Source organism: Pseudoalteromonas sp. APC 3691 (assembly GCF_030408135.1).
Taxonomy (GTDB): domain Bacteria; phylum Pseudomonadota; class Gammaproteobacteria; order Enterobacterales; family Alteromonadaceae; genus Pseudoalteromonas.
The window spans coordinates 1-44,253 of the sequence record NZ_JASDCB010000034.1; the positions used below are offsets into that span (position 1 = coordinate 1).

A 44,253-nucleotide genomic window follows, 5' to 3' on the forward strand; every position below is an offset into this window, starting at 1 on the left:
GCACGCTTTAACATTTTCTTTTTAACTAAGCGCCCTTGTTCATTGCAGCACACCACATGGAAAAATCTTTTTGCTATGTCTAAACCAATTGTTGTAATCTTCATTTTGGTCTTCTCCCTTTGATTATTGTAACCACTTTAATCATGGCACATAGATGCCGTATAGGGAGGAGACCATTACATCAGGTTAAATAAGCTTTAGCTCATTAAGCATTGGTGCATCCATTCTTCGTTACTCAGTATGCTTTTATAAAGCGCGAGTTGGTTTTGTGCTCGCTCTAAATTATGCTCTGCATGAGATACTTTAAAGTACACATCGTTATTTAAGTAATCAGTTAAAAAGCGCACACTTAACATGAGCGGCATTATTTTAGCGCCTAATAATAAGCTTTCTTGCTCTAGTATACTCATGCTACTTTTTAATGGCGTTACATAGCCTTTAACAATGGCTGAAAATATATCTTTTCGAATAACAACGTTGTGTAAGTTTGTTGAATCCTCGGCTTCGGGGGAGCAAAATGTACGTACCATGTCGCCAAAGTCATAAAGCCAAAATCCTGCCATGCAGGTGTCTAAATCAATAACTGCTTTTGCTTTGTGAGTTGTATTACAAAACAGCATATTATTTATTTTTGTATCGTTATGACACACTCTAAGGGGTATGTGTTTAGCTACCTGACTAAGCTCAGTAATTAAATGCTGCTGCGTTAAGCAATATTCTATTTCGTCAGCGCAGTGCTTTACTCTATTAACTACGTTGTTAGTGATTGCGGTATTTAATTGCTCAAAGCGCATCGCTAAGTTATGAAAATCAGGGATTACAGTGTTTAGCTGTTGCGCATCAAAATCTTGTAATGCATGAGCAAATACGCCAAAGGCGTAAGCCGCTTGCTCGCTCTGCTGGGTATTTTTAACAACGTCTTCGCTGTAGCTATCGCTAATATAGTTAAGGACGCGATAATACGCATTATCAATTTTTATTAAGTGTTCGTCGTTTTGTGTAGTTATATGTTTGATTATTTCAAGCGGGTAATTATTTTGCAGTTGTTTAGCATTTAAATGCTGCTCAATTAGTTTTGCATTACTCACTAACTGAGCAGGGTTTTTAAATACCTCAGTATTTAGTTTTTGCACAATAAACTGTTTATCAATACTTGTAAGTAGCCATGTACTATTTATATGACCGCTACCAATCGCACTAACTTGAGTTAACTCAGGGGGCAGTGCTAACAGTTCGCTTAGCTTATTTTGTATTGAGATATTCATTGTGCTCACTTATGCCCTTTTTTTATGCGTATCGGGCAACTATTTTTTCGATAATTTCAGCATTCGCTTCAGGAAAATCATAATTTTCTAATTCAGTAATTGCTACCCATTCGCTAGGTTGCCCTTCAGCGCCATGTGCCTCACCGCTAAAGTTACTTACTACGTGTACATCTAATTTAATGCATTTATCGCCGTAGTCATGTTCAATCACCATCAATTGGCTAGAGCTGTGAATGGTTAGTCCAACTTCTTCAATAAGCTCGCGTTTAAGTGCAACAAACACACTTTCTCCAGCTTCAACTTTACCACCAGGAAATTCCCATAAACCGCCTTGATGTTGTTCATCTGCACGTTTACAAATGAATATAGCGTTATTTTTCTTAATAACACCAACAGCTACATGTACAATTTCTATAGTCATTACTTTAAAACTCCATAAAAAAAAGCGACGCTAGCGCCGCTTTTTAATAAGCTACTGACAATATTGGGTTATTTTAATTTACCGCAACACTGTTTGAATTTTTGACCTGATTTACAAGGACAAGGGTCATTACGACCTACTTTTGGTTCTGTACGAGCCATTACTGTCGCTTCGCCACCTACGTGCTCAGCTTCTTCATGTTGGTATTCGCGAGGAGCATTTTCACTTTTACGGTGTTGCTCTTCTACTTTTTCAACATCTTCTTCTGCGCGTACTTGTACTTTACTTAGAATGCTTACAACATCTACTTTCAAGTTTTCAAGCATTTCGGAGAACAGCTCAAACGATTCACGCTTGTACTCTTGCTTAGGATTCTTTTGCGCGTAACCACGTAAATGAATACCTTGGCGTAAATGATCCATTGCAGCAAGGTGATCTTTCCAATGCTGATCAAGACTCTGTAGCATAATCGCTTTTTCGAATTGACGTAAAACAGAATCGCCAACTTGCTCTTCTTTTTGCTTGTATGACTGCTCAACCGCCTGCTCAATACGCTCACGAAGCTTTTCTTCGTATAGTTTATTGTCATCTGCTAACCACTGAGTAATAGGTAACTCAATTAAGAAGTCTTGTTTTAAACGCTCTTCAAGGCCAGGAATATCCCACATTTCAGCAAGGCTTTGCGGTGCAATGTACTGATCAATTGTATTGCTAAGTACGTCACCACGAATTGCAGTAATAGTTTCTGAAATATCACCTTCTTCAAGTAGTTCGTTACGCTGAGAGTAAACAACACGACGTTGATCGTTTGCTACATCATCGTACTCAAGTAGTTGCTTACGAACGTCGAAGTTACGTGCTTCTACTTTACGCTGTGCATTTTCAATCGCACGGTTTACCCATGGATGTTCAATTGCTTCACCGCGTTGCATGCCTAATTTACGCATCATGTTAGTCATGCGCTCACCGGCAAATATACGCATTAGCGCATCGTCCATCGATAAGTAAAAACGGCTTGAACCAGCATCACCTTGACGACCAGAACGACCACGTAATTGGTTGTCTATACGACGAGATTCGTGACGTTCAGTACCAATGATATGTAAACCGCCGGCATCAATTACTGCATCATGGCGAATTTTCCAAGCTGCTTTAATTTCAGCAATTTGCTCATCAGTTGGGTTTTCAAGTTTTTCAACTTCACTGTTCCAGTTACCACCTAACACGATATCGGTACCACGACCGGCCATGTTTGTTGCAATTGTTACTGTTCCTGGTAGGCCAGCATCTGAAACGATGTCAGCTTCTTGCGCATGAAATTTAGCATTAAGTACATTGTGCTTAATTTTTTCTTTGCGTAAAAACTGCGATAAATACTCAGAGCTTTCAATTGAAATAGTACCAACAAGCACCGGTTGTCCACGGTCTTGGCAGTCTTTAATATCAATTAAAATAGCTTCGTATTTTTCTTCTTGCGTTAGGTAAACTAAATCGGCGCGATCATCACGAATCATCGGCTTATTAGTTGGCATAACAACGGTATCAAGGCCGTAGATTGACTGAAATTCAAATGCTTCAGTATCGGCTGTACCTGTCATACCTGCTAACGTTTCGTATAAACGGAAGTAGTTTTGGAACGTAATAGAGGCAAGTGTTTGGTTCTCGTTTTGAATTTTTACACCTTCTTTTGCTTCAACAGCTTGGTGTAAACCTTCTGACCAACGACGACCTTCCATTGAACGACCCGTATGCTCATCGATAATAATTACTTCGTTTTCTTTTACAACGTAATCAACATCTTTTTGGTATAGCTTATGAGCACGAAGGGCGGCATAAACATGGCTTAGTAGCGTAATGCTTGCTGCTGAATAAAGCGAATCGCCTTCTTCAATTAAGCCGCGCTCAGTAAGTAGCTCTTCTACTTTAATTTGACCACGTTCTGTTAAATGAACTTGCTTAGATTTTTCATCGATAGTGTAATCGCCGTCACCTTCAATGCCTTCTTCGTCTTCTTTTTCTTGAAGCTCAAGTAAAGGGACGATGGTGTTTATTTCAGTGTATAGCTCAGAGCTATCCTCAGCTGGGCCTGAAATAATAAGCGGGGTACGTGCTTCATCAATTAAGATTGAATCCACTTCATCGACTACAGCATAAAATAATGGACGTTGAACTCGTTCATCAATGCTAAAAGCCATGTTGTCACGAAGGTAGTCAAAACCAAATTCGTTATTAGTACCGTATGTAATGTCGGCAGTATAAGCGAGCTTCTTTTGCTGCGGCATCATACCTGGTACATTACAGCCTACTGTAAGGCCTAAAAATTCAAATAACGCACGGTTGGTTTCAGCATCACGTTTAGCAAGGTAGTCATTCACAGTAATTACGTGAACACCTTTACCTGTTAAGCCGTTTAAATAAGCGGGTAGAGTAGCTGTTAGTGTTTTACCTTCACCGGTACGCATTTCTGCGATGCGACCTTGATGTAAAACCATACCACCTAATAGCTGCACGTCGAAATGACGCATGCCATTTACACGCTTTGACGCTTCACGTACCACAGCAAAAGCTTCAGGTAGAATGTCGTCAAGGCCTTGTCCGTTATCGTAACGTTCTCTAAACTCAGCTGTTTTAGCTTTTAAATCTTCATCAGAAAACGCTTCAAGCTGCGTTTCTAGTGCGTTTACTAGTGCGACCGTCTTTCTTAAATTTTTAATAGTGCGGTCATTGCGACTACCAAAAAGCTTGGTAAATAAATTAGATATCATGATAAAACCGTTACAATGTATTCTTTGTCAGCCGAGTATCGGCTAACCCATTTTTAACAATTGGTAATTAATATGTGCTTTTAAGTAACGCTTAGAACATATTAATTAGCAATTTTGTATTAAACCGTTCAAAAAGAACTGTTTATTACGTGCGCTACTATACCAGACTCTGCCAAACAACAAACTATCTCAATAAAAAGATCTGTGTATAAAATCGAAAAATTTGATCTGGTTCGTAAAAATAACTTTGTATTATTCAATTACAGTAAAAATAGCAGCGAACTGTAAAGATATGGTGCTAAATAAATTAAAAACAAGGGTTATAGTTGTGCTTAAGTTTTGCACTTAAACACAGCTATAAAATGAGTGTTTTTTATAATTTAAATTGATTAACCGTTTTGTTAAGCGCCGCCGCTAAATCACTTAAATCGCGAGCTTCGTCAGCGAGCGTATGCGCATGGTCAGCGGTGCTGTTCACTAGGTTATTAATTGCCGAAAGGCTCGTATTAATATCCTCAGCAACGACTGTTTGCTCCTCAGTTGAGGTGGCTATTTGATGACTTTGGTCTTGTACTTTAGTAACCGATTGCGCAATGTTGTGCAAAGAGCTAAGCACTTCTTTAGTTTGAAGCACTGAACCCTCGGTTTGGTCTTGCCCTTGTTGCATCATAACCGAGGCTTGCTGTGCTATTTGCTGCAAGCGCGAAATCATGTTGCGAATATCGTCGGTTGATTCTTGTGTGCGACTTGCTAGCGAGCGTACTTCATCAGCAACCACGGCAAAGCCTCGACCGTGTTCGCCAGCTCGTGCTGCTTCAATAGCGGCATTAAGTGCAAGTAAATTGGTTTGATCGGCAATTGAGTTAATTACATCGACTAATGCCCCAATGTTATTACTTTCCTGTTCAAGACCCGCAACTACTTTGGATGCTTCACCAATATGTAGCGCAAGTTCAGTCATTACTTTTTGTGCTTGCGTAGAGCGGCTAGCACCTTCTGCAGTGATTGCTTGTACTTCTTCAGCTGCGTTATTTGTATGTTGTGCATTACGTGATATTTCAAGCACGGTAGTCGCCATTTCAGTCACTGCGGCACTTACACTATCAACTTGCTGCTTTTCTTGCTGAATTTCAGAATTAGTTTGCTCAGAAACGCTTCTTAATTGAGCTGCTGCGTTGCTTAGTTGCTCTGCTTGGGCTGCGGTTTCGAGCATCATGGCGCGTAACTTATCAATAAACGTATTCATGTGATTGGCCAGTTGGCCGACTTCATCTTGGCTATCAATATCAATTTTTTGAGTAAGATCGCCTTCGCCCGATGCTATATCACGCATAATGTGTGTAAGCGTTATGATTGGCTTTGAAATCATCTGGGTAGCCCACAAAATCATGGCTAATATAATAATTAAGATAATAATTACTGCAGTTGTTGTTGCGGTTACTGCGGCATTTACGGGCGCTTCAATCATACTAGTTGGAATAAGTAGGCCAACATACCAATTTATATAAGGCTGCTCTAACTGCAGACGATGGTAAACTACATAAAACTGCTCGCCTTTAAAAGTAACCATTCGGCTGCCTTTAAGGTTATTTCGCATTTGTGTGTTTAACTCTTTAAAGCCTGCGGTATCTGTAAATTGTTGTTCAAGCGCATCGAGCCCTTCTTTACCGTTTGCACCTTCATCTGTAATTGAAAGCTTATGGCCAGTGGCTTCTGAAAAGTGTACCACTTTTTGATTACCATCTAGTAAAAAACCATAACCTTGGCCATTAAAACGAATATTTTCGACCATGTCGTTAATTTTGTTTAATTGTAAATCAACACCACCCATACCAATGAGTTTACGCTGGGCGTTATAAACAGGTTGTTGTACAACTGCGGATGCTACGCCTGTGGTTAAATCAACAGAGATTGGACCTACATAAAGCTTATTAACTTGCATGGCTTCTTGCCACCAACTACGCTTGTAGGCGTAATAAGGCTGGCCGTTGTAGTGACTTGTACGTTCATTTTCTTTAAAGTATTCACCGGTGGTTGCTGAGGCAAAAAAGGCCGATAAAATATTTTCGTCGTTTGAGCTTAAACGCACAAAGTCTTGGTTTACTTCGTTGTAACCTGGCGCGCTTTCAAGTGCTTGATCGCGTGTATCCCAATTTTCAAAAAAGTTGATTAAATGTGGGTTATTAACAAAGGTTGATACCATTTTACCGTACATCGCGAAGTAACTTTGCATTGAAAGTTGCTCGGTCTGTAGATAACTTTGTGCTTCGTTTTCTATGTTTTCTCTAGAGAGATTGGCAATGTGTTTAACAAAAAATGTTGAGGCGATAATTAGTAAAACGGTAATTGTTCCACCAATCAATAATAATATTTTCTTCCGTAATGATAAATTATTTAGCATGAGTACACATATTTTTATTATTTATGAAATTATATCTAATCATATCTTACTTAAAATCTCTATAAAGTTAGATAGAAAGAACTAATTATGCGTTTAAAATAAAGGCTTATACAAAAATGACAAAGAAAAGTAATAAATTAGTAGTATTAGGTGCAGGCTGGTTAGGACATGTTTTATGCGTAAGTGCACAAAAAGCTGACTGGCAAGTACAAGGAACGCATAGAACAGATATACACGAGTTTGACTTTGAGCGTCAGTTTACACTTGAAGATGGACAATTAAGGCATCAAGTTGATTTACAAGGTGCTTATTGGGTATGTGCTATTCCACCACGTAGCAGGCACAGTGAAAGTAATTATCCTGAAACACTCACCGCAGCGCTTAAGCTTTCAAAGGAGCTAAACGCAAAAGGCTTTTTATTGTGCTCATCAACCGGGGTGTACGATCAAGAGCCTGGTGTATATAGTGAAAGTAGCGATATTTCATGCACAAACGAGCGCCAAATAAAGCTTTACGAAGCTGAAGAGCAAGTGCTTGAACAAGATGGCAAAATACTTCGTTTAGCTGGCTTACTAGGGCCTAATAGAGAACCGGGGCGTTTTGTGGCAGGTAAAGAGCTCAATACATCAAGTGAGCAAGTGGTAAATATGGTGCATCAACAAGATGTAATTAATGCTATTTTTGCGGTGATAGAGCACTGGCAAGTAGGGCAAAATATTTATAATGTGGTTAATCCTGCGCACCCCACAAAAGCTGAATACTACGCTATGAAGTGTCAGCAACATGGTGGTGAAATGCCAACGTTTACAGGAACTGATTCGGCTGAGCGAAAAATATTAGGCTCAGCCATTGAAGCCTTAGGGTTTAGCTATCAGCACGGTATTTAATATGCTGAAGGCAGGGGACTGCTCTCTATAAAGTCGCATAGCTTACCTTCACTTAGTAATGTATTAGCAGCTTCGATATCGGGAGCAAAGTAGCGGTCTTTATCATAATAACTTACATGCTCGCGTAACAATGCTTTAGCGTTTTGCACTTTATCTGATGGTTCAAGCGGCTTTCTAAATTCTAGCCCTTGAACCGATGCTAACCATTCTATTGCCAAAACACCTTGGGTATTATTGGCCATTTCATCTAAGCGCCTTGCTGCAAAGGTTGCCATAGAAACATGATCTTCTTGATTTGCAGATGTAGGCAAGCTATCAACCGAAGCCGGATGCGCTAATGATTTGTTTTCTGATGCAAGCGCTGCTGCGGTAACTTGGGCAATCATAAATCCAGAATTTACCCCGCCGTTTTCAACTAAAAATGGCGGTAATTTGGATAGGTTTGAATCGATAAGTAATGCAATTCGCCTTTCTGCTAATGCGCCAATTTCTGCAATTGCGATTGCTAAGTTGTCAGCGGCCATTGCAACGGGCTCTGCATGAAAGTTTCCTCCCGATATAATGTCGCCTACATCGGCAAAAACTAGGGGATTGTCGGTTACACCGTTTGACTCGCATAGTAACACTTCTGCAGCTTGGCGTATCTGAGTTAGGCAAGCACCTAGCACTTGAGGCTGGCAGCGAAGGCAGTATGGATCTTGTACTTTTTCACAATTGATGTGGGAGTTACTAATCTGAGAGTGCGTATCGAGTAGCTCTCTAAATACTTGAGCGGTGTCTATTTGTCCGCGCTGTCCGCGAATTTCATGAATACGTGCATCAAATGGCGCGCGACTGCCCATTGCGGCTTCTATACTTATCGAGCCGATAACGCAGCTTTGTGCATATAGGTTCTCGCTTCTAAATAGGCCTTGTAGTGCAAACGCAGTCGACGCTTGTGTGCCATTTAATAATGCTAAGCCTTCTTTGGCTGCAAGGGTAAGGGGTTCAAGTCCCGCTATTTTTAACCCTTGTGCTGCGCTAATTATTTCTCCTTTATGTCGCATTTGACCTTCAGCTAATAAAGGTAGACACATATGCGCAAGAGGGGCTAAATCTCCCGATGCCCCCACGGAGCCTTTTTTAGGCACGCATGGATATACTTCGCTACTAAGCAGCTGCATAAAAAATTGGATAACTTGCAGGCGAATGCCCGAATAGCCACGTGAAAGCGAGTTTACTTTTAAGGTGATCATTAACCTTACTGTGCTGTCATCCATGTATTCGCCAATACCCGCAGCGTGTGAAAGCACAATGGAGCGCTGTAATAATTCAAGTTGGTCGTCGGCAATTTTAGTATTGGCTAATAATCCAAAGCCGGTGTTAATTCCATATACAGTGCGGTGTTCATTAATAACATTTTGAACGGTTTGCGCGCTGGCTGCTATTTGCGACTCGGCATGCTTTGCAAGGCTCAGCTTTACCGGTGAATTATTAATTTTTCTTAGTGTGTTTAAATCAAGTGATCCGGGTGTGAGAGTAAGTTCGAACATGATCATTCCTCGTTTAACATAGGTAGGTCTAAATTTTGTTCTTTAGCGCAGTTTTTTGCTATGCCGTATCCGGCATCAGCATGGCGCATTACACCTGTTGCAGGGTCGTTCCACAGTACGCGAGCAATACGCTCTTTAGCTTCATCAGTACCATCGGCAACAATAACTACACCAGAGTGCTGACTAAATCCCATTCCTACACCGCCACCATGATGAAGCGACACCCAAGTAGCGCCACTTGCGGTATTAAGCAGTGCGTTGAGTAATGGCCAATCTGATACTGCATCTGAGCCATCTTTCATGCTCTCTGTTTCGCGGTTAGGGCTGGCAACTGAGCCAGAGTCGAGGTGATCGCGACCAATAACTATAGGGGCTTTAAGTTCGCCATTTTTAACCATTTCATTAAAGGCCAGTGCAAGGCGTGCTCTATCTTTTAGGCCAACCCAGCAAATGCGTGCAGGTAAACCTTGGAATTGTATGCGTTCCCGCGCCATATCAAGCCAGTTATGTAAATGTGCATCATCAGGAATAAGCTCTTTTACTTTAGCGTCGGTTTTATATATATCTTCAGGGTCGCCTGATAATGCTACCCATCTAAATGGTCCAATCCCTTCACAAAATAAAGGGCGAATATATGCAGGCACAAATCCAGGAAAATCAAACGCGTTGGTAACACCCTCATCAAACGCCATTTGACGAATATTATTACCGTAATCAGTAGTGGCGGCACCGGCTTTTTGTAGTGCTAGCATAGCTTTAACTTGGACTGCCATTGATTGTTTAGCGGCTTTTACTACGGCTTTTGGATCTTGCTCACGCATTTTTGCTGCGTACTCCATTGTCCAGCCTTGTGGTAAGTAACCATTTAATGGATCGTGAGCAGATGTTTGATCTGTGACTACATCAGGGGTAATGCCTGTTTTAACCAGTGTACTAAATACATCGGCTGCGTTACCAAGTAAACCCACTGAGAGGGCTTTACCTTTAACACATGCATCGGTTATTAATTGCAGTGCGTGTTCAAGGCTTGTTGCTTTTACATCAACGTAGCCTGTTTTTATACGAAAATCGATACGGCTTTCATCACATTCAACAACCAGTGCACTAAACCCAGCCATTGTAGCTGCAAGTGGTTGCGCACCGCCCATACCACCAAGACCACCTGTTAATACCCATTTACCACTAGCGCTACCTGCAAAATGTTGCTTTGCCATAGCTACAAAGGTTTCGTAAGTTCCTTGTACTATGCCTTGCGAGCCAATATAAATCCAAGAACCCGCCGTCATTTGCCCGTACATCATCAAGCCTTTTTTATCGAGCTCGTTAAAGTACTCCCAATTTGCCCAGTGTGGAACAAGATTTGAGTTAGCTATAAGCACGCGAGGAGCATTACTGTGGGTTTTAAATACACCAACGGGTTTTCCTGATTGTACAAGCAGGGTTTCGTCGCTTTCGAGCCTATCGAGGGTTTCTATAATTTTGTCATAACTTGGCCAATCACGAGCTGCTCGGCCAATACCACCATATACAACAAGTGCATGAGGATGCTCTGCAACTTCAGGGTCTAAATTATTCATTAGCATGCGCTTAGCAGCTTCTGTTTGCCAGCTTTTAGCACTTATTTTATCTCCATGAGGTGCACGTATTACGCGACTTGTGTCGAGTCGGTTGTTCATGTTTTGCTCCTGTTGTATATACAAGATGATTTGTTATAAAAAAAGCGCAGTAAGCGCTATTGTTTGTTATTTTTTAAATGTTAAGTGGCCACCTAAGCGATATTTACTGCCTGGTGATACAAGGCGCGCAAAGCTTACAATGCCTTTAACAGACCAGGTGCGTCGGATTACTTGTAAGCATGGCTCTTCATTATATAAATTTAACCATTGGCACATTTCGCTGTTTGGTATAATGGCCTCTACTGTATGCCTTGCTTGGGTAAGTGGGGCAACACTAGATAGATATTCATGAGGTGTAAGCATGCTAAAGTCTTGTTGTAAGTAGCCAGTCGCAAGGGCAGGGTTTACAAAACGCTCTTCTAGCTGCAAAGGGCTGTCGTTTTCGTTATGCACAAGTACACTTCGATATACAACACTGTCAACCTCAACACCAAGTGCAATGGCAATAGGTGCGACTGCATTTATTGATTCGAGTATGAGTACACTACAGGTGTAGTTGCCGTTACGCTCTTTTACTTCATCAGCAATATTTTTTATTTCAAGTAACGATGACTGCGATTTAAATGTAGCTACAAATGTACCTAACCCTTGGCTGCGGGTTAAAATACCTGCCTCGGTTAATTCGCTTAGTGCTCTGCGGGCTGTCATCCTGCTTACACTAAATTGACTACTTAGTTCGTTTTCAGAGGGAACACGTTGGTTTTCTTGCCACGTACCGCTGCGAATTTTATCAACAATGAATTGTTTTATTTGCGCAAATTTAGGTGTCGTCATTAAATTTATGGTTACATTAAAAATAAACTATATAAATAAGATGACACAATTACCTTGTATATACAAGATGGGTTGTTAGACTATATTTTCATTATTCACGGTGTAAAAAGGGCTGCGATATGCAAAGCACAACACAAAATTATGAGTTAGAAGAAATCGACTTACTTTTAACTGATGCCAATATTGCCACTATGGATAGCAATATAAATGCCCCTTATGGCGCAATTGAAAATGCTGCTATAGCCATTAAAAATGGTAAAATTGTGTGGATTGGAGAGCAATCGACATTGCCTAGTTTTGACGTGTTTGCAACGCCGACATTGAGTGTAAAAGGACAGTGGTTAACGCCGGGCTTAGTAGATTGCCATACTCACTTAGTATTTGCAGGTTCAAGATCGCAAGAGTTTGAACAGCGTTTGCAAGGCGTAAGCTATGAGCAAATTGCGGCACAAGGCGGTGGCATAGCAAGTACGGTTAAAGCCACAAGAGCAGCCGACCGTGAACAATTGTTTGTTGATGCAAAAGATCGCTTAAATACGTTGTTAAAAGAAGGTGTAACCACCGTTGAAATAAAGTCTGGTTATGGGCTAGATACAGAAAACGAGATAAAAATATTAGAAGTCGCTCGTTTATTAGGTGAACATCACCCTATTGATATTAAAACTACTTTTTTAGGGGCGCATGCTCTACCGCCTGAATACAAAGGCCGTGCTGATGAATATATTGATTTAGTGTGTACTGACATGCTAGATCAGGTAGTGGCTAATAATCTTGCTGATGCAGTCGATGTATTTTGTGAAAATGTTGGGTTTAGTTATTCGCAAACCAAACGTGTTTTCCAGGCGGCTAAAAAGCATAACCTCCCAGTAAAATGCCATGCTGAGCAGTTATCTAATCAACAGGGTGCTAAGCTGGTGGCGCAGTTTAATGGCCTTTCGGCGGATCATATTGAGCATCTAGATGAAGAGGGTGTAAAAGCCATGGCAGACGCTGGGACGGTAGCGGTGTTATTGCCAGGTGCATTTTATTTTTTAAGAGAAACTAAATTCCCACCTATTGAATTACTTAATCAATATAAAGTACCTATAGCTATTGCGAGTGATTTTAACCCAGGTACTTCACCGCTGTGCTCAGTGCACTTGATGATGAACATGGCATGCACATTGTTTAGATTAACACCTGAGCAAGCATTAGCTGGTGTTACTCGAAATGCAGCTAAAGCACTAGGTTTAGACGACCGTGGTATTTTAAAGGTTGGCGCAAGAGCTGATATTGCGCATTGGCAAATAAGTCATCCATCACAATTAAGTTACCAATTTGGCGTAAATAAACTGTTAAATTTATGGATTTTGGGTAGAATTAATTAGTTTGTATTATTTTTACCCACATATAACTTGGTTTAAACTTTTTTAGCGAATACGGATGCCGTTAATTTGAACATACTAACCGACAGTAATTTCCCAATATTTTTTAGTGGTGCACTATTAATGGCGATGATCGCCACTTTATTTGCTGTTAAAAATGCCAGTATTAAATTTAGTTATTTATGCACAGCTGCTGTTGGTTTAGCTATCTTAAGCAGCGGTGCGGCTTGGCTTGCTATTTTACTAGCCTTTGGGTTTTGTTTTCACTTATGGCAAGCATTTGAGCGAAATAATTGGAGCATGATAATTACCAGCTCAATGGCTGGTCTTTTATTTGTTGTTCTATTTTCAGCTCATTTATTATTGGAAGTTCCGCTATTTTGGGTTGTGTTAGCAATATTATTATTAGCTATTGTTGGCTTTTTAAATGATGAAAGTGCTGAAATAGAAGTCGTTATAGAGCCAGAACCTGAAGGTGATGCATTTATTGAAGAGTCTCCGCTTTCAGTTTTTGCAGATAGAAAACAGTTACGCCAAGGTTACTATGCATGGTGCGACAACAAACAAATAAGCGCAGCGTTAATCGTTATTCGCCTTGAAGGCTTTGAGCAAGTTAACCAGCATATTGGACGCGACTTTGGCGATATACTGTTAGCGCAATCGGCTAATCGAATAAAAGAGCTACTTTCAAGTGACGAAATAGTGACTTTAACTGGGCAAGAAAAGCTAGCCCACTTAGGGGGTCTTAACTTTGCATTTATTTGTAGTTTCGCGAATCAAAAACACTTACATGAATTAGTTATTGACCAAATACTGGGTGCAACGCTTAAGCCATTTAATGTTGCTAACTGCACTGTAGAAGTAAAAGCTAGAGCGAGTTATGTTGATTGTAATGAGCAAGATAACAACTTTGATAATTTAATATCGTACGCATACCTAGCACTCGATAGCCACCCAGATCGCAAGGTTGTGCCTTATCATCAACAAATGATGATTGAATTGCGAGAGCAACAAGCGCGACTAAAGGAATTAGCAAATATTGATTTTTCGAGCGAGTTAGAGCTTTATTTTCAGCCTATTATTTGTAACGAAAACGGTCAAATTGAGTTTTTAGAATTACTACTGCGTTGGCAGCACCCTAAGCAAGGGATTTTATCCGCTAACAGGTTTATCGACGACATTAGAATTGCAGGGCTTGGTTATCCACTCGCTAAATTTGTAATAGAGAGAGCTGCTGAGCTTGCAATGGCGCTTAGAATAGAAGGTATTTCTATACCGCTTAGCATTAACGTATTTGGTCCTGAAATGCTTAACGAAGAGTTTATTGAATTTGTTGATGTTGTTTTAAGTGAGCATCACTTGGAAGCTGGCGATTTAATTGTTGAATGCCCTTTGCATATTTTTGCGGGACTAGATGATAAAGGCAGAGGCATGATCGCAAGGCTTAATAACATAGGCTTAAAAGTATGTGTTGATGGACTTGGTGATAACCCGGTACTGCTTTCTAAGTTACCAAGTCTAGCGGTAGAGTATATTAAGGTTTCACCTTCACTTACTGCTGACTTTAGTAATCAAAACAATATACGCAGTTTAGTTAGCGGAATGGTTGAAATGCATAACCAACAAAAAACAAAAGTGATTTTTGAAGGGGTAGAAACACTTGAGCAACTTAAGTTTGTAAAAAGCTTAAAAGGTTATGCTGCCCAAGGTTATTACTTTGGTCACCCGCTAAGTAGTATCGGTTTAATGAGTTGGCTAAAAGAGTGGCGATTAGTTCAACAGCGCTAAGTGTTTTCTTTGGCTTGTAGGTAGCTATTCACAAGTGCACTGATCACTTGCCCTACATGGGCAGCACCGGCATCTAACCCGCTAGGGTGCTGGCTAGGCGCTGCTTCACATAAATGTAAGTACTTAGAGTGGCGATGGTTTGCTGCTAAATGCACAAAGTGCTCAGTGTCATTCACACTAAATCCGCAACATGTGTACGCACTCACCGGCATGTAAGTAATACTATCTAAATCAACTTCAATACCCAGTGGTAAATCGTTAAAATTACTTAATGCGTTTTCAATTGCCTGCGTGAGTGTAGTTTTTCGCTTAACTTGTATTGATTGATAGCTATCAAACGTAAAGTTAGCTTCACTCATTGCATCTATAATTGCTTGATTGTTTTTTATCTCATGTAAGCCAATAACGTGGTAATTACTTAGATGTTGCTCGTTATAAGCGTAGCGAAAGCCATTGCCGCTATGGCGACCTTCACATTCTCTAAAGTCGGCATGAGGGTCAAAGTTGATAGCATTAATAGGTGTATTTTTTGACTTACTCAGGGCACGGATAATTCCCAAGCAATTGTTATGACCTCCGCCAATAACGATTGGCTCAAGCCCCGCTTTAAAAATAAGGCTCAATACCGACTCTACGCGTTCATCAAGCTGTTGGCATAAATCTCGTAATTGAGTTAACTGCTGGCCTTGCTGATTATTAAGCTGGTTGCTTTGCGCCATTAAATCATCAGTATTAACTTCACCCAATAAAAGCACTTTTTGAGTGGCAATAAATTGATTGTGAGGTTGGTTTAAAAAGCGTTTTAAAAAAGCCGGCCATGCTTCGTTTGCACCGCCATTTCCTAAGTTTGCTTTTGGGCCGATATCTTCGCAAATACCCAGAAGTACATAGCGGATGCCAAATTGAGCAGCGTCAACAAGTGCTTGTTGCAGGTTTACTTGGGTGTCGAGCAAGGCCATTGATTGCCATGCTTTTTTCTCATTTGCGCGGGTAGAGCAAAGTGTTCTAACCGCGCTTTCATCATATACTTTTAAATGGGAAGTCACGTTATACTTCTACAACTTCCAACTCTAATTCTTCTGCAGATAAAACAATGCCTGTGCTATCAGCATAAATAAAGTCGTCATCAAAAAATGATACCCCAGCAAAGTTAACGCCTATAGCATCTTCACCAGCACCTTCGCTGTCGGCTGCAACAGGGATTGAAGCAATTGCTTGAATGCCTAAATCAAGCTCTTCAAGCTCATCAACGTGGCGTACTGCGCCGTAAACAACAATACCATTCCAGTTGTTTTCAAGTGCTAGCTCAGCCAGTTCAATGTCGATTAGTGCGCGACGAGTTGAGCCGCCACCATCAATAAGAAGTACTAGGTCTGTACCATCTTGAGAAAGTAATTCGCGGATGAGTTCATTATTTTCAAAACATTTAACCGTTTTAATGCGGCCACCAAAGCTGTGTCGACCACCAAAGTTGATGAACATAGGCTCTAGCACGTCAACCACGTCAGCAAAGTGGTCGCATAAATCAGAAGTGCTGTAATCCATTATTTTATCCTCAAAAGGTACATTAATTTATATCTCAGTATACCCTCCTTATAAGCAATAACAACGACTTAATCGCAGTAAATTTAGGCAAAACAAGCGCTAAATCATTAATCGCAATAATAGTGTATTAAAAGCGTCACTCAATTGTTATTTACAACACATAAGCTAAATCGGTGTTCATATGTTATGCAATGAGGGATGGTGATGAATAATAATATGCTTAAAAAGGTAACTCAGATAGATGAGCAATTATTTTTAACTTTGTTTAATTGCAATTCACCGAGGTGGTTTAAAACAATGGCCTTTGGTTTGTCTAAAAGCGGTGATGGTGGGCTTTATATATTAATATGCTTAGCAGTGTGGTGGCTTAGTAATAATGAACAGCACCAATTATTGCCTGTCACTATATTAATTGGTTTTGCTATAGAAAGACCTATTTACCTACTAGCTAAAAATAGATTTGCTCGGATCCGTCCATGCGACTGCTTAGTAACAAATGCCTATATAGTACCAAGCGATAAATTTAGTTTACCATCGGGTCACAGTGCTGCTGCCTTTTTAGTGGCAATTATATTAAGCCATTTTTTTCCAGAATATGCATTACTACTATTTAGTTGGGCTACCGGCGTTGCTATGTCTCGTGTGGTATTGGGTGTGCACTTTCCTGCTGATATTATAATAGGCGCAACGATTGGTAGTTTTTGTGGTTTATTTGCGTTAGCACTCGTGGTGCCTGCATGAAAATATTGTATGGAGTACAAGGTACCGGTAATGGTCATATAACGCGCGCTCGGGTTATGGCAAGCTGCTTTAATAAGCTCGGTATTGATGTTGATTATGTGTTTTCAGGGCGCGCAAATAAAGATTACTTTGATATGCACGAATTCTCAGATTATAAAGCGTATCGTGGTTTGTCGTTTAGCACTGAAAATGGGCAAGTTAAAAATTTAAAAACACTTAAAAACATGCGAATTTGTAAGTTGGTGAGTGATATAAAATCGCTTGAGATAAAACAGTACGATTTTATACTTAACGACTTTGAGCCTGTTACAGCATGGGCTGCAAAACGGGCAGGTATACCCGTTATTGGCATTAGTCACCAAGCAGCATTTTTGTCAGATAACGTACCTATGTTTGGTCGTGGCGTCCTGAGAAAATCACTTATCAAACATTATGCACCAGCGACTACCTACTTAGGCGTGCACTGGCAACCATTTGCAAATAATATAATACCGCCTTTTATTGCTCATCATAATCACGACAATCCTGTAGCCGTAATGAACAAGGTATTGGTATATTTACCTTTCGAAAACTTAGATAGCGTTGTTGATTATTTAAAAGACTTTCCCGAAAAAGAATTTTATTGCTATCACCCAAATGCCACCAATCAATCTTTTGGACATATACATTTACGAGCCCCTTCACGCTCTGGTTTTTTAAACGACTTAGCAAACACAAGTGGCGTTATTGGTAATGCGGGATTTGAGCTTGCCAGTGAAGCGCTTAAGTTAGGTAAAAAGTTACTATTAAAGCCTTTAGATGGTCAGTTTGAGCAAGCAGCAAATGCAAAAACTTTATTTGCCATGGGCATGGCGCATGTTATGAACTATTTAAACCCACAAGCCCTTGATGATTGGAATAGCGCACCGCAAAACAAGCAGATAAATTACCCCAGCGATCCCGCGCCTTTAATTGATTGGTTGGTTAAACAACAATGGAATAACACACAATCGTTACATAAAGGTTTGTGGGATAGTGTCGCCTTATAGCCATCACATTTAAACTGTTTAGAATTACCAATAATAAAAAGTTAAATTAATTAGTCGCTTTTGATCTATTAGCTATAATAAAAATGCATATTCAAAAAAGGCGTTAGCGATGAGTTTTTTACAAAACTTAACAATTAAACGACGTTTACAACTAAACGCAGTCGTTGTTGGTTTAGCAATGGTGGTCCTTTTATGCGTGATTATTTTTGAATCACGTACAACCTTGAGCTTAAACAAGACTATTCAATTAGCAGAAGAGCTCAACGTACATGCATTAGCATTGCGTAAACATGAAAAAAACTTTTTGTTTTATAAACAAGAAGACGCGTTAACTGCATTTGAAACGGATTTTGAGCAGTTAAGTGATAAAGTAAAAAAGTTACAACAGTTAATGGCTAACCAAAGTATCGCACAGGAGCAGGTCCAGCGCTTTGAGCAACTAATAAATAGCTATAATAATGATTTTGAAACTGTTGTTAAGCTTCAAAAAGAGATTGGTTTAACCCCGACCGACGGGTTATATGGCAAGCTTAGAAGCTCGGTTCATGAAGTTGAGCAACTATTAAAAGAGCAGCAAAATTACCAACTGCTGTCGTCAATGCTGCAACTAAGACGCTCAGAAAAAGATTTCATGCTGAGATTTGATATTAAGTACCTAGGGCGTTTTAATGAGGGAATTAATACATTTAAGCAGCAGATAGCTGCAGCACAGCTGCCAAGCGACTATAAAGCACAAATTAATCCTTTGATTGATATATACCAAAGCGAATTTCAAACACTTGTGCAGGCGCAAACTAAGCTAGGGCTAGATCTTGAGTCAGGCGCACTTGGAGTAATGCGTGACAGTGTAGATAAAAGCGACGCCATTGTTTCTAAAATCGTTAAAGACACTAAGTTACAAGTAGAGCAAAGTGTAGAGCAGGCTCAATTTTTAGCTATTTTGGTATTTGTGATTGCAGGTGTGATTGTATTAGCACTCGTTTATTTTACAAGCCACTCCATTATTGTACCTATTGAGCGGGTTTATCACACCATTAACGATATTCGTCGTAATAATGATTTGAGCGTGATGATAGAGCAAACTGGTAAAGACGAAATTACCACCATGACGGTCGACTTTAATAGCTTAATAGGCGATTTTAAGAACTTAATTAACGAAGTTAATGGTGCTTTAAACACGCTTAATGTAGCAACAGAGCATTTATCACAAAGTACCGCAGCAACAAGCTCTGGTATGCAAGAGCAACTACATGAAGCCGACATGGTTGCAACTGCAGCCACCGAAATGCAGGCGACGATTCAGGATATTTCACATAATACTGAGGCGGCTGCGAAAAAAGCAGAGTCAACAAATTTAAGTGCACAACAAGGGCGTAGTGAAGTAGATTCTACCGTTAAGCACATTAGGGCCCTATCTGATTCGCTGGGGAATGCATCAAATGTAGTGTCGCAACTTGAAAAAGATGGTGAAACAATTGGTTCAGTGCTTGATGTAATTCGAGGGATTGCAGATCAAACAAATTTACTTGCACTTAATGCGGCAATAGAAGCGGCCCGTGCTGGTGAGTATGGTCGTGGTTTTGCTGTTGTTGCAGATGAGGTTCGTTCATTAGCAAAGCGTACTCAAGAGTCTACAAGTGAGATTGAAGGTATTATAAGTACCTTACAGCAGCGTACTCAAGAAGTGGTGAGTATTATGCACAAATGTCGCTCTCAAGGTGATGAAAGTGCCTCGCAAGCAATTAAAGCAGGTGAGCTATTAGGCGCAATTACTGAAGATGTACAAACAATAATGGAAATGAGCTCTCAAATAGCGGTTGCTATTGATGAGCAAAGCCAAGTGGCATCAGAGGTTAATAAAAATGTAGTAAGAATTCGCGATATTGCACAAGACGCAACTGAACACGCTGCTAACAATGCGCAAACAAGTGAAGAGGTCTCTGAGCAGGCTCGCGTTCTGTTCACTGCAATTGATAAATTTAAGGTTTAATAACGCTTAATAGAACGGGCCTATAAAGTTTAAGGAACAAATTTTATAGGCACGCTATCTTTACTTTTTTCGTGTTCAGTTACCCGCGCTAAATATTCACTCCACAATATATCTTGTTGCTGTTGTAGTTTTTCAAAGTAGCGCCAGCTAAATAGTCCGCTGTTATGGCCATCGTCAAAATCTAGACGAAGTGCGTAATGCCCAACAGGTACAATACTTTTTATTCCTACAGCTTGCTTATTAAGTACTAGCTTCATTGGGCCAGAGCCATGGCCCTGCACTTCAGCAGAGGGAGAGTGAACGCGTAAAAATTCACAGCTAAATACAGCTTTACTGTCATCATCAAAGTAAACATCTAGATTTTTACTTACACTGTGGTAATGCACTTTTGTTACGTGTTTCATTTAATATATCCCATTAAAAAGCCCCCAATCTGGAGGCTTTTAGTATAACGTTTATATTCGTTTTATAGAATAAAGCGGCTTAAGTCTTCATCTTCAACAAGTGCACCTAAGTGTTTTTCAACGTAAGCGGCGTCGATTACTAATGACGAGCCTGCTTTTTCAGAAGCATCGTATGAAATTTCTTCCATCAATCTTTCCATTACAGTGTGTAGACGACGAGCACCGATGTTTTCGGTTTTCTCGTTAACTTGCCAAGCTGCTTTGGCAATACGCTCAATTGCATCGTCGCTAAACTCAATCGATACCTGCTCAGTTTTAAGCAGCTCTCGTTGTTGCTCGGTAAGCGATGCATGAGGCTCTGTAAGGATGCGTTTAAAGTCATCTGCAGTAAGTGCTTCAAGTTCTACTCGAATCGGTAAGCGGCCCTGTAGCTCTGGGATCATATCTGATGGCTTTGCCATCTGAAACGCACCAGAGGCAATAAACAGCATATGGTCAGTTTTAACCATTCCGTGCTTAGTATTTACAGTTGAACCTTCAATTAGCGGTAGTAAGTCGCGTTGAACACCTTCTCGGCTCACATCTGGACCTGAAGAATCGCCGCGCTTACAAATTTTGTCTATTTCATCAATAAACACAATACCGTTTTGCTCTACTGCAAAAATAGCTTGTTCTTTTAGCTCTTCAGGATTTACTAATTTAGCGGCTTCTTCTTCCGTTAATAGTTTGAAGGCTTCTTTGATTTTTAGTTTACGCTTAGTGCGCTTATCGCCGCCCATGTTTTGAAACATGCTTTGTAGCTGGTTGGTCATATCTTCCATACCAGGAGGCGCCATAATTTCTACGTTTGGTTGTGCTTGTGCTAAATCGATTTCAATTTCTTTATCATCTAGCTGACCTTCACGTAGCTTTTTACGGAACGCTTGGCGAGTTGATGAGTTATCATCACGCTGCGTTTCGCCGTATTGATCTTTCGCTGGTGGTAAAAGGGCATCTAAAATGCGCTCTTCTGCTGCTTCTTCGGCGCGATGTTTAAATTTCTTAGTCTGCTGTTCGCGAGTCATTTTAATTGATACATCGACTAAATCGCGGATGATAGTCTCAACTTCTTTACCAACATAGCCAACTTCAGTGAACTTAGTCGCTTCTACTTTAATAAAGGGTGCGTTAGCAAGTTTTGCTAATCGGCGGGCAATTTCTGTTTTACCTACACCGGTTGGACCAATCATTAAAATGTTTTTTGGTGTTACTTCGCTGCGTAAATCTTCTTTGAGTTGCATGCGGCGCCAGCGGTTACGAAGTGCAATAGCCACTGCTTTTTTTGCTTTAGCCTGACCTATAATGTGCTGATCTAGCTCATGAACAATTTCTCTTGGGGTCATATCAGACATGATAGTTCCTATTATAATTCTTCGATTGTTTGGAAGTTATTAGTAAATACGCAGATGTTGCCTGCAATAGTTAAGCTTTTCTCTACTATTTCACGAGCGCTTAAATCTGTATTTTCTAAAAGGGCGGTTGCCGCTGATTGTGCAAAGTTACCACCACTGCCAATTGCAATTAGGTCGTTTTCAGGTTGAACCACATCGCCATTACCGGTAATAATTAAAGAGGCTGTCTCGTCTGCTACAGCGAGCAGAGCTTCGAGTTTTCGAAGTGCACGGTCGCTGCGCCAATCTTTAGCCATTTCTACTGCGGCTTTAGTCAGGTTTCCTTGGTGCATTTCTAATTTGCTTTCAAAGCGTTCGAAAAGAGTGAAGGCATCAGCAGTACCGCCGGCAAAACCAGCGATTACTTTGCCATTATAAAGACGTCGAACTTTACGGGCGTTGCCCTTCATTACGGTATTACCAAGAGACACTTGGCCATCGCCGCCAATTACAACCTTGTCGCCACGGCGTACACTTACGATAGTAGTCATGTTATTCCTCATCATCGAGCTGCAGAGGCAACTCGTAAAAAACGATTATGAAGAGGTTATATGGGTGAATGGTTTATTTTCAAGTCCAGCCCCAAATTCCGCAGCCGACTATTTTTACACGTTTAAGTTTGTTTTTATCGCTTTCGGCTTGGCGTTTGGTTTTATAAGGGCCTAAACGTACTTTATACCAAGTACCATTGCTGCCTTCAGCCTGTTTTATCTCAGAAATGAGCCCTGCAAATGCGATTTTAGCTTTTAATGATTCAGCTTGTGCATGAGTTCTGAACGAACCGCATTGCATAACATAAGGACCTTTTTGCTCAAGTTCTTTTACTTCAACTTGAATCTCGTGGTTTCTTATTTCTTTAATAAATTCCGGTGTACGTGGAATAACAACTTCTACTTTTGCGGGTGCAGTTGGGTTAGCTTGTTTTTCGACAAGTTTTGGATCGGCATTACTTTTTATAAACCATAGTGTGTAGGCAAAACCACCTACAAGTAAGATGGCTATAACGGCTAAAAGAATAGGAAATGGTTTTTTAGCGGGTGCGTTTTTTTTACTGTTTCTGCCTGCAGGCTTTTTATTAATATAATCGTGCTGTGCCATGGTGTTATTTTGGCCTTAACCTAAATCATGTCTATAGGGTCTACGTCTAAGCTCCAGCGTACTTTTTGTGCAAGTTTACTGGTACTTAAATAATCAACCATTTGCGCAAGGTACTGATGTAATATGCGACGATCTTGCGCTTGAATATGCAATTGAAAACGATACATACCTGCGACTCTTTCAAGTGGGGCAGGGATCGGACCGAGCAATTGTATACCAGATACCCCATTCACAGGAACCAAATCCGTCAAAAAATCGACGACTAGTTTAATACTATGTCCTTGTGCACGCACAATGGCCATATTTGTAATGGGCGGTAAGTCAGCATCACCGCGCTCACTAAGAGCAAAACGGGCAAAGTCTTGGTAACCATTATTAACTAAGTCTTGCAAAAGAGGGTGTTCTGGAAAGTGTGTTTGTAATAACACTTGACCAGGCTCTCCTGAACGTCCAGCACGCCCCGCTACTTGGGTGACTAATTGGGCTAAATGCTCTGTTGCTCTAAAGTCGCATGAGTATAAGCCGCTATCTACATCTAAAATTATAACAAGGCTCACATCTGCAAAGTGATGGCCTTTGGCAAGCATTTGTGTGCCCACTAAAATGCGTGCGCCCCCTAGGTTTATTTCATCAAGTGCTTTTTCAAGGCTACCTTTACGGCGAGTTGAATCGCGGTCTATACGAGTAACAGGTGTATCAGGGAACTCGGTCGATAAAAACTCTTCAATTTGTTCTGTGCCTTTACCGTTAGGAAATATTTGCGTACTTCCACAGTCAGGGCATTGGTGAGGGACAGGGTACTGGTCGCCACAGTGATGACAGATCATTTGCCCAATCGCTTTATGAAATGTAGCGCTGGTACTGCATCGTTTACACTCGCTCAACCAACCGCACTCATGGCAAATAAGGGTGGGTGAGAAACCTCGGCGATTTAAAAATACCATAACCTGTTTACCGCGATTTAAGTGCTGACGCATAGTAGCAAGGCTTGCATGTGCAATACCTGCTTGGTCGGGCTGACCTTTCATATCGAGTAACTTAAACTGATTGTCAGTCGCTGTTTGCGCACGTTCCGTTAAACTTAATAGCTGGTATTTGTTATTAATTGCTTTGTGAAGTGTTTCAAGCGCGGGTGTGGCGCTGCCTAATATAAGCGGGATTTTATGCTGAAAAGCTCTGTAAGCGGCTAAATCACGAGCATGGTAACGAAGGGTATCTTGTTGTTTAAATGACGAGTCGTGTTCTTCATCAACAACAATCATACCGAGTTTTAAAAATGGCAGAAAAATACTCGAACGTGTGCCAATAACTATCGCACAACTGCCTTTTTCGCAAAAACGCCATGTTTGTAAACGTTCGTTGTCGGTAAGTGCTGAGTGCCAAAGCATAATGGGTGTATCAGGAAAGCGGCGGCGAAAACGGTTTACGGTTTGTGGTGTTAGGCCGATTTCGGGCACGAGTACGAGGGCTTGCTCGCCACGTTTGAGTACTTCTTCTAGGCACTGTAAATACACTTCGGTTTTACCGCTGCCCGTTACGCCTTCTAATAAGAAGCAGCTAAAGCCAGTACTTTGATTTATAGCTGTGCAAGCAACCGCTTGTTCTTTATTAAGCACTGGTTTACTACCAACGGTTGGAGCAACACTTTGCCATTGGCTATCGTGCTCAATAGTTTGTGTTATGAGTTCTTTATCTATTAGGCTATCTATTGTTTTTTTACTAAAGCCCAGTGCTTTTAACTCAGTTAATGGTGACTTACCTGATTGCGATAACTGCTTTAATAGGTTGAGCTGTGTTTTAGCTTTTAATGACGGTACTTTTGCACCTTTTTCTGTCAGGGCAACCATATTAATACTGGTTTTATCAGGCGATTCACCTTGGCGAAGTGCACCAGGTAGCGCTATATGAATAGTTTCGCCTAATGGATAGCAATAATAGCGGGCAGTAAAGCTAAGGAGTTCTAAATGCTGGGAGCTTAAAATAGGGGCGTCGTCTATTACCTCTATAATATTTTTAATTTTATTTAAAGGGACGTCGGTACTGCTTTTAATACCCAAAACAACCGCTACTTTCTTTTGATTACCAAAAGGTACCAAAACTCGCATGCCAGGTAGTAAAGGAATTGATAAGCCACTGAGCTGTTCTTCTATTTTATAATCAAAGGTGCGTGGAAGCGGAACTTTAATAGCAACTTCAACAAAACTCATAACAACTCAACCCGTAAAATTAATGCTGTAATGTACTAAAAATACCGCTAAAAACCTACTAGCAATAGTACTTGAGAAAGAGATTGTTCACTTTTTTAGCGAAAAGATAAATAAATACTTGTGCAGGGGAAGGTTGTTGGATAAAATCCGCCACCAACAAATTTGTTTTAACGACGTATGGTGCCAAACTCCGGGTTTGGAGAGCGATGCGGCCTTAACTAGAGGTTCCTATGAAAGAAGGTATTCACCCTAAGTACGAAGTAATTTCTGCAACATGTTCATGTGGAAATAAATTCGAAACTAGCTCAACTCTTTGTAAAGACATTCACTTAGACGTATGTTCTGCGTGTCACCCGTTTTACACTGGTAAGCAAAAAGTTTTAGACACTGGCGGACGTGTTGATCGCTTCAACAAGCGCTTCGGTGCACTTGCCAGCAAGAAGTAATTATTGCTGTTTAGTTAAAAAAAGCACCTTAGGGTGCTTTTTTTGTGCCTAAAATTTGTTATTTATTATCTTAAACTAACCTACATAAATCTTTAAGCAATTTAACGAATTAAATTGCACTATAACGTCGTTAAAATTTTTTTATTTAGAACAACTAGATACAAAAATTTTTGCCTAGTTCTAGCGTAATTTTCTTAACTTTAAATAGACCCCATATATAAGCAGATTGGTATTATTTCGTTGATTTTAACTATCCCCTCCTTTTGCATAACTATTTCCTATTCTTATTCTGAGTATGCATAATCCTTTACAGACAAATCGATAGATATTCTCTATATTTTAAATAGTACAATTTTTAACTAGGTTGATAAAAGTAGCTAACGTGGGCTTATCTGTTTTTAAAGTAAGGTAGTAGGCTGTTATTCTAAGTTTATGCTGATACTTTAAGTATACGTTTTATAAGATTTTGATAGACATAAAAGCACCTTAAAACTTACTTTTTAGGTGAATTTTTATTTATTAAATGTCGATATAATCCTGCAAAGTTACTGAAAAACCTCTTAAAATTAAAGGATATAGCATATAACAGGATAGACCTGATATTGCTTGGAATTTAAAAATAATAAGGGTATCGTACCCCAAGACTCCATCTCTCACTTTAACTTAAATTGCAGGATACCATCGCGTTATGTCTGACTTTCGTGAACAAGCACTACATTACCACTCACATCCCGTACCAGGTAAAATTAGCATTGAGCTTACAAAACCAGCTGAAACGGCTCATGATCTTGCACTTGCGTATAGCCCAGGTGTTGCCGAACCTGTACGTGAAATAGCTGCAGATCCTGCAAATGCTTATAAATATACTGGTAAAGGTAACATGGTTGCGGTTATTACTAATGGTACTGCAATTCTAGGCCTTGGTAATTTAGGTCCTTTAGCGTCTAAGCCCGTAATGGAAGGTAAAGCGTTATTGTTTAAACGTTTTGCAGGGCTTGATTCTATCGATATTGAAGTTAAGCACAAAACAACAGAAGACTTTATTAATACGGTTGCCAATATTGCCGACACATTCGGTGGTATTAACCTTGAAGATATTAAAGCACCAGAGTGTTTTGAAATAGAAAAAGCATTAATAGAGCGTTGTAGCATCCCTGTTTTTCATGACGATCAACACGGTACTGCCATTGTAACGGCTGCTGGTATGTTAAATGCGCTAGAAGTACAAGGTAAGTCAATTGAAGATGCAATTATTGTATGTTTAGGTGCAGGCGCTGCCGCTGTTGCGTGTATGGAGCTGTTAATTAAGTGTGGTGCACTGCGTGAACACATTTATATGCTTGACCGCAAAGGTGTTATTCATACCCGCCGCGATGACTTAAATGAATATAAACAGCTTTTTGCTAACAATACCGATAAGCGTACATTGCAAGATGTAATTGCAGATGCAGATGTATTTGTGGGTGTTTCTGGCCCTAACTTATTAGCGGCTGAAGATTTAAAGCTAATGGCTGCAAAACCAGTTGTGTTTGCATGTTCAAATCCAGATCCTGAGATTGATCCTGCACTTGCGCACGGCGCACGCAACGATTTAATCATGGCAACAGGACGCTCTGATTACCCTAACCAAGTTAATAATGTTTTATGTTTCCCGTTTATTTTCCGTGGTGCACTTGATGTACGTGCAAGCGCTATTAACGATGAAATGAAAATTGCTGCAGTAGATGCTATTCGAAGTATTGCCAAAGAGCCAGTACCTGCAGAAGTTTTAAAAGCCGCTGGTGTAGATAAACTAGAATTTGGTGCGCAGTATATTATTCCAAAACCAATGGATCCACGTTTACTGCCGCGTATAGCAAGAGCTGTTGCACTTGCTGCTATTGAGTCAGGTGTTGCACAAATTGAGCTACCTGAAAACTATATGCAGTAAATCTATACAGTAGAGCTATGCAATAAAATTTAGACATAAAAAAACCTCAATAATTACTGAGGTTTTTTTGTCTTTGTAATATTTATTCTTCGTTTAAAACGGGTACTTCTAGACCCATTTCTTGCATTATTTTTTTAACTTCTTCTGGCACTTTTTCGGCGTTATCTTTACGTAAGTCATCGTCATTTGGTAAAGGTTGGCCAGTAAAAGCATGCAAAAATGCCTCACATAGCAATTCACTATTTGTAGCATGGCGAAGGTTATTGATTTGACGACGTGTACGTTCGTCAGTTAATACCTTTAATACATTTAGCGGGATCGAAACGGTGATCTTTTTAACTTGCTCTGATTTTTTACCGTGTTCTGCGTATGGGTGAATATACTCACCATTCCATTTAGCCATAAGATGTATCGTTGCCTCAGATTATTAATTTCTCACACGGTATAAAAAGCGTGTAAATATGCGTGAAATTCTATCGATTTAAAAAAGATAGTCAAATAATAGATACAGATCTATCTTAATAAGCCTATTGTAGGTGTAAAGATAAACACACTTTTGTGAGCTAAAATGTGTTATTCGCAGAGGCCCTTTCTATTTTTAGCCATCTAGAGCTTTAAAATACTTTGACTTATCAAAACGGATAACTTACTCTTTTAGACGTCTAAACATCCAAGTTAATCAGGTGACGAATATGAGCGAAAAAAACAAAGCGACCATTGCTGTACGTAACGGCGTTGATGCTGATAAACATCATGGTGCGGTGGTACCGCCAATTTATTTATCGACTACTTATTCGTTTGCCGACTTTGATACTAAGCGTGAGTATGATTATGGTCGTAGCGGTAATCCTAATCGTGATATTTTAGCTGAGACGCTTGCTAAGCTTGAAGGTGGCGCTCGTGGCATAATTTCAGCTACAGGCATGGCTGCCGTGCATTTAGCTACTCAGCTACTTAATAGTGACGATACGTTAGTAATTCCGCATGATTGTTATGGTGGCAGCTATCGTTTATTTACATCTTTACAAAAACGCGGGCTACTAAAGCTCAAAATATTAGATTTAACAAAAGAAGAAAGCCTTCAACAAATTTTAGTAATTAAACCTAAGCTTATTTGGATAGAAACCCCAAGTAACCCAGTACTTCGTTTAACAGATATTAAAGCGGTTACCGATGTGGCTAAGCAATGCGGAGCTTTGGTTGCCGCAGATAACACGTTTTTGTCGCCGGCTTTACAAAACCCTATTAAATTTGGTGTAGATATTGTGGTGCATTCAACCACTAAATACATTAACGGACACTCAGATGTAGTAGGCGGCGCTGTTATTGCCGCAACACAAGAGTTAGGCGATGAGCTTGCTTGGTGGGCTAATAACATTGGTATTACGGGTGCGCCTTTTGATAGCTATTTAACGCTTCGTGGTTTACGTACTTTAAATGTGCGCCTAAGGCAGCATCAAGAAAATGCACTGGCAATAGCTAAGTACCTTGAAAGCTCTGAATATGTAAGCCAAGTTTACTACCCAGGTCTTGAGTCACATCCTCAACATGAGCTGGCTAAAGCACAGCAACTTGGTTTTGGTGGCATGGTTAGTTTTGATATTAAAGGCGATATAAACGACGCTGCGGCATTTTTAACTAGCCTTAAAACGTTTAGTTTAGCTGAGTCATTAGGTGGCGTAGAGAGCTTAATTTGTCACCCTGCAACTATGACGCACGCAGGTATGGAGGCAACAGCACGTTTAGAGGCGGGTGTGGGCGATACGCTTATTCGTATTTCGGTAGGTATTGAAGATATACACGATTTAGTCGCTGATTTTGAACGAGTGTTTGAACTTGTAAAACCAGGGCAAAATAAAAATGTTGGCCGTGTAGGCAAAGGAGCAGGCACTCCTGGTGGTAACGTTAAATTAAGTGCAGCCCGTCCGGCGCTTTGGTGATTAATATGGTCAATTGTGTACATAAATTTGGTGGTTCAAGCTTAAGCTCTAGTGAGCGCTATCAAAGCGTAGCTAAAATAATTATTGGGCATACTCAGACGGGCGACTGTGTTGTGGTGTCTGCTGCAGGTAAAACTACAGATACACTTGTGTCGTTGTGGCAAAGTTATCAGCAGCAAGACACGCAAGCTGTCGCTGATATTTTACTGCAGTTAAATAACCATCAAAGTGATTTAATAGAGCAGCTATTAGAAGCCGATTTAAAACGAAGTGCACTTAAAACACTAAGTATCGAACTTAGCTATATTGCAGAACTTGCTCAAGCTGAGCAGCTAAAAGAGGCTGCATTACTTGCACATGGCGAACTGTGGTCAGCACGTTTACTCGCTACTTATTTACAGCAGCTAAATATTGAGGCATGCGCTCAAGATGCACGTACTCTTTTTATCTTAAATGATGGCGAATTAATGCATGCGCAAAATGCGCAGCAATGTGGGCAGTTAATTTTGCCTAATAAAATAAATGTTGTTACTGGGTTTATTGCCGCAGATATCAAAGGCGAGACTGTAACACTTGGCCGAAATGGGAGTGACTACAGTGCAACACTACTTGCAAATTATTGCAATGCTAAGCAAGTATGTATTTGGACTGATACACAGGGGGTGTATAGCACTGATCCTCGCAAGGTACAAAAAGCGATTAAATACGGCAAAATTTGCCGTGGGCAGGCTAATTTATTAGCTCGTTTGGGTAACCCTGTATTACATGCAAAAACACTATCGCCTCTTAAAAACACAGATATTAAGCTAGCTGTTCGCAGTAGTTTTGACGTACAAGCAAGTCCAACAGATATAGTAAAAGAAGGTTCAGCGAAGAAAAAGCGCTTTATAACCACGTTGCAAAATGTTGACCTATTAATGGTTGAAGGATTAAGTGAAGGCGAGGTTGCAAGTGTTAGTCAGCTTATTCAGCATAGCCTTCATCACTTTAACCATAATGGTGAAGTGTATTTAGTAGTACCTGCAGCACAAACTTATCTGGTTATTAATTATTTTGCGGGTAGGGCAAATATTAGCGAGTCAAATTTAAACGGTTGTGCAATTGTAGCGCCTGAGCAAGACGTTAATACATTAAGCTTACAAGCATTAGATTTATTAAAACTCCACAGCATAAAACCTCGTTTTGTCCATCAAGATACTGGCTATGCTTTATTGCTTACCGATCAATTTATAGATAGTGATATACAAAGTGACTTACACGATAAGCTAATTAATAAAGGCCAAGAAATCGCAATTATAGTTGCGGGGCTTGGTAACGTTGGCGACGTTTTCATTAAACAGTTATCGGCACAATTTGAGCGTTTATCGGATGACTTTAGTATTAAATTAGTCGGTCTAATTCGCTCTAAAAAAATGCTGTTTAATGCAAGTGGTATTAATACACAGCAATGGAAAACTCAATGGCAGCATGAGGCAAATAGCTATCAATCTGCAGATTTACTGAATGCTATAAATGAGCTCGATTACGAGCATAAAATTGTAATTGATATTACCGCAAGTGAACAATTTAGCTTGTTATATCCAGACTTTGTAGATAGAAACTGTCATTTGATTAGTGCTAATAAATACGCTGGAACAGCACCGACTACTTGGTATAAAGCACTTCGTAGTAATATTACAGAACGTAATTTACATTGGCGATATAACACCAGTGTAGGCGCTGGCTTACCTATTAACTTTGCTTTGGCTGATTTGCAAAATAGTGGCGATAAAATAACACGTATAGAAGGTGTTTTCTCAGGCACGCTTTCGTGGCTATGCAGTAAATATGATGGAACAAGGCCATTTTCTGAGTTGCTACTGGAAGCTCAGAAAATGGGATTCACAGAGCCAGACCCTCGCGAAGATTTATCTGGGCGAGATATGCAGCGTAAGCTACTTATTTTAGCCCGAGAGCTAGGTGTTGAGCTTGAACTTGACGATATTAGCTTATCGGCATTGATGCCAGATGAGCTTGCGCTGGGAAGTTGGGATGACTTTTTAAATAAAAAAGCACAGCTAGACGCGTTCATCGAAGAGCATGCAGTGACAGCAAAGTCTAAAAATTCAGTACTTAGATATACGGGCTTGTTAGAAATCACACAAGGTGAAGTAATTGCTAAAGTGGGAATAGCGTATGTGCCTAATGGCGATGCGTTAGCAAACCTTACACCTGGCGATAATATTTTTGTAATTAATAGCAAATTGTATAGCGATAATGCATTAGTGATTCAGGGGCCAGGAGCGGGTAGGGAAGTGACCGCTGCGGGTGTGCACTCTGATTTATATTGGCTTGTTCAAAACTTAAAATAAACCTTTGGTTTAAACAAAAACGGCAGCTTAAATAAGCTGCCGTTTTTGTATTACATACATATTACTAAAATAGCTCTTCTTCTGTTTTAGTGTCTTCTTCAAATATATCGCTAGGCTGAGATAGCACATACTTTGTAGGTGCGGTGCCTTTTTCAAAATATTCAAATCGACTCGTGTAGTCATTTTTATGGCTTAATAAACCAGTAGCTAAATCAATACGAATAGAAACAAGTCCCTCAGGCGGCTCAATTGGGGCTTCAGGCTTGCCTTCAAGTGCCGCTTTCATAAATTCAACCCAAGCTGGCTGCGCGGTTTTAGCGCCAGATTCCGCACCTGATATTTGGCTGCTATCTAGGTTGTTATTATACGTAGAGCGACCAAGAGCGTTGCCCGGGTTATCAAAACCAACCCAAACTGAGGTCATCACATTACTATTAAAACCGCTAAACCAGGTATCTACTGAGTCATTAGTTGTGCCTGTTTTACCTGAAATGTCGCGACGATCTAGCGCTTGTGCGCGCCAACCTGTGCCACTCCAACCCGTTTTATGGGCCCAACTACCGCCGCCCCAAATACCACTGTGCATTGCATCAGCAATTAAAAATGCATTCTGCTTAGAAATAATTCTCGGTGCACATTTTTTTGTTGGTTCCACTTCATCACTACTATTATGAAGTGAGAATTCATTGCGTGTTGGTAAAGGCTCTTCATCACAGGCTAGGGCAGGGTTTGCTTTAAACAATACATTACCGTAAGCATCTTGAATTTCTGAAATAAAGTAAGGTTTAATTAAGTGGCCACCATTGGCAAATGCACTCATGCCACGAGCAAGTTCAAGTGGTGTAATGGAAGCACTACCCAGTGCTAGTGATTCACTGCGATTAATGTCTGAATCTTTAAAGCCAAACTTTAATAAATGATCAGCTGTACGTTGTAATCCAACGCCGCGTAGTAAGCGCACCGAAATAACGTTTTTAGATTGTGCTAAAGCACGGCGAATTCTTATCGGACCATTATATACAGCAGGGCTGTTTTTAGGGCGCCATGCTACGCCTTGGCTCTTATCCCATTGGTTTATAGGTGCATCGTTTAATATAGACGCAAGCGTGTAACCTTTTTCAAGTGCTGCTGAGTATATAAAAGGCTTTATATTAGAGCCAACTTGACGCTTAGCTTGTATCGCTCGGTTGTATTGACTTTGCTCAAAGCTGTAACCCCCTACAATAGCTTTTATTCTACCGTCTTGTGGATCGAGGGATACAATAGCGCTTGATGCTTCTGGTATTTGGCTTAATAAGTAGCTGTTATCTTCATTTTGACGTACCCATATTTGCATACCTGGCGTTAAAATATCAGTAGCTGCTTTTGGAGCAAAGCTTTGACGGTAGCGAGTAATATACTTACGCGCCCATTTTAAACTATCCCAACTGAGGGTTGTTTGCTCACCGTTTTTAAGTAGTACTGTAGCTGTTTTATTATTAACACTAAGTACTGCTGCAACTTTTAAAGTACCCAACTCATTTACGCTTTGTAATTTATTGAGTATTTGTTGCTCAGTTAAAGCAGGTTGTGTTTCAGGGTCCCATAAAACATCTGTTGGTCCTCTAAAACCATGGCGCATATCGTAATTATGTAAGTTGTTTACAAGTGCGTTTTGCGCTGCTTTTTGAACTTTAGACTCTACCGAGGTGAAAATTTTAAAACCTGAGTTGTAAGCTTTATCTATTCCATAACGCGAGACCATTTCAGCGCGCACCATTTCAGAAATATACGGGGCGTATAAATTTATTTCAGCACCATGAAAATAAGCGGTGATAGGTTGGCTCGTTGCTTCGTTATATTCTTCTTGAGTAATATAATTTTCAGTTAATAAACGCCCTAAAACAACATTTCGGCGTGCTTTTGCACGCGTTGGGTTACGAATTGGGTTTAAAGCTGAAGGGGCCTTCGGTAAACCTGCAATCATCGCCATTTGTGCAAGTGTTAAATCTTTTAACTCCTTACCGTAATAAACTTGTGCTGCAGCACCAATACCAAAAGCGCGATTACCTAATTCTATTTTATTAAGGTAAAGCTCTAAAATTTCGTCTTTTGTTAATACACCTTCAATATGTAGCGCTATAAATATTTCTTTAACTTTACGAATATATGCTTTTTCGCGAGTTAAAAAGAAATTACGAGCAAGCTGCATAGTAATAGTACTTGCGCCTTGTTTTTTCTCGCCGGTAGATATAAGAACAATAGCCGAACGTACAATACCTATAGGATCTATGCCTATATGATCGTAAAATCGATTATCTTCTGTCGCTAAAAATGCATTAATGAGGGTTTGAGGAATTTCATCAATAGTCACTGGAATACGACGCTTTTCACCAAATTGATTGATTAAAAGCCCATCTTTTGTGAATACTTGCATAGGAGTTTGTAATTGCACGTCTTTTAAAACTTGCACACTGGGGATATCAGGTTTAACGTAATAATAAAGACTGACCAAAGTGATCAGACCAATTAACACACAAATGATAAAAAATTGTAAAGTTCGTTTTAATAAAATCACTTATATTTCCCTAAATGGACTCCCAATTGCGAGTTTTGACTGCTAGTATATATTGATTAAAAAATGAATAATATTTTTTCAGATAAAAATTATAACTTGTTTATTATTAAAACAAAGGCCAAGTTGAAACATGCTAAGTCAACTATTTCAAAAACCGTCCCCGATGATGGTAGGAATTGATATTGGATCGCACTCTATCAAAGCGGTGCTTTTACGTGAAATTGAAACTGGATTTCGACTAGAAGCACTTGCAATTGAGCCGATGCCAAAAGGTGCGATGAGTGAGCGCACAATTCAAGATATTGAAGCAATTGGTAATGTAATTTCAAAATTAAGAAGAAAATTACCAAAATCGTTAAAATCTGCTGCGGTGGCTGTTTCTGGTCAAACAGTTATTACTAAAGTGATCTTCATGGATGTATCGTTAACTGATGCTGAACTTGAATCACAAATTGAAATTGAAGCCGATAGTTTAATCCCATACCCACTTGATGAGGTAAGCCTTGATTTTGAGAGGCTTTCGACGAATGAAGCAGATCCTAGTAAAATGAATGTTTTGCTTTCAGCTGCTCGTACTGAGAGTGTAGAAGCGCGTGTTGGCGCTTTAGAAGCTGCAAATTTAGAAGCTAAAATAGTCGATGTAGAAAGCTATGCATTAAGTCGTGCAATGGATGTTTACTATCAACAATTACCTAGCGATGCATTTAATAAATGTGTAGCGGTGGTTGATATTGGTGCAGTTTTAATGCTTGTAAGCGTAGTACAAGCAGGGGAAACAATCTATACCCGTGACCAGGTTTTTGGCGGCGATCAATATACAAATAGTATTGTCGCTTACTATAATAAAGGCTTTGACGAAGCCGAAATTGGTAAAACATCAGGTGATTTACCACCAAACTATACCTTTGAAGTATTGGCCCCTTTTCAAACCTCGTTACTTCAACAGGTGCGACGTGCAGTGCAAATGTTTTTAACAACCAGTGGTAAAGAACAAATTGACTATATTGTCTTAACGGGTGGGACATCGATGATAAAAGGTATTGACCGATTGCTCATCGAAGAACTCGGTATTCACTCTGTCGTTGCTGAGCCTTTTGAGAGTATGGAAATTTCCCCTAAAGTAGATCGTAATGTGATGCAGCGTCACAAAACTCAGTTTGCAATTGCGACTGGGTTGGCATTAAGGAGTTTTTCAACATGCCATATATAAATCTACTGCCTTGGCGCGAATTACAACGCGAAGAATCGAAAAAGAAATTTGTAACTATACTTGTTGGTGTCGTTATAATTTGTTTTGCGAGTATGTATTTATTGAGCTCTTTTTATGGTGCTTTAAAAGATGGGCAAAACTTAAAGAATAACTATTTAAGCTCAGAAATTAGCATGTTAGATAAAAAAATAAGTGAAATAAGAAGCTTAGATAAAAGAAAAGAAAACTTACAGCAGCGTATGAGGCTTATTGAAGAATTACAAAGTAGTCGTAACCTGGGTACGCAAATAATGGATGAAGTTGCCAAAATAGTGCCCGGTGGCGTTTATTTAACAAAACTCGAGCGCAGAGGCAGCCAAATACATGTATTGGGACGCAGTGAATCTAATAACCGTTTATCAACAATGCTGCGCCAAGTACAAGGCTCATATTTACTAGAGAATCCTTCAATGCAAGGCATTGTTGCAGGCGATCAATCTTCGCGTTTACTTAGTGATTTTAATATGGAATTTTATGTAAAACCATTTGATAAAATTGGTGAGGTTAGCGATGCGCCTTGATTTTAAAGCACTGAGTGAAATTGATTGGAATGAAATAGAGCTCGATAACATTGGCGATTGGCCTATTGCAGTTAAAGCAATTTGCTGTACGTTTGTTGCCGGACTTGTATTGTTTTTTAGTTACAGCCTATTAGTTTCTGATGAAATTGATAGTTACCATAGTGCGGTTGCTAAAGAAGTTGAATTACGTACTACTTATCGTACTAAGTATGCTGTAGCGAGTAGAATAGATGTTTATCGTCAACAAATGGTTGAAATGGAAGATAAGTTTTCACAGCTATTAAAACGTCTACCTACTTCAAACGAAACTCCTGGTTTACTTGATGATTTGTCGTATGTTGGGACAACGAGTGGCCTGACTTTTTTAAAAATAGGTTGGTTGCCAGAGGTTGAAAAAGAATTTTATACCGAGCTGCCGATTAAAATTGAAGTGATCGGTACCTATCATGAGTTTGGTGAGTTTGTAGGTAAAGTGGCTCAGTTACCACGAATTGTAAGCCTGCATGATTTTTCTATTTTATCATCGGGCGATAAACAGTTAACATTCAGTGTTGTTGCAAAAACATATCGTTATGAAGAAGGGGTTAAAAAATGAAACTCCTTCGCGTAGTACCTTTAGCAATAGCGTTTGTTTTAGCTGGTTGTAATGATGATACGTCTGAGCAAAAAGAATTCATTGATCAAGTTAAGGCAAGTACAACACCAAAGGTTGAATCAATTCCTGAACTGACAAAGTTTGAAATATTTGAGTACAGTGCTGGTCAGCTACGTAGCCCGTTTGTAGCGCCTCAGCCTGAGATTATTCAAAATAAACTAACGCAAGTAAAAAACTGTTTGCACCCAGATCAAGAGCGTCGCCGCGAACCGTTAGAGAAATACCCGCTAGATAATTTAGCAATGAAAGGCACAATTGGCTCTAGTGGACAAATATGGGCATTAATTACAGCAACAGATGACACTTTGCACCGCGTAACGGTAGGGAATTATCTTGGAAGTTATGATGGCAAAGTAAAAATAGTAAGCAACGACTATATAGAATTAGTGGAATTAATCCCTGATGGGTCTGGTTGTTGGAAAGAGCGCCTGACTAAATTAGAAATGTTAGAGGCGGCAACAGATGGCGCAAATTAATAATAAAAAAGGTAAAAATAGCATGTATAAGGACGTACTTTGGCTTCATCGTATTTCACGAGTATTATTGGTTGCTGTTGCTTTAGTCACTGTAAATACAGCCATTGCAGGGCCATTACTATATGATGTTCGTTATAACCCATTACTTAAAGGCGAGACTGAATTACAGCTTGTTTTTGATGAAGAGTTAACGCTTGAGCCAAAAGTTCAGGTGTTTAATAGCCCAGCCAGAATCGAAATGTTTTTTGATACTGCAGAGTTAGAGGTTGGTTTAAATGATGTTGCAGTTAATCAAGCTGGGATTAGCAATGTAACTAATGTTCTAACTGATAGTGGTTTAAAAGTAACAGTAAACCTAGATAGATTAAAAATTTATGAAACCGAAGTTCATAATAATTTAGTATCAATACGCGTATCGGACAACCCACTTACAGAATCTGAAAACGAAGATGTAGTGATGGATTCAGGTGATGTAAGTGGAAATTATATTAATCGTATTCAGTCAATTGATTTCAGACGTGGTGAAAAGGGCGAAGCTAAAGTACTCGTATTTTTACAAGACACTCAAGCTGCAATTGAAGTACATGAGAGCGGCGGAAAAATTTATGCAGACTTCCATCATACTGATATTTTAGATGACTTACTTTATGAGCTGGATGTATTAGATTTTGGTACTGTTGTAAGTAATATTGAGACTTTTAAAGAAGATGGATTAAGTCGTGTTGTTATTGAGCCAAACGCTCAGTTTACATTTACGTACCAGCAAATAGATAATATTTTAACGCTGACGGTAGAAAAAGATGAAACGCAAAACGCCTATTTAGACGGTGGCGTTGAGTACCAAGGTCGCCCTATGACCTTAAATTTTCAAGATATCTCTGTGCGTGCAGCACTACAAATTATTGCGGGTTATAACGATTTTAACTTAGTAACCAGTGATTCAGTGACAGGTAATATAACACTGCGCTTAGATGGCGTACCGTGGGATCAAGCGCTTGACGTAGTATTGCGTATTAAAGGGCTAGACAAACGAATGGATGGCTCTATTTTAATGGTAGCGCCTGCAGAGGAGCTTGCGGCACGTGAAGCTAAGGATTTAAAAGCTAAACAGCAAGTTGAAGACTTAGAACCACTCTATAGTGAATACATTCGATTAAACTATGCTAAAGCCGAAAATTTTGCTGACTTATTAAAAACAGATAGGAACAGTATTATAACTGCCCGTGGTAGTGTATCGGTTGATCAGCGTACAAATACTTTATTAGTGAAAGATACTGTTAAGAGTATAGAAAACATTCGCCGGATGATAGAAACGCTTGATATTCCAGTGCAGCAGGTTGTAATCGAATCTCGAATGGTAACTGTGCGCGATAACGTTACTGAAGACTTAGGCGTACGCTGGGGCTTTAGTGATCAAGGCAGTAGTGTTGGTATTTCTGGCTCCCTTGAAGGCGCTGAAGGTATTTATAATGCGACATCAACTTCAAATGCGCCAAGTATTTCAGATCGATTAAATGTAAATTTACCAATTTCTAATCCTGCGGCCAGTATTGGTTTGCACATAGCAAAATTGGCTAACGGTACATTAATTGATTTAGAGCTAAGTGCGCTTGAAGAAGAGAATAAAGGCGAAATTATTGCTAGCCCGCGTATCATAGCGGCTAATCAGCAAAAAGCGCGAATAGAGCAAGGTACTGAAATCCCTTACACTGAGTCAGCTTCAAGTGGTGCTACTACTGTAAGCTTTAAAAAAGCGGTACTAAGCTTAGAAGTAACCCCTCATATCACACCTGATAATAAAGTAATTCTAGACTTAATTATTACTCAAGACACACGTGGTGATACTGTACAAACGGGAACAGGTGAAGCAGTGTCAATTGATACCCAAGAGATTCAAACTCAAGTGTTAGTTGAGAATGGACAAACCGTAGTACTCGGTGGTATTTTCCAGCAGCAGATCATTAATACTACGAGTAAAGTGCCAATTTTAGGTGACATTCCTTACGTAGGAAGACTATTTAAAACCACAAGTGAGTTTAATGAAAAGCGTGAATTACTTATTTTTGTGACACCAAAAATACAAATTGATTAAAATACAGTGGTTTTATGTTAACCAACGGGTGATTATTTAGATTAATTGCTCGTTATATGGCTTTTTATGCTAATTGACTTGAAATACCCCCGCAATTACTGAGATAATCCCCTCCTTAATTTTGGGGCCAGGTCGTTAGGCGGGGTTTTATTTCAAATTTTAGAGTTTGTTTGTACTAAAAGATATGGCTGAGAAACGTAATATATTTCTAGTTGGCCCCATGGGGGCTGGCAAAAGCACGATTGGTCGTCACATCGCTGACCAATTACACCTTGAATTTGTTGATTCTGATCAAGAAATCGAACGCCGCACAGGTGCAGATATTGCATGGGTATTCGATCTTGAAGGTGAAGAAGGCTTTAGACTTCGAGAAGAGTCTGTTATTGGCGATTTAACCGAGATGCAAGGTATTGTACTTGCTACCGGTGGTGGTTCAGTAATGAGCAAAGAAGTTCGAAACAAGCTTTCGGCTCGAGGTATCGTTGTATACCTAGAGACACCTATAGAGAAGCAAGTTGCACGCACGCAACGCGACAAGCGTCGCCCATTACTGCAAACTGAAGAAGCACCTCGTAACGTACTAGAGCGCTTAGCAGAAGAACGCGAGCCACTATACAAAGAAGTTGCTGATTTTGTTGTACGTACCGATGAGCAAAGCGCTAAAGTTGTTGCTAACCAAATCATCGAGAAATTAGATTTTTAAAAACCAATAATAAAGGAATAGCCAAGCATGCTTAAATTAACTGTTAATTTGGACGAGCGAAGTTATCCTATTTATATTGGGCAATCTGCACTTCAAGATAATGGCCGCCTGGTTCACCACATTGGTGATTGTCGGCCTATCATCATTACTAATGACACAATAGCGCCTTTATATTTGCAAAGGTTACTTGATTCATTAGCTGATCTAAATCCGCTATCTTTTATTATTCCTGACGGTGAGCAATATAAATCACTAGAATGGTTTGAAAAAATATCAGCATTTTTACTACAAAATAACTGTGGCCGAGATACGTGTTTAATTGCGTTAGGTGGCGGTGTTGTAGGTGACCTAACTGGTTTTGTAGCGGCTTGTTATCAGCGCGGCGTACCGTTTATTCAAATACCAACGACAGTGCTTTCACAGGTTGATTCATCGGTAGGTGGAAAAACGGCAGTAAATCATCCGTTAGGTAAAAATATGATAGGGGCATTTTATCAGCCTCAAGCGGTTTTTATTGATACGCAAACATTACACACTCTACCTGCACGAGAGTTTGCAGCAGGTATGGCTGAGGTAATTAAGTATGGTCTGATTTACGATACCGAATTATTTGCCTATTTAGAGCGAAATGTGACTAATTTACAGCAACTAGATGAAGCATGCTTACAGCATATCATTTTTAGATGTTGTGAAATAAAAGCGCTTATAGTTGCTCAAGATGAAAAAGAACATGGCTTACGGGCTTTGTTAAACTTAGGCCATACATTTGCCCATGCAATTGAGGCACAGATGGGTTATGGCGTTTGGTTACACGGCGAAGCTGTTGCAACAGGAATGGTATTAGCAGCTAAACTTGCCAAGACACGCCAAGATTTAAGCGCAAGCGAAGTTGATAGAATTATTAAGCTGCTTGAGCAATATAATTTACCAACAGAAATTCCAAAGCAAATGACTAGCGAGCAGTTTTTAACGCATATGCGTAAAGACAAAAAGAATAAAAAAGGCACTATCCGCTTTATTCTACCTACCCAATTTGGCCAGTGTGCATTAGTTGATAATGTATCTGATGATCAAGTTAGAGACTTAATCGAGCAGTAAATGCAGTCACAAATTTTACCAAGCCGTGCGGCTTTGGTGGATAGAATCGCACTGCAATTTGAGTATGGGCAAAATTTAATTGTTTTACTTGGCACTTCTGGGCTAGGTAAAAGTTATATGCTCGAAACCTTCATTACAGATAAATACAACGACTTTAATAAAGCCTTCGTGCAAGTAAGTGCACAAATGACTGATGCTCAGCTAATGAGTGAGTTATTAGAGCAAAGCTTTAACTCTCCCCTGATTGATCATAACTTAAGTTTACCTGAAAACTATTACCAATTACTGCAGCAGCAACCATGCGGGCCATGTTTATGGGTACTTGATGGCGGTAGGCAATTATCTGATGAGATGTTAATTGAGCTTGAGTTACTTTCTAAAAACAGCCCAAATACGCTATATATTATAATAGCTTCACAGTCTAAACTGGCTTTAAATAACGCTGTTGAAATTTATTTGGAGCCACTAACGCTTCGAGAAAGCAAGATGTTATTGCAGTGGTACTTTACAGACCTACCCTATGATGAAGACCCTGTATTTAGTACTTTTTTAGCTGAGGCTCATGGTAATCCAAGCTTATTGCTTGCTTGGCAACCTAGTGAGCACATAGCCGATATTATTGTTAAAGACAAAGTGTCTTGGCGATTACACTTATTGATTTTGATGTTGCTGATTATGCTTTTAATTATTGGTCTGCTTTATAAGTCGGATATGACGCAGTGGTGGCAACAGTATTATCAGCAAGAAGAAACACAAGTAATAAATACAGCAATATCTATAGAGCAAGTAAGTGAGCCGGCTATAAAGAAAAATGACTCAATAATTAACTTAAATGAACTTGAAGTAGTTGAGCCGGATATTAAGCCAGAGCGTGTACACATTAATGATGTACCTGCCATCATGCAAAGCCTTACCGAACCTGGCAACACAGTTAACGTATTAGACAATGATGTTGATGATAGTGCTAATAATAAAAGCAGTGTATCAAGTGACGTTAAATCTGAAGCTCTAAAAGTAAATACAGCAGAGCAAACCCAGAGTAGCCAAAATAATATATGGTACATGCAGCAAATAGATACAAATAGTGTTATTCAATTATTAGCCGTAACTCAGCAGGAGGTTAGCGATAATTTTATTGCTCAATTCAATCTACAGCAGCAAACTCATACTTACCAAACAAAGCGAAATAATAAAATATGGTGGGTTGTTACATTTGGCAGTTTTGAAAGTATAAACGAAGCAAAATCAGCAATGGATACTTTATCTGCTGAGGTTAGAAAAAATAAACCTTTCTATAAAAAAATTAGTAAAATAAAGCAAGAAATAGCACTCGTTGATCAGTAAAACACACTGCTTTAGTGTAAAATCGCGCAACACCAGATTGAAGTAAAGAGCCAATGCAGCAAAAGAGTAGAGCCTTCCTTAAATGGGCCGGCGGAAAATACAGCCTAGTTGAAAATATTAATGCGCGATTAAACCAAGCTAGCAAGCACGCTGATACGTTGGTTGAACCTTTTGTTGGTGCAGGCTCTGTGTTTTTAAATAGTGACTTTAAACACTATATTCTCAACGATATAAATGCAGACTTAATTAACTTATACAAAGAGCTGAAAAGCTCTCCAGATGAGCTGATTAGTGACGCTAAAAAGTTATTTGTAGATTTGAATAATCACGCAGATGCTTATTACGAATATCGTGTGCAGTTTAATCAAAGTCGTGATGTATATGAACGTTCAATATTGTTTTTATACATGAACCGCCATGGTTACAACGGACTCTGTAGGTATAATTTAAAAGGTATTTTTAATGTGCCTTTTGGTAAATATAAAAAGCCTTACTTTCCTGAAAAAGAAATGTATTTTTTTGCTGAAAAAGCACAAAAAGCAACCTTTACCTGTTTAGATTACGATGACGTTTTTAAGTTAGTGCCTAACAATGCAGTTATTTATTGCGACCCACCTTATGTACCATTAAGTAAAACCGCTTCTTTTACGTCTTACGCTAAAGGGGGGTTTAATTTAGATGATCAGGCTAATTTGGCTAATCTGGCTGAGAAGGCTGCCTTTGAAAATGATACACCAGTGCTTATCTCAAATCACGATACCGTATGGACTCGAAAAATTTATAGCCAAGCATCACTTGACCAAATTCAAGTAAAGCGCACTATTAGCCCCAAAGGTGGCTCTAGAAATAAAGTTGACGAGTTGATGGCTATGTATTTAGCACCCAAGCAACCACAGCGTAAATTGCGATAACAAAAGCAATAAATAGTACAATCGCAATTAGGATGATAGAGATAGGAGAGTGTTGTTTAAAATCGACTTGGCGTTTATTTTCAGATTGAACACCAAAAAATGCTGCTAGCACACTTTGCAACGCACTAAAAAATTGCAGCATTATTTAAAATAAAGGTTTTAAAGATGGAGTGTTTTTAGAATCATCAGGGCTAGTAAGTAGCTCTAGTAAATCGAGGTAATGAAACTGAGCACTACGGCTATCGCCAGTTAACCACGAAAACCACGATGACTCTTCTTCAGCTTTAATACACGTGATTGTAGTTAATGTGTTTTGAGCACTTACCACTTGTGTATTATGACAATTACCCACTGAGCTTAATTCTTGCTCAGAGCTTGAATCAAAGCTAAGCGCCCCGATAAGCAGTAATGCCGACGCAATTAATATCCCAGTTTTAAAAGCACGCATGATGAAATCCAATAATTTGTTACTTTTTTAATCATAGCAAATATTGATTAAATATCAAACTTAAAGTTACCTGAAATAGGGGCTATTACCACGGCAAGATCATTATAAATTGAACTTATAGAGCAAGTAGTGATCAGATCAAGGCATAATAATTACTTGGTCGCATAAATATGAGCACTACTTTTCTGAAACATTTTAATTCAATTACAGATCCTC

The 44,253-nt window shown here is 39.6% G+C and carries 37 protein-coding genes and 1 pseudogene; 19 read left to right on the forward strand and 19 right to left on the reverse strand.

Annotated features, from left to right (window positions below):
- The 5 genes and pseudogenes from QL998_RS12000 to QL998_RS12020 all read right to left on the reverse strand — a co-directional run.
- Nucleotides 1-104: pseudogene (locus QL998_RS12000) on the reverse strand (IS110 family transposase); the annotation flags it as partial.
- Nucleotides 105-197: 93 nt separating this feature from the next.
- The gene (locus QL998_RS12005) at nt 198-1,265 is read right to left on the reverse strand and encodes a phosphotransferase (RefSeq protein WP_182197458.1); all 1,068 of its coding nucleotides are present in this window, start codon (nt 1,263-1,265) and stop codon (nt 198-200) included.
- 22 nt (nt 1,266-1,287) lie between these two features.
- Nucleotides 1,288-1,686: an 8-oxo-dGTP diphosphatase MutT gene (mutT, locus tag QL998_RS12010; RefSeq protein WP_182197459.1), complete on the reverse strand. Its 399-nt coding sequence runs from the start codon at nt 1,684-1,686 to the stop codon at nt 1,288-1,290.
- Nucleotides 1,687-1,754: 68 nt separating this feature from the next.
- Entirely contained in the window at nt 1,755-4,451 is a 2,697-nt protein-coding gene (gene secA / locus QL998_RS12015) for a preprotein translocase subunit SecA (protein ID WP_290192767.1), read from the reverse strand.
- A 373-nt stretch (nt 4,452-4,824) separates the two neighbouring features.
- A complete protein-coding gene (locus QL998_RS12020) occupies nt 4,825-6,852 on the reverse strand; it encodes a methyl-accepting chemotaxis protein (protein ID WP_165723711.1) in 2,028 nt (675 codons plus the stop codon).
- Between the two features lie 116 nt (nt 6,853-6,968).
- On the opposite strand from QL998_RS12020, the gene QL998_RS12025 reads away from it, so the two are divergent.
- Nucleotides 6,969-7,739, forward strand: a complete 771-nt coding sequence (locus QL998_RS12025; RefSeq protein ID WP_165723712.1) for an NADP-binding protein — start codon at nt 6,969-6,971, stop codon at nt 7,737-7,739.
- Here QL998_RS12025 and hutH read toward each other — a convergent pair.
- The 3 genes from hutH to hutC all read right to left on the reverse strand — a co-directional run bounded on the left by hutH (nt 7,736) and on the right by hutC (nt 11,721).
- Entirely contained in the window at nt 7,736-9,271 is a 1,536-nt protein-coding gene (gene hutH / locus QL998_RS12030; RefSeq protein WP_165723713.1) for a histidine ammonia-lyase, read from the reverse strand. The two genes, QL998_RS12025 and hutH, sit on opposite strands and share 4 nt — an antisense overlap.
- A gap of 2 nt (nt 9,272-9,273) precedes the next feature.
- Nucleotides 9,274-10,947 (reverse strand): urocanate hydratase, encoded by a 1,674-nt coding sequence (gene hutU / locus QL998_RS12035; protein ID WP_290192768.1) that lies wholly within the window; start codon nt 10,945-10,947, stop codon nt 9,274-9,276.
- A 66-nt stretch (nt 10,948-11,013) separates the two neighbouring features.
- Nucleotides 11,014-11,721, reverse strand: a complete 708-nt coding sequence (hutC, locus tag QL998_RS12040; RefSeq protein ID WP_182693113.1) for a histidine utilization repressor — start codon at nt 11,719-11,721, stop codon at nt 11,014-11,016.
- A 119-nt stretch (nt 11,722-11,840) separates the two neighbouring features.
- Between hutC and hutI the strand changes: the two genes are divergently transcribed.
- Nucleotides 11,841-13,088 carry an imidazolonepropionase gene (gene hutI / locus QL998_RS12045; RefSeq protein ID WP_290192769.1) on the forward strand — a complete coding sequence of 416 codons (1,248 nt, stop codon included), beginning with the start codon at nt 11,841-11,843 and terminating at the stop codon, nt 13,086-13,088.
- 120 nt (nt 13,089-13,208) lie between these two features.
- Nucleotides 13,209-14,873 carry a GGDEF domain-containing phosphodiesterase gene (locus QL998_RS12050; protein ID WP_002959950.1) on the forward strand — a complete coding sequence of 555 codons (1,665 nt, stop codon included), beginning with the start codon at nt 13,209-13,211 and terminating at the stop codon, nt 14,871-14,873.
- On the opposite strand, the gene QL998_RS12055 is transcribed toward QL998_RS12050, so the two are convergent.
- Nucleotides 14,870-15,919, reverse strand: a complete 1,050-nt coding sequence (locus QL998_RS12055) for a formimidoylglutamase (protein WP_290192770.1) — start codon at nt 15,917-15,919, stop codon at nt 14,870-14,872. The two genes, QL998_RS12050 and QL998_RS12055, sit on opposite strands and share 4 nt — an antisense overlap.
- Nucleotide 15,920: 1 nt before the next feature.
- Nucleotides 15,921-16,418 carry a ribonuclease E activity regulator RraA gene (gene rraA / locus QL998_RS12060; protein WP_002959955.1) on the reverse strand — a complete coding sequence of 166 codons (498 nt, stop codon included), beginning with the start codon at nt 16,416-16,418 and terminating at the stop codon, nt 15,921-15,923.
- 201 nt (nt 16,419-16,619) lie between these two features.
- Here rraA and QL998_RS12065 point away from each other — a divergent pair, with 201 nt between their 5' ends.
- The 3 genes from QL998_RS12065 (at nt 16,620) to QL998_RS12075 (ending at nt 20,177) form a co-directional block, all read left to right on the forward strand.
- Complete coding sequence (locus tag QL998_RS12065) at nt 16,620-17,159, forward strand: phosphatase PAP2 family protein (protein ID WP_024596307.1); 540 nt, start codon at nt 16,620-16,622, stop codon at nt 17,157-17,159.
- Nucleotides 17,156-18,187 (forward strand): MJ1255/VC2487 family glycosyltransferase, encoded by a 1,032-nt coding sequence (locus QL998_RS12070; protein WP_290192771.1) that lies wholly within the window; start codon nt 17,156-17,158, stop codon nt 18,185-18,187. The genes QL998_RS12065 and QL998_RS12070 overlap by 4 nt, the downstream gene beginning before the upstream one ends.
- A gap of 109 nt (nt 18,188-18,296) precedes the next feature.
- On the forward strand, nt 18,297-20,177 hold the full coding sequence (locus QL998_RS12075) for a methyl-accepting chemotaxis protein (protein WP_290192772.1): 1,881 nt from the start codon (nt 18,297-18,299) through the stop codon (nt 20,175-20,177).
- 29 nt (nt 20,178-20,206) lie between these two features.
- Here QL998_RS12075 and QL998_RS12080 read toward each other — a convergent pair whose 3' ends face one another.
- The 5 genes from QL998_RS12080 to priA all read right to left on the reverse strand — a co-directional run bounded on the left by QL998_RS12080 (nt 20,207) and on the right by priA (nt 25,316).
- Complete coding sequence (locus tag QL998_RS12080) at nt 20,207-20,581, reverse strand: gamma-butyrobetaine hydroxylase-like domain-containing protein (protein WP_182733615.1); 375 nt, start codon at nt 20,579-20,581, stop codon at nt 20,207-20,209.
- A 62-nt stretch (nt 20,582-20,643) separates the two neighbouring features.
- Nucleotides 20,644-21,972 carry an HslU--HslV peptidase ATPase subunit gene (hslU, locus tag QL998_RS12085; RefSeq protein ID WP_002958365.1) on the reverse strand — a complete coding sequence of 443 codons (1,329 nt, stop codon included), beginning with the start codon at nt 21,970-21,972 and terminating at the stop codon, nt 20,644-20,646.
- A gap of 11 nt (nt 21,973-21,983) precedes the next feature.
- Nucleotides 21,984-22,502 carry an ATP-dependent protease subunit HslV gene (hslV, locus tag QL998_RS12090; protein ID WP_002958366.1) on the reverse strand — a complete coding sequence of 173 codons (519 nt, stop codon included), beginning with the start codon at nt 22,500-22,502 and terminating at the stop codon, nt 21,984-21,986.
- Between the two features lie 79 nt (nt 22,503-22,581).
- Nucleotides 22,582-23,109: an SPOR domain-containing protein gene (locus QL998_RS12095; protein ID WP_007582031.1), complete on the reverse strand. Its 528-nt coding sequence runs from the start codon at nt 23,107-23,109 to the stop codon at nt 22,582-22,584.
- 20 nt (nt 23,110-23,129) lie between these two features.
- On the reverse strand, nt 23,130-25,316 hold the full coding sequence (priA, locus tag QL998_RS12100) for a primosomal protein N' (protein WP_290192773.1): 2,187 nt from the start codon (nt 25,314-25,316) through the stop codon (nt 23,130-23,132).
- A 230-nt stretch (nt 25,317-25,546) separates the two neighbouring features.
- Here priA and rpmE point away from each other — a divergent pair, with 230 nt between their 5' ends.
- Together rpmE and QL998_RS12110 are read left to right on the forward strand one after the other, a co-directional pair.
- Nucleotides 25,547-25,762, forward strand: coding sequence for a 50S ribosomal protein L31 (rpmE, locus tag QL998_RS12105; RefSeq protein ID WP_007582029.1), 216 nt, complete (start codon nt 25,547-25,549; stop codon nt 25,760-25,762).
- A gap of 688 nt (nt 25,763-26,450) precedes the next feature.
- Entirely contained in the window at nt 26,451-27,692 is a 1,242-nt protein-coding gene (locus tag QL998_RS12110) for a malic enzyme-like NAD(P)-binding protein (protein WP_007582028.1), read from the forward strand.
- Nucleotides 27,693-27,774: 82 nt separating this feature from the next.
- On the opposite strand, the gene metJ is transcribed toward QL998_RS12110, so the two are convergent.
- Complete coding sequence (gene metJ / locus QL998_RS12115) at nt 27,775-28,095, reverse strand: met regulon transcriptional regulator MetJ (RefSeq protein ID WP_007586263.1); 321 nt, start codon at nt 28,093-28,095, stop codon at nt 27,775-27,777.
- 289 nt (nt 28,096-28,384) lie between these two features.
- Here metJ and metB point away from each other — a divergent pair, with 289 nt between their 5' ends.
- Complete coding sequence (gene metB / locus QL998_RS12120; RefSeq protein ID WP_290192774.1) at nt 28,385-29,632, forward strand: cystathionine gamma-synthase; 1,248 nt, start codon at nt 28,385-28,387, stop codon at nt 29,630-29,632.
- Between the two features lie 5 nt (nt 29,633-29,637).
- A complete protein-coding gene (metL, locus tag QL998_RS12125; protein WP_290192775.1) occupies nt 29,638-31,983 on the forward strand; it encodes a bifunctional aspartate kinase/homoserine dehydrogenase II in 2,346 nt (781 codons plus the stop codon).
- A 64-nt stretch (nt 31,984-32,047) separates the two neighbouring features.
- On the opposite strand, the gene QL998_RS12130 is transcribed toward metL, so the two are convergent.
- Nucleotides 32,048-34,540 (reverse strand): PBP1A family penicillin-binding protein, encoded by a 2,493-nt coding sequence (locus tag QL998_RS12130; RefSeq protein ID WP_290192776.1) that lies wholly within the window; start codon nt 34,538-34,540, stop codon nt 32,048-32,050.
- Nucleotides 34,541-34,670: 130 nt separating this feature from the next.
- Between QL998_RS12130 and QL998_RS12135 the strand changes: the two genes are divergently transcribed.
- The 9 genes from QL998_RS12135 (at nt 34,671) to QL998_RS12175 (ending at nt 43,589) form a co-directional block, all read left to right on the forward strand.
- Nucleotides 34,671-35,750: a pilus assembly protein PilM gene (locus tag QL998_RS12135; protein WP_290192777.1), complete on the forward strand. Its 1,080-nt coding sequence runs from the start codon at nt 34,671-34,673 to the stop codon at nt 35,748-35,750.
- Nucleotides 35,738-36,310 carry a PilN domain-containing protein gene (locus QL998_RS12140; RefSeq protein WP_182197328.1) on the forward strand — a complete coding sequence of 191 codons (573 nt, stop codon included), beginning with the start codon at nt 35,738-35,740 and terminating at the stop codon, nt 36,308-36,310. The genes QL998_RS12135 and QL998_RS12140 overlap by 13 nt, the downstream gene beginning before the upstream one ends.
- Nucleotides 36,300-36,905, forward strand: coding sequence for a type 4a pilus biogenesis protein PilO (locus tag QL998_RS12145; protein ID WP_290192778.1), 606 nt, complete (start codon nt 36,300-36,302; stop codon nt 36,903-36,905). Before QL998_RS12140 ends, QL998_RS12145 begins: the two co-directional genes overlap by 11 nt.
- Nucleotides 36,902-37,441 (forward strand): pilus assembly protein PilP, encoded by a 540-nt coding sequence (locus tag QL998_RS12150; RefSeq protein ID WP_290192779.1) that lies wholly within the window; start codon nt 36,902-36,904, stop codon nt 37,439-37,441. The genes QL998_RS12145 and QL998_RS12150 overlap by 4 nt, the downstream gene beginning before the upstream one ends.
- Nucleotides 37,428-39,533, forward strand: a complete 2,106-nt coding sequence (locus QL998_RS12155; RefSeq protein ID WP_010553794.1) for a type IV pilus secretin PilQ family protein — start codon at nt 37,428-37,430, stop codon at nt 39,531-39,533. The genes QL998_RS12150 and QL998_RS12155 overlap by 14 nt, the downstream gene beginning before the upstream one ends.
- Nucleotides 39,534-39,717: 184 nt before the next feature.
- Nucleotides 39,718-40,236 carry a shikimate kinase AroK gene (gene aroK / locus QL998_RS12160; protein ID WP_004589350.1) on the forward strand — a complete coding sequence of 173 codons (519 nt, stop codon included), beginning with the start codon at nt 39,718-39,720 and terminating at the stop codon, nt 40,234-40,236.
- 27 nt (nt 40,237-40,263) lie between these two features.
- Nucleotides 40,264-41,334: a 3-dehydroquinate synthase gene (gene aroB / locus QL998_RS12165; protein ID WP_290192780.1), complete on the forward strand. Its 1,071-nt coding sequence runs from the start codon at nt 40,264-40,266 to the stop codon at nt 41,332-41,334.
- Nucleotides 41,335-42,678 carry an AAA family ATPase gene (locus QL998_RS12170; RefSeq protein ID WP_290192781.1) on the forward strand — a complete coding sequence of 448 codons (1,344 nt, stop codon included), beginning with the start codon at nt 41,335-41,337 and terminating at the stop codon, nt 42,676-42,678.
- 53 nt (nt 42,679-42,731) lie between these two features.
- The gene (locus QL998_RS12175) at nt 42,732-43,589 is read left to right on the forward strand and encodes a Dam family site-specific DNA-(adenine-N6)-methyltransferase (protein WP_007586285.1); all 858 of its coding nucleotides are present in this window, start codon (nt 42,732-42,734) and stop codon (nt 43,587-43,589) included.
- On the opposite strand, the gene QL998_RS12180 is transcribed toward QL998_RS12175, so the two are convergent.
- Nucleotides 43,546-43,731, reverse strand: a complete 186-nt coding sequence (locus tag QL998_RS12180) for a DUF2970 domain-containing protein (RefSeq protein ID WP_081709141.1) — start codon at nt 43,729-43,731, stop codon at nt 43,546-43,548. The two genes, QL998_RS12175 and QL998_RS12180, sit on opposite strands and share 44 nt — an antisense overlap.
- 3 nt (nt 43,732-43,734) lie before the next feature.
- Nucleotides 43,735-44,037 (reverse strand): hypothetical protein, encoded by a 303-nt coding sequence (locus QL998_RS12185; RefSeq protein ID WP_182197335.1) that lies wholly within the window; start codon nt 44,035-44,037, stop codon nt 43,735-43,737.
- Between the last annotated feature and the right edge of the window lie 216 nt (nt 44,038-44,253).

Bases quoted from the DNA above. Each gene is read 5' to 3' on its own strand.
- aroB (WP_290192780.1), top strand. From the start codon at position 40,264: ATGCTTAAATTAACTGTTAATTTGGACGAGCGAAGTTATCCTATTTAT.
- QL998_RS12135 (WP_290192777.1), top strand. From the start codon at position 34,671: ATGCTAAGTCAACTATTTCAAAAACCGTCCCCGATGATGGTAGGAATT.
- rraA (WP_002959955.1), bottom strand. From the start codon at position 16,418: ATGGATTACAGCACTTCTGATTTATGCGACCACTTTGCTGACGTGGTT.
- metB (WP_290192774.1), top strand. From the start codon at position 28,385: ATGAGCGAAAAAAACAAAGCGACCATTGCTGTACGTAACGGCGTTGAT.
- hutI (WP_290192769.1), top strand. From the start codon at position 11,841: ATGCAAAGCACAACACAAAATTATGAGTTAGAAGAAATCGACTTACTT.
- QL998_RS12020 (WP_165723711.1), bottom strand. From the start codon at position 6,852: ATGCTAAATAATTTATCATTACGGAAGAAAATATTATTATTGATTGGT.
- QL998_RS12185 (WP_182197335.1), bottom strand. From the start codon at position 44,037: ATGCGTGCTTTTAAAACTGGGATATTAATTGCGTCGGCATTACTGCTT.
- hutC (WP_182693113.1), bottom strand. From the start codon at position 11,721: ATGACGACACCTAAATTTGCGCAAATAAAACAATTCATTGTTGATAAA.
- QL998_RS12180 (WP_081709141.1), bottom strand. From the start codon at position 43,731: ATGCTGCAATTTTTTAGTGCGTTGCAAAGTGTGCTAGCAGCATTTTTT.
- QL998_RS12175 (WP_007586285.1), top strand. From the start codon at position 42,732: ATGCAGCAAAAGAGTAGAGCCTTCCTTAAATGGGCCGGCGGAAAATAC.
- hslV (WP_002958366.1), bottom strand. From the start codon at position 22,502: ATGACTACTATCGTAAGTGTACGCCGTGGCGACAAGGTTGTAATTGGC.
- QL998_RS12110 (WP_007582028.1), top strand. From the start codon at position 26,451: ATGTCTGACTTTCGTGAACAAGCACTACATTACCACTCACATCCCGTA.
- QL998_RS12025 (WP_165723712.1), top strand. From the start codon at position 6,969: ATGACAAAGAAAAGTAATAAATTAGTAGTATTAGGTGCAGGCTGGTTA.
- QL998_RS12075 (WP_290192772.1), top strand. From the start codon at position 18,297: ATGAGTTTTTTACAAAACTTAACAATTAAACGACGTTTACAACTAAAC.
- hutU (WP_290192768.1), bottom strand. From the start codon at position 10,947: ATGAACAACCGACTCGACACAAGTCGCGTAATACGTGCACCTCATGGA.
- secA (WP_290192767.1), bottom strand. From the start codon at position 4,451: ATGATATCTAATTTATTTACCAAGCTTTTTGGTAGTCGCAATGACCGC.
- QL998_RS12050 (WP_002959950.1), top strand. From the start codon at position 13,209: ATGGCGATGATCGCCACTTTATTTGCTGTTAAAAATGCCAGTATTAAA.
- metJ (WP_007586263.1), bottom strand. From the start codon at position 28,095: ATGGCTAAATGGAATGGTGAGTATATTCACCCATACGCAGAACACGGT.
- QL998_RS12150 (WP_290192779.1), top strand. From the start codon at position 36,902: ATGAAACTCCTTCGCGTAGTACCTTTAGCAATAGCGTTTGTTTTAGCT.
- hutH (WP_165723713.1), bottom strand. From the start codon at position 9,271: ATGTTCGAACTTACTCTCACACCCGGATCACTTGATTTAAACACACTA.
- mutT (WP_182197459.1), bottom strand. From the start codon at position 1,686: ATGACTATAGAAATTGTACATGTAGCTGTTGGTGTTATTAAGAAAAAT.
- aroK (WP_004589350.1), top strand. From the start codon at position 39,718: ATGGCTGAGAAACGTAATATATTTCTAGTTGGCCCCATGGGGGCTGGC.
- QL998_RS12005 (WP_182197458.1), bottom strand. From the start codon at position 1,265: ATGAATATCTCAATACAAAATAAGCTAAGCGAACTGTTAGCACTGCCC.
- QL998_RS12070 (WP_290192771.1), top strand. From the start codon at position 17,156: ATGAAAATATTGTATGGAGTACAAGGTACCGGTAATGGTCATATAACG.
- QL998_RS12080 (WP_182733615.1), bottom strand. From the start codon at position 20,581: ATGAAACACGTAACAAAAGTGCATTACCACAGTGTAAGTAAAAATCTA.
- rpmE (WP_007582029.1), top strand. From the start codon at position 25,547: ATGAAAGAAGGTATTCACCCTAAGTACGAAGTAATTTCTGCAACATGT.
- metL (WP_290192775.1), top strand. From the start codon at position 29,638: ATGGTCAATTGTGTACATAAATTTGGTGGTTCAAGCTTAAGCTCTAGT.
- QL998_RS12170 (WP_290192781.1), top strand. From the start codon at position 41,335: ATGCAGTCACAAATTTTACCAAGCCGTGCGGCTTTGGTGGATAGAATC.
- priA (WP_290192773.1), bottom strand. From the start codon at position 25,316: ATGAGTTTTGTTGAAGTTGCTATTAAAGTTCCGCTTCCACGCACCTTT.
- QL998_RS12145 (WP_290192778.1), top strand. From the start codon at position 36,300: ATGCGCCTTGATTTTAAAGCACTGAGTGAAATTGATTGGAATGAAATA.
- QL998_RS12140 (WP_182197328.1), top strand. From the start codon at position 35,738: ATGCCATATATAAATCTACTGCCTTGGCGCGAATTACAACGCGAAGAA.
- QL998_RS12155 (WP_010553794.1), top strand. From the start codon at position 37,428: ATGGCGCAAATTAATAATAAAAAAGGTAAAAATAGCATGTATAAGGAC.
- QL998_RS12095 (WP_007582031.1), bottom strand. From the start codon at position 23,109: ATGGCACAGCACGATTATATTAATAAAAAGCCTGCAGGCAGAAACAGT.
- hslU (WP_002958365.1), bottom strand. From the start codon at position 21,972: ATGTCTGATATGACCCCAAGAGAAATTGTTCATGAGCTAGATCAGCAC.